This window comes from Rhodococcus sp. T7 (assembly GCF_009872365.1).
GTDB lineage: Bacteria > Actinomycetota > Actinomycetes > Mycobacteriales > Mycobacteriaceae > Rhodococcus_F.
Window position 1 is genome coordinate 1 of the sequence record NZ_WXYH01000348.1, and the last position, 48,722, is coordinate 48,722.

General features: G+C 64.9%; 48 protein-coding genes and 3 pseudogenes. 29 read left to right on the forward strand and 22 right to left on the reverse strand.

The window, feature by feature from the left end; all coding sequences use genetic code 11:
• Positions 1-225: 225 nt before the first annotated feature.
• From MLGJGCBP_RS33885 to MLGJGCBP_RS33915, 7 genes are all read right to left on the reverse strand, one after another.
• On the reverse strand, positions 226-555 hold the full coding sequence (locus tag MLGJGCBP_RS33885; protein ID WP_160101222.1) for a three-helix bundle dimerization domain-containing protein: 330 nt from the start codon (positions 553-555) through the stop codon (positions 226-228).
• Positions 556-647: 92 nt separating this feature from the next.
• Positions 648-1,136 (reverse strand): hypothetical protein, encoded by a 489-nt coding sequence (locus MLGJGCBP_RS33890; protein ID WP_160101224.1) that lies wholly within the window; start codon positions 1,134-1,136, stop codon positions 648-650.
• A 235-nt stretch (positions 1,137-1,371) separates the two neighbouring features.
• Positions 1,372-1,749: an SHOCT domain-containing protein gene (locus MLGJGCBP_RS33895; protein ID WP_160101226.1), complete on the reverse strand. Its 378-nt coding sequence runs from the start codon at positions 1,747-1,749 to the stop codon at positions 1,372-1,374.
• Positions 1,750-1,780: 31 nt separating this feature from the next.
• Positions 1,781-2,062: an SHOCT domain-containing protein gene (locus tag MLGJGCBP_RS33900; protein WP_160101228.1), complete on the reverse strand. Its 282-nt coding sequence runs from the start codon at positions 2,060-2,062 to the stop codon at positions 1,781-1,783.
• 15 nt (positions 2,063-2,077) lie between these two features.
• Positions 2,078-2,530, reverse strand: a complete 453-nt coding sequence (locus MLGJGCBP_RS33905; RefSeq protein ID WP_160101230.1) for a DUF6325 family protein — start codon at positions 2,528-2,530, stop codon at positions 2,078-2,080.
• Positions 2,531-3,488: 958 nt separating this feature from the next.
• Positions 3,489-3,704: an NAD(P)-binding domain-containing protein gene (locus MLGJGCBP_RS33910; protein ID WP_160101232.1), complete on the reverse strand. Its 216-nt coding sequence runs from the start codon at positions 3,702-3,704 to the stop codon at positions 3,489-3,491.
• Between the two features lie 106 nt (positions 3,705-3,810).
• Positions 3,811-4,677 (reverse strand): phytanoyl-CoA dioxygenase family protein, encoded by an 867-nt coding sequence (locus MLGJGCBP_RS33915; RefSeq protein WP_160101234.1) that lies wholly within the window; start codon positions 4,675-4,677, stop codon positions 3,811-3,813.
• Positions 4,678-5,052: 375 nt separating this feature from the next.
• Here MLGJGCBP_RS33915 and MLGJGCBP_RS33920 point away from each other — a divergent pair, with 375 nt between their 5' ends.
• The 14 genes from MLGJGCBP_RS33920 (at position 5,053) to MLGJGCBP_RS33985 (ending at position 24,834) form a co-directional block, all read left to right on the forward strand.
• Entirely contained in the window at positions 5,053-6,633 is a 1,581-nt protein-coding gene (locus MLGJGCBP_RS33920; RefSeq protein ID WP_087561478.1) for a flavin-containing monooxygenase, read from the forward strand.
• Positions 6,630-7,697, forward strand: a complete 1,068-nt coding sequence (locus MLGJGCBP_RS33925; RefSeq protein ID WP_160101236.1) for an alpha/beta hydrolase — start codon at positions 6,630-6,632, stop codon at positions 7,695-7,697. Before MLGJGCBP_RS33920 ends, MLGJGCBP_RS33925 begins: the two co-directional genes overlap by 4 nt.
• 63 nt (positions 7,698-7,760) lie before the next feature.
• A complete protein-coding gene (locus MLGJGCBP_RS33930; protein ID WP_160101238.1) occupies positions 7,761-9,293 on the forward strand; it encodes an aminobutyraldehyde dehydrogenase in 1,533 nt (510 codons plus the stop codon).
• Positions 9,286-10,692, forward strand: coding sequence for an APC family permease (locus MLGJGCBP_RS33935; RefSeq protein ID WP_160101240.1), 1,407 nt, complete (start codon positions 9,286-9,288; stop codon positions 10,690-10,692). Before MLGJGCBP_RS33930 ends, MLGJGCBP_RS33935 begins: the two co-directional genes overlap by 8 nt.
• Before the next feature lie 63 nt (positions 10,693-10,755).
• The gene (locus tag MLGJGCBP_RS33940; protein WP_160101296.1) at positions 10,756-11,937 is read left to right on the forward strand and encodes a PucR family transcriptional regulator; all 1,182 of its coding nucleotides are present in this window, start codon (positions 10,756-10,758) and stop codon (positions 11,935-11,937) included.
• 345 nt (positions 11,938-12,282) lie between these two features.
• Complete coding sequence (locus tag MLGJGCBP_RS33945; RefSeq protein WP_160101242.1) at positions 12,283-13,449, forward strand: saccharopine dehydrogenase family protein; 1,167 nt, start codon at positions 12,283-12,285, stop codon at positions 13,447-13,449.
• Positions 13,450-13,523: 74 nt separating this feature from the next.
• Positions 13,524-15,167 (forward strand): GMC oxidoreductase, encoded by a 1,644-nt coding sequence (locus MLGJGCBP_RS33950; RefSeq protein ID WP_160101244.1) that lies wholly within the window; start codon positions 13,524-13,526, stop codon positions 15,165-15,167.
• Positions 15,164-15,610 carry a hypothetical protein gene (locus MLGJGCBP_RS33955; protein ID WP_160101246.1) on the forward strand — a complete coding sequence of 149 codons (447 nt, stop codon included), beginning with the start codon at positions 15,164-15,166 and terminating at the stop codon, positions 15,608-15,610. Before MLGJGCBP_RS33950 ends, MLGJGCBP_RS33955 begins: the two co-directional genes overlap by 4 nt.
• Positions 15,610-17,220 (forward strand): AMP-binding protein, encoded by a 1,611-nt coding sequence (locus tag MLGJGCBP_RS33960; RefSeq protein ID WP_160101248.1) that lies wholly within the window; start codon positions 15,610-15,612, stop codon positions 17,218-17,220. The genes MLGJGCBP_RS33955 and MLGJGCBP_RS33960 overlap by 1 nt, the downstream gene beginning before the upstream one ends.
• 4 nt (positions 17,221-17,224) lie before the next feature.
• A complete protein-coding gene (locus tag MLGJGCBP_RS33965) occupies positions 17,225-18,796 on the forward strand; it encodes an acyl-CoA carboxylase subunit beta (RefSeq protein WP_160101250.1) in 1,572 nt (523 codons plus the stop codon).
• The gene (locus tag MLGJGCBP_RS33970) at positions 18,778-19,047 is read left to right on the forward strand and encodes a biotin/lipoyl-binding carrier protein (RefSeq protein ID WP_236581526.1); all 270 of its coding nucleotides are present in this window, start codon (positions 18,778-18,780) and stop codon (positions 19,045-19,047) included. Before MLGJGCBP_RS33965 ends, MLGJGCBP_RS33970 begins: the two co-directional genes overlap by 19 nt.
• A complete protein-coding gene (locus MLGJGCBP_RS33975) occupies positions 19,047-20,447 on the forward strand; it encodes an acetyl-CoA carboxylase biotin carboxylase subunit (protein WP_160101252.1) in 1,401 nt (466 codons plus the stop codon). The genes MLGJGCBP_RS33970 and MLGJGCBP_RS33975 overlap by 1 nt, the downstream gene beginning before the upstream one ends.
• Positions 20,425-21,402 (forward strand): NAD(P)H-dependent flavin oxidoreductase, encoded by a 978-nt coding sequence (locus tag MLGJGCBP_RS33980; RefSeq protein ID WP_160101254.1) that lies wholly within the window; start codon positions 20,425-20,427, stop codon positions 21,400-21,402. The genes MLGJGCBP_RS33975 and MLGJGCBP_RS33980 overlap by 23 nt, the downstream gene beginning before the upstream one ends.
• Positions 21,403-21,570: 168 nt before the next feature.
• Complete coding sequence (locus MLGJGCBP_RS33985; protein ID WP_160101256.1) at positions 21,571-24,834, forward strand: protein kinase domain-containing protein; 3,264 nt, start codon at positions 21,571-21,573, stop codon at positions 24,832-24,834.
• A 36-nt stretch (positions 24,835-24,870) separates the two neighbouring features.
• Here the strand turns inward: MLGJGCBP_RS33985 and MLGJGCBP_RS33990 are convergent, their stop codons facing one another.
• The 4 genes from MLGJGCBP_RS33990 to MLGJGCBP_RS34005 form a co-directional block, all read right to left on the reverse strand.
• Positions 24,871-25,659, reverse strand: coding sequence for an enoyl-CoA hydratase/isomerase family protein (locus MLGJGCBP_RS33990; RefSeq protein ID WP_160101258.1), 789 nt, complete (start codon positions 25,657-25,659; stop codon positions 24,871-24,873).
• A gap of 144 nt (positions 25,660-25,803) precedes the next feature.
• Complete coding sequence (locus MLGJGCBP_RS33995; RefSeq protein WP_236581527.1) at positions 25,804-26,481, reverse strand: DUF1345 domain-containing protein; 678 nt, start codon at positions 26,479-26,481, stop codon at positions 25,804-25,806.
• 64 nt (positions 26,482-26,545) lie between these two features.
• A complete protein-coding gene (locus tag MLGJGCBP_RS34000; RefSeq protein WP_160101260.1) occupies positions 26,546-27,112 on the reverse strand; it encodes a peptide deformylase in 567 nt (188 codons plus the stop codon).
• Positions 27,113-27,159: 47 nt separating this feature from the next.
• Complete coding sequence (locus MLGJGCBP_RS34005) at positions 27,160-28,098, reverse strand: AraC family transcriptional regulator (protein WP_160101262.1); 939 nt, start codon at positions 28,096-28,098, stop codon at positions 27,160-27,162.
• A 228-nt stretch (positions 28,099-28,326) separates the two neighbouring features.
• Here MLGJGCBP_RS34005 and MLGJGCBP_RS34010 point away from each other — a divergent pair, with 228 nt between their 5' ends.
• From MLGJGCBP_RS34010 to MLGJGCBP_RS54425, 6 genes and pseudogenes are all read left to right on the forward strand, one after another.
• Positions 28,327-28,911, forward strand: a complete 585-nt coding sequence (locus tag MLGJGCBP_RS34010) for a flavin reductase family protein (RefSeq protein WP_160101264.1) — start codon at positions 28,327-28,329, stop codon at positions 28,909-28,911.
• A gap of 26 nt (positions 28,912-28,937) precedes the next feature.
• A pseudogene (locus tag MLGJGCBP_RS34015) lies at positions 28,938-30,547 on the forward strand (4-hydroxyphenylacetate 3-hydroxylase family protein).
• Between the two features lie 54 nt (positions 30,548-30,601).
• Complete coding sequence (locus MLGJGCBP_RS34020; protein WP_160101266.1) at positions 30,602-30,991, forward strand: 2Fe-2S iron-sulfur cluster-binding protein; 390 nt, start codon at positions 30,602-30,604, stop codon at positions 30,989-30,991.
• Positions 30,992-31,037: 46 nt separating this feature from the next.
• Positions 31,038-31,952: a catechol 2,3-dioxygenase gene (locus MLGJGCBP_RS34025; RefSeq protein WP_087561495.1), complete on the forward strand. Its 915-nt coding sequence runs from the start codon at positions 31,038-31,040 to the stop codon at positions 31,950-31,952.
• Between the two features lie 68 nt (positions 31,953-32,020).
• Positions 32,021-32,854 (forward strand): alpha/beta fold hydrolase, encoded by an 834-nt coding sequence (locus tag MLGJGCBP_RS34030; protein ID WP_160101268.1) that lies wholly within the window; start codon positions 32,021-32,023, stop codon positions 32,852-32,854.
• 48 nt (positions 32,855-32,902) lie between these two features.
• Positions 32,903-33,244, forward strand: a pseudogene (locus tag MLGJGCBP_RS54425) (MBL fold metallo-hydrolase); the annotation flags it as partial.
• Positions 33,245-33,498: 254 nt separating this feature from the next.
• On the opposite strand, the gene MLGJGCBP_RS52230 reads toward MLGJGCBP_RS54425, so the two are convergent.
• Positions 33,499-33,756, reverse strand: coding sequence for a hypothetical protein (locus MLGJGCBP_RS52230; protein WP_236581528.1), 258 nt, complete (start codon positions 33,754-33,756; stop codon positions 33,499-33,501).
• Between the two features lie 107 nt (positions 33,757-33,863).
• Between MLGJGCBP_RS52230 and MLGJGCBP_RS52235 the strand changes: the two genes are divergently transcribed.
• Positions 33,864-34,061 (forward strand): hypothetical protein, encoded by a 198-nt coding sequence (locus tag MLGJGCBP_RS52235; protein ID WP_236581529.1) that lies wholly within the window; start codon positions 33,864-33,866, stop codon positions 34,059-34,061.
• 218 nt (positions 34,062-34,279) lie between these two features.
• Here MLGJGCBP_RS52235 and MLGJGCBP_RS34040 read toward each other — a convergent pair whose 3' ends face one another.
• Positions 34,280-35,659 carry a flavin monoamine oxidase family protein gene (locus MLGJGCBP_RS34040; RefSeq protein ID WP_160101272.1) on the reverse strand — a complete coding sequence of 460 codons (1,380 nt, stop codon included), beginning with the start codon at positions 35,657-35,659 and terminating at the stop codon, positions 34,280-34,282.
• Positions 35,660-35,786: 127 nt separating this feature from the next.
• Positions 35,787-36,425, reverse strand: coding sequence for a TetR/AcrR family transcriptional regulator (locus tag MLGJGCBP_RS34045; protein WP_087561499.1), 639 nt, complete (start codon positions 36,423-36,425; stop codon positions 35,787-35,789).
• Positions 36,426-36,532: 107 nt separating this feature from the next.
• Here MLGJGCBP_RS34045 and MLGJGCBP_RS34050 point away from each other — a divergent pair, with 107 nt between their 5' ends.
• Both MLGJGCBP_RS34050 and MLGJGCBP_RS34055 read left to right on the forward strand, forming a co-directional pair.
• The gene (locus tag MLGJGCBP_RS34050) at positions 36,533-37,888 is read left to right on the forward strand and encodes a flavin monoamine oxidase family protein (RefSeq protein ID WP_160101274.1); all 1,356 of its coding nucleotides are present in this window, start codon (positions 36,533-36,535) and stop codon (positions 37,886-37,888) included.
• Between the two features lie 135 nt (positions 37,889-38,023).
• Positions 38,024-38,365 carry a YciI family protein gene (locus MLGJGCBP_RS34055; RefSeq protein ID WP_087561501.1) on the forward strand — a complete coding sequence of 114 codons (342 nt, stop codon included), beginning with the start codon at positions 38,024-38,026 and terminating at the stop codon, positions 38,363-38,365.
• 142 nt (positions 38,366-38,507) lie between these two features.
• Here the strand turns inward: MLGJGCBP_RS34055 and MLGJGCBP_RS34060 are convergent, their stop codons facing one another.
• Entirely contained in the window at positions 38,508-40,685 is a 2,178-nt protein-coding gene (locus MLGJGCBP_RS34060; protein ID WP_160101276.1) for a glutamine synthetase III family protein, read from the reverse strand.
• Positions 40,686-40,964: 279 nt separating this feature from the next.
• Between MLGJGCBP_RS34060 and MLGJGCBP_RS34065 the strand changes: the two genes are divergently transcribed.
• Entirely contained in the window at positions 40,965-41,453 is a 489-nt protein-coding gene (locus MLGJGCBP_RS34065) for a hypothetical protein (RefSeq protein ID WP_160101278.1), read from the forward strand.
• 9 nt (positions 41,454-41,462) lie between these two features.
• Here the strand turns inward: MLGJGCBP_RS34065 and MLGJGCBP_RS34070 are convergent, their stop codons facing one another.
• The 5 genes and pseudogenes from MLGJGCBP_RS34070 to MLGJGCBP_RS34090 all read right to left on the reverse strand — a co-directional run.
• Positions 41,463-42,134: a PAS and ANTAR domain-containing protein gene (locus MLGJGCBP_RS34070; protein WP_160101280.1), complete on the reverse strand. Its 672-nt coding sequence runs from the start codon at positions 42,132-42,134 to the stop codon at positions 41,463-41,465.
• Positions 42,135-42,262: 128 nt separating this feature from the next.
• A complete protein-coding gene (locus tag MLGJGCBP_RS34075) occupies positions 42,263-42,640 on the reverse strand; it encodes a LapA family protein (RefSeq protein WP_442972134.1) in 378 nt (125 codons plus the stop codon).
• A 139-nt stretch (positions 42,641-42,779) separates the two neighbouring features.
• A complete protein-coding gene (locus MLGJGCBP_RS34080) occupies positions 42,780-43,067 on the reverse strand; it encodes a hypothetical protein (protein WP_160101284.1) in 288 nt (95 codons plus the stop codon).
• Between the two features lie 42 nt (positions 43,068-43,109).
• Positions 43,110-43,913 carry an ANTAR domain-containing response regulator gene (locus MLGJGCBP_RS34085; protein WP_160101286.1) on the reverse strand — a complete coding sequence of 268 codons (804 nt, stop codon included), beginning with the start codon at positions 43,911-43,913 and terminating at the stop codon, positions 43,110-43,112.
• 61 nt (positions 43,914-43,974) lie between these two features.
• A pseudogene (locus MLGJGCBP_RS34090) lies at positions 43,975-44,313 on the reverse strand (MerR family transcriptional regulator); the annotation flags it as partial.
• Between the two features lie 125 nt (positions 44,314-44,438).
• Between MLGJGCBP_RS34090 and MLGJGCBP_RS34095 the strand changes: the two are divergent.
• The 3 genes from MLGJGCBP_RS34095 to MLGJGCBP_RS34105 all read left to right on the forward strand — a co-directional run bounded on the left by MLGJGCBP_RS34095 (position 44,439) and on the right by MLGJGCBP_RS34105 (position 46,059).
• Entirely contained in the window at positions 44,439-44,861 is a 423-nt protein-coding gene (locus MLGJGCBP_RS34095; RefSeq protein ID WP_087560714.1) for an Hsp20/alpha crystallin family protein, read from the forward strand.
• Between the two features lie 217 nt (positions 44,862-45,078).
• Positions 45,079-45,462, forward strand: a complete 384-nt coding sequence (locus MLGJGCBP_RS34100) for a J domain-containing protein (protein WP_160101290.1) — start codon at positions 45,079-45,081, stop codon at positions 45,460-45,462.
• Between the two features lie 96 nt (positions 45,463-45,558).
• Complete coding sequence (locus tag MLGJGCBP_RS34105) at positions 45,559-46,059, forward strand: hemerythrin domain-containing protein (RefSeq protein ID WP_087560640.1); 501 nt, start codon at positions 45,559-45,561, stop codon at positions 46,057-46,059.
• Positions 46,060-46,225: 166 nt separating this feature from the next.
• Here MLGJGCBP_RS34105 and MLGJGCBP_RS34110 read toward each other — a convergent pair whose 3' ends face one another.
• Positions 46,226-46,906, reverse strand: coding sequence for a GAF and ANTAR domain-containing protein (locus MLGJGCBP_RS34110; protein ID WP_160101292.1), 681 nt, complete (start codon positions 46,904-46,906; stop codon positions 46,226-46,228).
• 188 nt (positions 46,907-47,094) lie between these two features.
• On the opposite strand from MLGJGCBP_RS34110, the gene MLGJGCBP_RS34115 reads away from it, so the two are divergent.
• The gene (locus MLGJGCBP_RS34115) at positions 47,095-47,562 is read left to right on the forward strand and encodes a DUF4383 domain-containing protein (protein ID WP_201453281.1); all 468 of its coding nucleotides are present in this window, start codon (positions 47,095-47,097) and stop codon (positions 47,560-47,562) included.
• Positions 47,563-47,675: 113 nt separating this feature from the next.
• Positions 47,676-48,155: an SRPBCC family protein gene (locus MLGJGCBP_RS34120; protein ID WP_087560638.1), complete on the forward strand. Its 480-nt coding sequence runs from the start codon at positions 47,676-47,678 to the stop codon at positions 48,153-48,155.
• A 361-nt stretch (positions 48,156-48,516) separates the two neighbouring features.
• Here the strand turns inward: MLGJGCBP_RS34120 and MLGJGCBP_RS34125 are convergent.
• The coding region (locus tag MLGJGCBP_RS34125; RefSeq protein ID WP_201453282.1) for a zinc ribbon domain-containing protein at positions 48,517-48,722 on the reverse strand (206 nt) is incomplete at its 5' end.

A 48,722-nucleotide genomic window follows, 5' to 3' on the forward strand; every position in this document is an offset into this window, starting at 1 on the left:
TCCATCGTCGGGAGACCTCGACGTCTATCTGCGGACCGACGCGCCCGGCCGACCTACACCCTCATCTGGGAAGAGCCCCTTTTTGCGTGTGTGGTCGGGCGAGCCGGTTCGGATACGAGTTCGTCGTCGCCAACCCTCGATGATCGAGAGGGTGGCGGCATGGGCCCCACATTCATGATCAGCCTGCCCGGCCTTCACCGGGGCCCCGCCGTCTGCTGGCACCGCTCACGACAGACGTGGAGAGCGGTGTACGAAGAGCCGGCGCATTCCCCGACTGCTGATCGTGGCGTGCACGCCCGACTCGGTCTGGGTGGTGGGAAGTTCAGGGGTGTGCATCGGTTCTGGATGCGCCGGTGCACGGCTGTTCGTGGCATCGAGTGTGCGGGCGGCGGCCCGTTCGACCAGGAGGGGGACGAAGTCTCGGATGCGGCATCCGTCGAACCGACGGAGCGAGGCTTCGATCAGGTCCTCGATCAGCGCGGGGGCGAGGTCGGGGTAGCGCTGGATCAGTCGGGTTCGGACGACGTCGATATCGTGTTCTTCGCTGTCGTCCATGACGATTATTGTCCGCTCGGCCGGGGCTGGTAGAACGGGTTTTCGGAGCACGGTTCCAGATTTGTGCTCCCGCGGAGTCGATGTGGTTGTTGTTACCTTCCCGCGTCGGATTCGGAGGTAGTGGGGAACGGGCTGGGGCCGAGTTCGAGGGTGAGGGAGGTGGGGTGGAGTCCGATCTCTGTCCAGCTGGTGGTGACGATCAGCGACCCGGCGCGGGGGTAGGTGCCGATCCAGTACAGCGGCGTTGTGCGGTACGGCCCGGCTTCGATGTCGCGGGGTTCGGTCGGGTGGAGCGAGTCCGCGGGACCGTCGAGGTCGTCGACGAGGACGAGCACGGTCAGGTAGGACCACCGAGCCGACCAGTCCTGGGGGTCGGTCAGGGGACGGGTTTCGTAGCGGGCGAAGTCGGCGCGGATCCCGGTGACACACATCGCGAGTTGCAGCAGCAACCCGGACGCGAACGCGGTGACCGCGGACAGTTCGAGGGTCAGATCCTTCTCGGTGGTGATCAGCATCGGTGCGTGCACGCGAAGGCCCCGGGCGGAAGGCGGCGCAATGGCCGGCCAACGATGGCGGCGCATGCCTCATCTTCGCATCATTCGCCGCGAGCCGGGTCGGGATCAGCCGGGCGGGAATCGCATGTTTCCCAAAGGCATTCGTCCGGTGACCCGGAGGTGTCGGAGATGGACGTCCCGCTGCCGCAGTCGCCTGACGAGGGTGCCGGTGCGCCGCGTGTCCAGCTACGCATGACGCCACTGCGCGGGGTCCAGCGCCGGACGGTGGGATGGTCTGTGCACACGTAGTCGCGTTCTTTTGCTAGGTCAGTGCCTTGCTCTTGATCGTCTCGAACTCCTGCGGTGTGATCGCCCCCGAATCGAGCAGGGTCTTGGCGTCGGCGATCTCCTGGGCCGGGGATTTGCCCGCGACATCCCGGATATAGGTGTCCTGGGCCTGTTTGACCTGCCGGAAGGCCGCCCCGGACCGCTCGGTCATGCCCTCGTTGCGAACGATCAGGTAGATCAGCGCCGACAGGAACGGGATCAGGAACAAGAACAGCAGCCACAGCGCCTTGAGCCACCCGGACATCTCGTGGTCACGGAACAGGTCGGAGATGATCTGGAACAGCACCATCAGGTAGGACACGAACAAGAAGGTGACGACGACGATCCAGAAGAAGTCCCAGAAACTGTCCATGGTTGGTGCTCCGTCTTCTCGGTGACTGCGGTCAGGAGGCCAGGATTCGGGCCTTCTCGGCGTTGAACTCGTCGTCGGTGAGGACGCCCTGGTCGTGCAGTTCAGCGAGTTGTTTCAATGCCGTGAGACGGTCGGGCCCGCCGGTCGGGGCCGGCGGTGCCGGTGGGGCGGGCGGCGGCTGGGGTGCCGCGGCCGGCGCCGGTTGCTGGGCGGCCCAGCGCTGTCCTTGGCGGCGGGAGACCCGGTTGGAGACGGTGGTCGCGGTTCCGGCGATCACGGCGGTGCGGGCGATTCCGCGGAGTAGTCCTGGCATGGTGCGCTCCTTGCACTATCGGGTGGGGTCGTCGAGGGACTCTAGCGCCGCCAGGAGGCCTTGGACGGGTATCCGTCCCGACGCGACGAGTTGGGCGCCTTCTCGGCGGAGCGCGGAGGCGAACGGTGCAGCCCAGCGGTTCTCGTACACGAGGATCGCTCCTGCGCAGCCCGGTTCGAGGACAGCTCCCGCCTGCTCGAGATCGTCGCGATCGATCAGGCCCGACGAGGCCTCGGCGAACAGCGTCACATCGAAGGTCCCGGTGAAGCCCAGATCCTCGACGGCGATCCCGGCGAGCGATCCGTCGGTGCCTTTCCGGACGAACACCAGGTCGAGTACCCGGATGATGTTCCCCTTGACCAGGTCGAGCAGAAGGGGAAGAGCCGAGCCGTCGGGCGGGTGGTCGGCCGGAAACTCCACGACCAGGTAGTCGATGGGGCCCACGTCGTCGAAATCCGTGTCGGTCACTGCTCTGACCTCGCTTCTGAAGATTGCAGCGTTACAACCTCAGGCGAACATCTCCGCCTCCGAGCATGCGAAATGCCTCGTCCCAGCACTCACAGTTTCCCATCTACGCCTCAGAACGCGCCGGAAAACGACAACACCCGACACATGCAGACTCGAGCGTTCTTATCCGGACTGCCGCGTTCTGCGCCGATTTACCACGGGGTCAGGGGCAGACCCGCGTCCTCGGCACCGTGGATTCGGGCTGGCGAGGTTCGGCGGCGCAGGTGGTATTCGGTGCGGTTGACGGCGTTGGTGCCCAGTCGCATGTGCGCGGGGTTGATGCAGCCGACGAAGTTGCGCGTTCTCGTGCGTTGCCGGTGATGTGGGACCGGACGGAACGACGGCCCCGCCCGTGCAGCGAGGCCGAGAAGCCTCTGTTCGTCACTGACGCGGGCGTCAGCGAATTGCTCTCTTCGCGAAGCGTTGGCCAGCTGCGGGTGATCGAAAGTGGCGAAGGACGAGTTGTTCAAGCGATTGGCGTTGCTCTGGAGGGAGTCCACGCACAGCCAGGGTGCGGAGTATTTGCGCCAGGGTGGAGTAGAACCGTTCGGGGCTCACCCCGAACGCGACCCATATCTCGCTACTGGGGACGCCGCCGTAGGAGACTGCCGAGTCGCCGTCGCCGGAGGCCACCACCGGCTCGACCATGTCGCAGAATGCGGCGATGAGGTTGCCCGGTTGACCGATCTTTCGGACATCCTCGTGGATGATGTGCCCGGCCTCGTGGAAGGCTCTGCTGGACGCTTGATCGCACCCGCGCACGCAAGAATATTCGACAGCCCGGGGTCGGCGCCCTGATAGCGCGCACGGGCGGCTACCCACTTCTGCATCGCTCGTGCTTCGTCGGCGGTGCCCCAGGTGAGATTCACGAGAGTCTTGCCGGCAATCGTGTCGGGCGGCATGTCATCGAGTAGTTCGGTCACTTGCCCGTAGTGCGCGATGCAGAACACAGAAGGGCCGTGTCGCGCACAGCTGCGGTTACCTCGGAGGCTGCGACGGCGCCCAGCTGAATCAGCGGGGTGGCTTTTGCCGCCGTGCGATTCCACACCACGGTCTCGTATCCGGCGGTGAGGAACAGCCGGGCGAGGGTGGTCCCCATATTTCCCAGTCCGATTACCGAGATTGCAGTCGACAAGGACGATCAACTCCGCGATAGATATTGAGAGGTAGGAAGATTCAACAGTCGACCGCGGGCTCCGGGCGCAATGAGATCTGTGCCGCGAGCCGGCGGCGACGAACCGTCAGAGTTCGAGGTAGTCGGCTAGCTCGCCGGCGTCGACCATCCACAGGCCGGGTGAGCCCGTCGGATACTGCGAGCGGAAGCCGACGAGGCGCTGCACACGCTCGGACAAGGTGCGGACGAGTTCTCGGTCGACCAGGAACGGATAGGCTTCCTCGCCGACCAGATATCCGGGGTTCAACGCGAAACTGACCGCGCGGCGATAGTCGCTGTCGGTCACGTTCGCGCCGCCGCCGTGCACGGTCTTTCCGCTGAAGAAGATGGCGTCTCCCCTGTTCATGACTGCGGGGACGGTGTCCTCGGGAGTTCCGCGGTTCTCGAAGTCCTCCCATACGTTGCTCTTGGGGATCACCCGGGTCGCGCCGTTCTTCTCGGTGAAATCCGTGAGAGCGATGAGGAAGTTGATCATGACCTCGGGACCGGCAGGCCCCATTCCGACGAAGGGGTTCCAGTTCTCCAGGTCGCGGTGCAGGGTTTGGGGCCGGTTTCCCGGTCCGATCTCGATCACCTGAGCGGTGGTCATCCAGTAGGACCCGGACTCCTCCAGGTACACCGCGTCGGCGAGGGCATGGACCAGGTCGTGGTCGATAATTTCTTCACGGAAAGTCTTGCTTCGCGTGACCAGGTTGCCCAATCGCTTGGTGTTCCTGCCATGGAACTCGGCAATGAACTCGTTGTCACTCTTGCCGCCCGGCTCGATGGCCGTCAGGTCCGGCTCGATGTCGGCATTGAAGCGGTCGATCTGTTCGTCGGTGAGTAGCCCGCCGATGATGACCCCGCCGTCTTCGTGGAAGACGGCGAGAATGTCCTCGATCGGAGCGGTGGCGGGAATCCGGCGCAGGGCGGTTCCGGAGACGGTGTCAGTCATTGGTGATCCTCTGCTGATAGAACTGGCTGCGAAGGGTGGGGCCGCGACCGGGGGCGTGCGACCGGGGTGGAAGCTCACGGGTCGTCATCGTGTCGCCCTCGATGTGGCGCACGTCTCACCATCCTCCCTGTAGCCGCAGTGATCTACACCAAATCTCCACACGATCCGTGCATTGACGGTGCAATGTGCACCGCGGCCCGGCCTGCCGTGAAGAAATGGGCCCGGATCGCGGATCGCTGTCGAACCAAAAGGGCGCGGGTGTGCAACATGCACCGCACGTCGCTGCATTGTGATGCATCCCGGTGTGGTGTGGCGCACACCTGAACCTGCACGGTTGTCCGCAATCACTTTGTTCCATGGGAAGGCGGAACGACTATGAAAGTTTCCACTGCAACCGAGCACGGCGACATCGTCATTATTGGCGCCGGCATCTCGGGAGTCGGAGCGGCCTGCTACATCACGGAGGCATTCCCGGGGAAGAAGGTCATCATCCTGGAGGCTCGCGGGAGTGTCGGCGGAACCTGGGACCTGTTCAGGTATCCGGGCATTCGTTCCGACTCGGACTTGCATACGTTCGCGTACGAGTTCAAGCCCTGGCTCCACGAGACGGCGATCTCCGAGGGGCACATGATTCGGGACTACATGCGTGAGACCGTCGAGGAACGCGGTATCGGCAGCCTGATCCGCTTCCGGCACGAGGCGACTTCTGCCGACTGGTCCAGCGCGGACGCGGAATGGACACTGAGCGTTCGAAAGACCCTCGAGGACGGCTCGACCGAAGACGTCCGGATCAAGGCCGGCTGGGTGTTCAGCGCGACCGGATATTACCGTTACGATCAGGGCTACGCGCCCACGTTCGCCGGAAGCGAAGATTTCGAGGGCGATATCATTCACCCGCAGCATTGGCCCGAGAACTACGACCACTCCGGTAAGAAAGTAGTCGTAATCGGTAGCGGCGCTACGGCTATCACGCTCATCCCCGCCATGGCGACCGGGCCGCAGGCGGCGGCTCATGTGACTATGCTTCAGCGCACCCCGAGTTACATCTTGACTCTTCCGCGCGTCGATACATTGAATTTGCGACTCACCAAGATGTTCGGAGAAAAGCGGGGATATGCCCTGACGCGATTCAAGAATGTGTGGATCGACTGGGCAGTCGTGAATTTCCTGTCACATTTCCCCAAACAGGGGCGCAAACTCGTCCGCTATCTCACCAGCAAAGAACTCCCCGCCGGCTACGACGTGGACACACATTTCAATCCGCCGTACGAGCCCTGGGACCAGCGTCTGTGTCTGGCACCCGACGGTGACTTCTTCAAATCCATCCGCGACGGCGACGCATCGGTCGTCACCGATCGGATCGAGCGTTTCACGAGGAACGGGATACTGCTCGAATCGGGGCGCGAACTCGACGCCGATGTCATCGTTACCGCCACGGGCCTCAACATGCGGTTCATCGGTGGCATCAAGCAAACCGTCGATGGAAAGCCCGTTGACCCGTCGAAGACGGTCACCTACCGCAGCAGCCTGTTGTCCGGGGTTCCCAACTGGGCCTTCGCGATGGGTTACACCAAGTCGTCGTGGACGCTCAAGATCGGGCTGTTGATGAAGTACTTCTCCTCGCTGCTCGAGTACATGGACGAGCGCGGATACGACTCGGTGGTGCCGGTCGCCGATGATTCGATGACCACGCAATCGATGTTCGATCTCTCGGCCGGCTACATGCAGCGCGGCGAAGATCAATTTCCCCGGCAGGGGACCGAGGCGCCGTGGCAGTTGAAGACCATCTACCGGAACGACCAGAAGCTCTACAAGGGACCCCTGATCGACGGCAACCTACGGTTCGGGACTTCCGGAGGGCATGAGGTCACTCCGCAGCCGGAACAATCGGCCGGACCTCGGCAGACCCCGGTGGAGCTTCTGTCCGCGGTGACGGGAAAGGTGATCAGTAGATGACGACGTCGGCAATCGGTTCCGGCGCTCCGGTATCCGCGCCCGTGCTGTCGTTCGCCGAGCGCGCACAGCGCTTCGCCTTCACGGCTCTCGGCCGGATGCCGCGAGGCCTACTCGGCCGACTCGCGAAGGTGCCGGTCAACAACGAGGGCGACCGGATGGCTCCCGAGATCGCGGCACTGATGCGAATCACGGAGATGGCCGACGACTACAGCGACGGCACAGCGGTGAACGCGCGCATCCTCGAGGAAGCGCAGGCCCGCATCTTCGCCGAGGACTTCCCTCCGTTCGCGATTGCGGAAGAACTCAGTTTGCCGAGTGGACTTCGGGCAACCCGCTACCGCGCGCGTGCGACCTCCCGGGGACTGCTCGTCTTCTTCCACGGCGGCGGATTCGTACTCGGCAGCAGGGCCAGCTACGACTCGCCCGCAAGGCTGCTCGCTTCGGGTGCCGACGTCGACGTGCTGTCGATCGAGTACCGGCGGGCGCCCGAGCATCCGTTCCCGGCTGCCACCGACGACGCGTTGACCGCCTGGAAGTTCGCGGTCGAACACGCAGCGGAATGGGGTCACAACCCGAGGACGATCATCATTGCCGGTGACAGCGCGGGGGCCAATCTCACTGCGGTGCTCGCTCAGCAGATTCGAGGACAGGACATCCAGCCGCAGCTACAGGTGCTGATCTATCCGGTCACCGATCTGGTCGGCGACCATGCGTCGCGCGCGGAATTCGCCACGAACCCCGCTCTGACGGAGAAACAGATCGCGTGGTTCACCGATCAGTACCTGCCGGCCGGAGTTGACAGGGCTGATCCACGGATCTCCCCGGTCCGGGCCGAACATCTGTCCGGCCTGCCGCCGGCGGTGGTCGTCGTCGCGGGTTTCGACGCTCTGCGCGACGAAGGCATCGCGTATGCGGAACGACTGCGGGAGAGCGGGGTTCCGACGCAGCTGTTGCGGGAAGGCGGATTGGTGCACGGGTTCATTTCCTGGACCCGTGTCAGTCCCGCGAGCCGCGCCGCAGTCGAGCGCGTCATCGCTGCGATCTCAGAGTCGGTATCGCGTTAGCCGGATAGCGCGCCTGTTCGCGCTGCACATCACCGTCACCAACAGAATTGTTCGAGGGACATCATGATCACTACCGACGTATTCGCCGATGCACAAAGCCGTCTCGCGGGTCTTCCCAGAGCCCACTTCATCAACGGGGCCTTTGTCTCATCCGAAAGCGCCGCCGAAATCACCGTTCTGAACCCCGCGACCGGGACGTCGCTGGGCACCATTCCCAATGGAACGACAGCCGATGTCGACGCCGCGGTCAAGTCCGCCCGCGCTGCGTTCGGGGATTGGAGCCGGCGTACGCCCGGCGATCGCGCGGAGGTGTTGTTCGCACTCGCCGACGTGGTCGACGCGAACCGTGACGTACTCGCGGCGATGGAATCCATCAATGTCGGTAAGCCGATCGATGCCGCCGTCGAAGAGATCCCCGTCGTCTCCGATTGCTTGCGCTTCATGGCCGGAGCCGCGCGAACTGCTCAAGCGCCGGCCACTGCCCAGTACGCGCCCGGAACGATGTCGTATGTGCGCCGAGAGCCGGTGGGCGTGGTGGGCGCGATCGTTCCGTGGAACTTTCCACTGATGATGGCGGCCTGGAAGATCGCGCCCATTCTCGCCGGCGGCAACACGCTCGTCCTCAAGCCGTCGCAGTTGACACCGTTTTCCATTCTGGCACTCGTGGACTTGGCGTCGGAGATTCTGCCGCCGGGTGTGCTGAACGTCGTCCTGGGCCGAGGGAGCGACATCGGGGACGCCCTCAGTCGCCATCCGGATATCGACATGGTGGCGCTCACCGGCAGCACCCGATCGGGTCAGCTCGTCGCGCAGAGTGCTGCCGCCACCATCAAACGGGTGCACCTGGAACTGGGCGGCAAGGCACCGATCGTCGTCTTCCCCGATGCGGATCTCGACGCGGCCGCGGACACCATCGTTGCTGCGGGCTACACGAACGCCGGTCAGGACTGCGGAGCGGCGACTCGCGTCATCTGTCACAGCAGTGTCAGCGAAGCCCTGACACAGCGATTGGTGAGCGGGGCGGACGCGTTGACGATGGGCGACCCCGGCGGCCCCGATGCCGTGCAACTCGGCCCGCTGATCAGCGCTTCCAGCCGTGACCGCGTTGCCTCGATGGTCGAACAGGCGCGCCTGGACGGCGCCGTCGTCGCCACCGGCGGCGTAGTTCCGGACGGGCCCGGATTCTTCTACCCCGCAACAGTCGTCACGAATGTCGCGCCGGGAACAGAGATGGCTCGTGAGGAGGTCTTCGGACCGGTCATCTCGGTGGAAACCTTCACCAGTGAGTCCGAGGCGATCAGCAAGGCCAACGATGTCGAATACGGTCTGGCCTCCTCGGTGTGGACCAAGGACCAGGGCCGGGCACTGCGCGTCACCGAGGCACTCGACTTCGGCACCGTGTGGGTGAACTCGCATCTGGTCGGCGCAACCGAGATGCCCTGGGTGGGTTTCGGTCGGTCGGGCTACGGCCGCGACAACTCCATTTACGCGCTGGACGACTACTGCCGGACCAAGCACGTCATGCATGCGATGGGGGAACCCGAAGGCGTTAAACAGTTTACGAGTGGACCGACGAAGAAGGATTCCGATGACTGACGCCTCGACAACTCGGCGCGACGCCGAAACCACAGATTCGTCGCCTCACCTCGAATCCGGACATCTGAGCCTGAAAGCTCTGGTTGCCCTGTCCCTCGCGTCGTTCTTCCCGGCTGTCGCGATCGCTCTGGCCCCCTATGTGACGTACAGTTCGGCGGGAATCACCGGTTGGCAATCGTCGCTGCTGGCGACGATTGCGGTCATCTTCATCGGCCGCGCAATCATCGTGTTCGCCCGCAGATACGTTGCCAAAGGACTGATCTACTCCTACGTCGGCGAGGTCTTCGGGACCTGGGCCAAATGGCTTGCCGGCGCTGCGATGCTGGCCGGGTTCATCGTCGGTCTGGCCGCGTTCGCCTCGATCTGTGGCATCTTCATCGGGAGCTTTCTCAGCGCCCGAGGCATCCACTGGGCACTGGACCTCGGTCCGCAGGTCGTGGTGTTCGGCCTGGTCCTCAGCATGGCCGGAGCTATCGCCTTCCGCGGTCTCGATACGTCGGTGACCATCGCGGTGGTACTGGCCGTTCTGGCGCTGCCGCTGGTCCTCGTGATCACCGCCGCCAGCGCCCGGCACACCGGCCTGCATTGGTCGGAGCAGTTCAGCTACTCCGGCTTCAGCTTCGGTCACACCCTGCAAGGAATCGCGGTGGGTGCGGCGTTCCTCATCGCCTTCGAGAGTTGCGCCGCGTTGGCGACGGAAACTCGCAACCCGCGCAAGAATATTCCCGTCGCCATCATGTCGGTTCCCGTGATACTGGGCGGCATCCTCCCCATCGCGACGATCCTGCAGGCGCCGGGGTTGGCGTCCGCCAGTGAGCAATTGGCTGCCGGAGTCTCTGCGCCCGCCGCGCTCGCCGCACAGGCCGGACTCAGTCCCTGGATCGGCTCGGCCACGGATCTCGTTCTCGCACTGGCATCGTTCGCTGCACTCATCGGGTTCGTCAACTACGGCTCCCGGTACCTCATGACGCTCGCGGAGGACGGGATCCTGCCTCCCGTGCTCGCACGCATCCACTGGCGTCACCACACGCCGTACATCGCAATCGTCACAGTCGTCGGCATCAGCTTCCTCTGCGATGTCGGCCTGTCGTTCCTGGCGGGCAGTGTCAGCGCGGCTTACCTGCTCAATGCCAATCTCCTCGTGTTCCTGTGGGTCATTCCGTACGTGCTGATCTGCGTAGCGGCAATTGTCATCACGGTTCGGGAGAAAGAGATTCGCCCGGGGCTGTGGTTGACCACCATCCTCGGTGGCGCGGCCATGGTGTGGTCGTTTGTCAACGGAATCATCAACCCGCCGCCGGCGCCGGGCGATGTCGCCGTGTGGGTTGCGATCGCCGCCGTCGTCGTCATAGTCGGAATCTTCGCCATCTGCCGGGGCCGGCATCGGCAGATCCACTGAAATCTCGCTGACCCCGTGGAAAACGAACTGTGGCCTGCGCCATCCGATCGGGTCTGCGAGCTGATGAGGAATATCGCGGAGAAGCTGTTGCCGCTGAGCGACGGCGTGCTGGACGAGCTCGCCGCCGCATCCTTGCAGGACCCGCAGTATCGGGAGTTCGCGGCGGACCCGGTTCTCGCAGAGACGGACCGCCGACTCGTCGCTGCCAATCTCAAGCGGTGGCTACGGTCGAACATCCAGAGCCCGGGCCGGCGCGTCCCCAACAACGCAAGTCCCGAGACCTTGATCTACGCGCGGGACGTAGTCTTGCGCGGCCTTGTTCTGGACGAGTTGCCGTCATGGCGGGCGACACAACGCACGACCTGGCGTTGGTGGTTGAACGCGTGCTTCTCTGAAACGTCGGATCTGCAGGAGTTACCCGAATTGATCGAGGTCTCGGCCAATTCGTTGACGACGTTTGCGGATGACTGGATCGAGGCCGTCGCCGCGCACGTCGACGAAGTGCGTAACGAACTCGCCGGCGGTGCGCATCTGCAACGTTATGCAACAGTGGAGTTACTGCTGCAGGGGTCTCGAATAGTGCGGCCACGCGCCGAAGCCCAACTCGGCTATGCGCTGACGGGGCGCCATGTGGCGGCGATCGTGTGGACCGATTCGGATGTGGCCGCGGACCTGGAGCAAGCCGCCGAGCAGACCATGCGGGCCTGCGGGGTCACGACCAGGCTGACCGTCGTCGCCAGTACTGCAGCGTTGTGGCTGTGGATGCCGGTGCGAGAAGTTCCGGCGCCGTCGGACGTGATGTCCGAGCTGAGTCGGCTCGCCGGCACGGTGCGAGTCGCATTCGGCCGCCCAGGAGACGACGTCGCGGGGTTCCGTCGTAGTCATATGGAAGCCGCTGCAGCGCAACGCCTATTGACCCGTCTGCAGTCGAGGCTGTCCGTGGTCCGGTACGAGGATGTCCAACTCGTTGACCTGCTCACAGCAGATGTCGCTCAGGCAGACCAATTCGTCAAGGACACCTTGGGGGACCTCGTCGATACCGACCCTCTCCTGATGGACACGGTCTCGACCTACATCGACGAGAGGTTCAACCGGTCGAGTACCGCCCAGAAGCTGTTTACCCACCGCAATACGATCGACCGGCGGCTCGCGCGAGTCGATGAGCTGTTGCCTCAACCGCTCAATCAGAACTCGGTGAGCGTGGCCGCGGCGTTGCAGTTGCTGAAATTGCGCGCCTCGACCTGATCTCCGAGGGCGACAAAATGATGCGGCCGGCTCGGGCGTGTGGGGCAGAGTGCACCAATCTTTGTGCGAATCGGCGTATTTGGCTTCGGAGGTCTTGAAATCAAGGGCACTGCGGCGCTAGTTTCCTGAATATCGATTATTCAGGAAGTTCGCTCCTCCCTTCGACGGAAATCTGCGAACTTTGCCTTTTGACGGCAGTCGACGACGGACCGTGCGGCGAATCTCGATTTCCGACCACGGTCATGACGACGACAGTCTCCCAGGAACGGCGAGCTGGCAGTCCGCATGGCGATGGGTTGCGGCACATAGATTTCGACACCACCAAATACAAGTCAAGGAGTGGGAATGAACGTTGTAGTCATCGGAGGCGCGGGCCGAGTGGGTGCCCGGGTCGTCAGCGAACTCGCCAAGGTGAGCGACGCGAATATCGTCATCGCGGACCGGAACAAGCCTCGGGACGGCTCGTTCCAGTTCGTCGAACTGGACCTCGCCGACGGCGAATCCCTGCGCCGAGCGGTACGTGGCGCACAGGTAGTGGTGAATACTTCCGGTCCGTTCGATCGCTGGGGAACCGTCGTGCTCGATGCCGCGATCGAGTGCGGCGTCGACTACATCGACGTCTGTGACGACCCGGCGCCGACGATCGAACTTCTGAAGCGGGACGAAGCGGCGCGCAATGCCGGTGTGCGGGCGGTGGTCGGGTTGGGTATCAGCCCTGGTATGAGCAATCTGCTCGCCGTCGTGGCGGCGCGCCAGTTGGACTCGGTCGATCTGCTCACCACCTTCTGGGGCCGGCCCGGCGACGGTAAGGACCTCGACGAGGCCACTGAGTTCGCCAATTCCATGGCTTCTGCGTTCGAGGGTGGCCGCGCGGCGTTCACCCATTTGATCGCCCAGGCGGCGGCGGAGATCCCGGTGTGGCGCAATGGGGCTGCCGCTTACGAACCGGCATGGCGCGCGGCATACCGGGTCACGACTTCGGACGGCGAGACCGGGCTGTACCGGGTCATCGGTCACCCCGAGCCGGTGACGCTCCCGCACACCGTCGCGTCGCGGGATTGCATCAACATCGGAACCATCGAGGAAGGTGCCGACCGCTTGTTGCTTCCGTACCTCGATCGGGTCGGTGCCGGTGAGCTGAGTGAGACCGAGGCGCTCGGGGCGATCGCGGCCGATCTGCGCGCGCATCCGGAGAAGCTCGTGACCGAACGCATCGGGGATCCGATCAAGGCGTTCGTCGGCGTCGCAGCGACGGGCGACAAGGACGGCGCTCAGTCCGGCATCGTGGTTCTGCCCGGTGGCCCGGTCGACGGTTCGATGAGCCTGGAGACTGCACGTCCGGCAGTTGTGGGTGTGCTCGTGCTGTCCGATGTTCCCGTCGGAGTTCATTCTCCGGAAACGGCTTTCGATCCGGACAAGTACCTGACCGCGTACTCCGATACGTACTGGGGCGGCGCAGAGGCCTACGTCGTCGACGTCGCCGGCCCGACGGCGGTCGAACGGGTCGAGTAGCCCGTCTGCACATCCGACGCGAAGGCCCCGGCGCATCCAGCCCAATCCACCGTCTACACGGAGAAGACATTGACATGAGTAACTCTGCCTCGGCTCGTCATCAGGCACCCGACGATCTGGACGCGCTGGTCATCGGTGCCGGTCCCTCGGGAGTAGTCGCCGCGCGCGTTATGGCAGAAAGCGGCTATCGCGTCCGAGTGTTGGAACAGGGCGACTGGCCCGATGTGGCCGATTATCCCAGCACCAAGCTCGAGCGCGAGCTCATCCAGGCCGGCCCCTGGAACCCGAATCCGAACGTCCGGCGTGGGCCCAGCGACTATCCGGTCAACGACAGCGATTCCGACATCCATACCTTCATGTTCAACGGAGTCGGCGGCAGTACGGTCATGTTCGGTGCCGAATGGCCGCGAATGATCCCCTCGGACTTCCGCGTGAAGTCCCTGGATGGTGTGGCCGGGGACTGGCCTCTCACCTACGAGGATTTGCAGCCGTACTACGAGATGATCGACGAGATGCTCGGCGTGTCGGGTCTCGGGGGCAATACGGCGTATCCACCGGGCGCGGCGCCGCCACAACCCGCACTGCCGATCGGCCGAATCGGCCAGATCGCGGCCCGTGGCATGAACAAGCTCGGATATCAGTGGTGGCCCGGTACCCACGCGATCTTGTCGCAGGCCGACGGCAGCCGCCCGGCGTGTTCGCGGTGGGCGACGTGTGTGGCCGGGTGCCCCGAGGGCGCCAAGTCGTCGTTCGACGTCTCGATGTGGCCCGCCGCGCTTGCCGCCGGGGTGCAATTGACCACCGGGGCGCGGGTACGTGAGATCACGGTGTCACCGCAGGGCCTGGCCACGGGGGCGACGTGGATCGATCGTGACGGTGCAGAGCATCACACGTCGGCGCCACTGGTCGTGGTCTGCGCGAACGGTGTCGGGACACCCCGACTGCTGCAGCTCTCCACGTCGTCGCGCTTCCCCGACGGGCTGGCGAATTCTTCGGGCTACGTCGGGCACAACCTGATGATGCATCCGACCGCGACAGTGCTCGGTTGCTACGAGGACGACCTGCAGAGTTGGCTGGGGCCGATCGGTCAGCCGATCTGGTCGATGCAGTTCGCCGAGACCGACATCACCCGCGGGTTCCGGCGCGGCTCCAAGTGGACGATCGCGGGTATCCCGGGGCCGGCCGAGCTGATCCAGCGCATCTACAGCCTGCCGTTGTCGGAACGCAGCGGTATGACAGGTCAGGAGTTCGCCGAACGGTTCACCGGCCGGGCGTTCGAGTGGGTGGCACAGATCGAGGACCTTCCCGAATTCGACAACACCGTGACACTCGACCCGGACCTCGTCGACAGCGACGGCATACCCGCGCCGAAGCTTCGCTACAAGATGTCCGAGGAGAGCGCTCGTGCGCTGGACTGGCATATCGACCGGCTGACCGAGGTCCACCTCGAATCGGGTGCGGTCTTCACCCACCGCGTCGATTACATGCCGGAGGTGGGCTGGCATCTGCTCGGCACCGCGCGGTGCGGCGACGACCCGGCGACATCGGTGGTGAACGGGTACGGGCAGTCCCATGACGTCCCCAATCTGTACATCTTCGACGGCAGCGTGTTCGCGACGTCATCGGCGGTGAACCCGACTTCGACGATCGCCGCCTTCGCGCTGCGCGGAGCCGAGCATCTGGTCGAGAACGCAGCCGAGCAAAGGATTCCGCTATGACGACACCATTGACGACATCACCACTCACCGATCAGGAACGCGCAGGTGCCGACCGGCTCGCCGACTTGTGGTTTCCCGGTACCGCCCGATCGCCGCGGATGACCGAACTCCCCGACTACCTTCCGCTGCTCGGTCGCGGTCTGGCCGCGAACGATGAACTGGCGTCGGCATTCCGGGAGATCGCAGTGCTGGCGTCTCAGGCGCCGGAGGTGACGGCCGAGACCGTGGCGACATGGCCGCAGGACGTCGTCGAGGGCGCATTCATGCTGCTCCTGTGTACGTACTACATGTCGAGAGACGTCAGAACCGCAATCGGATACCCGGGACAGGATCGAGTTCCGGTGGCGAATGCGGACCCGGATCAACGTGTCACCGACGAGTTGCTGGCCCCGGTCATCGCGCGCGGCGCAACGTACGTCCCGACTCCTGGAAGTGTCCGTTGATGGGCACCGGTCATCACCCGGCTCATGCGGCCGGCCACCCGGGCCCGGCGGTCGACTACCTCCGTCGCAGCCCGGTCGAAGTGCTCACGCGGTCCGAGGCAGTCTCGCCGTCCGCCGCACTGCTCATCACGGCGGACGGCACGGTCACCGTGGCGGAGTTCGCCACGCGGGCGCGGCAGTGTGCATCGGATCTGCTCACCCGGTTCGGGGTGCGCGCAGGTGATCGAGTCGCGATTGTCGGCCGCAACTCTGTGCACCGCTTGACCTGGCAATACGGGTTGTACTGGATCGGAGCGGTCGAAGTATCGGTGAATTTCGAGCTGAAGGGCTCGATGCTCCACCACATCTTGACCGACAGTGATCCGATGCTCATCCTCACCGACGAGGAGTTTCGGGACGAAGTCTCCGCGCACTCGACCGGTGTACCGATTCATGAAGCCACCGATCCGCTCACACCGGCTGACAGTGTCGATCGCGCGGAACTCGATCGTGTCGAGGCGAGCCTGCCGGGTGACCTGCTGGCCACCATTCTGTACACGTCGGGCACGACGGGTCCGTCGAAGGGAGTGATGCTGCCGCTGGGCTATTTCGCCAACCACGCGCAGAGCATCCGCCGGATGACCGGATTGAACGCCGGCGACATCGGGTACTTCGCGTTGCCCTTCTTCCACGTCGACGCGCATATCGTGTTCCCTGCCGTCGTGGAATCCGAAGCAGCGCTGTTCATCCCACCCAGGTTCAGCGTCCGCAAGTTCTGGCCCGACGTCCGGTCGTACGGGTGCAATTGGACGATCGCGGTCGGCGCGATGCTGGCGGCGGTGGCGACGGTCGAGCCCCCGCCGCTCGAGGAGATCCCGTTGACGCGGGTCTTCGGAGCGCCGATACCGCCGGAGGTGTACGAGTTCTATGAAGACCGTCTGGGCATCCCCGTGCTCAGCATGTACGGCCAGACCGAGGCCGACGGCGTCACGCACGAGACCCTCGACGTTCACCGGCGCGGCAGCGCAGGCGTCGCCTGCGAAGCGTTCGAGGTGACGATTCTCGCACCGGACGGCCGCCGATTGCCTCCCGGTGAGACAGGGGAGATCTGCCACCGCCCACTGTTCCCCAATATGACACTGTCGGGCTATTGGCGACGGCCGGACGCGACGGTGAAGGCATGGCGGGACCTGTGGCACCACACCGGTGACCTGGGATTCCTCGACGAGGACGGCTACCTGTTCTTCAAGGGCAGGATGACCGACTCGCTCCGCAGGCGCGGCGAGAACATCTCGGCCTACGAACTGGAAGCTGTCCTTCGGCAGGCACCCGGTATCGCCGATGTCGCCGCGATCGGTGTGGTGGACCAATTGGGTGGAGAGGACGAGATCAAGGCGCTCGTCGCATGTGAGGACGGCGCGGCATTCGATGTGTCGGGCTTCTTCGACCACTGCGAACAGCGGCTGCCGCGATACGCGGTACCGCGATTCGTCGAACAGGTCGACGCAACCGTATTCGTGCGCAGCCCGGGGACCGGCGTGATCCAAAAGCATCGCCTCTCCACGGCTGTCAGCGGCGTCGGAATATTCGACAGGCTGGGCGAGAGTTCAGCCACAACAGGCGGGAAGTGACCCAATGAGCGGATTCAACTGGGAGGGAGCGCTGGCCGAGCTGAAGCGTCGCCGCGAGATGTCGCGCGAGCTGGGCGGCAAGCGCCGAATCGATCGGCAACACGAGCAGGGCCGCCTCACGATCCGGGAGCGGATCGAGCATGCTGCCACCGAGTTCTACGAAGTCGGCGAGTACACGGCATTCGAGGAGCACTCGGCGACCGGCGAAGTGGTGGGGAAGATCCCGTCCAGTTATGTCTGTGGGCTGGCGCAATTCGGCGGCCGCACGGTGTCGCTGGGTGGTGAGGACTTCACGGTTCGAGCCGGCGCTCCCCAGACGTACCTCGACCGCATGAAGGGCGGAATGGGCGGTTTCGTCGAGGACCTCGCACACGAACTCCGGATTCCGCTGGTGTTGTTCATGGAGGGCATCGGCGGCGACATCGCCGCGCAGGCCGACAAGGGGCACTCGTACCTGGTGTCGTCCCTGAGTTGGCGGAGATCCTTCGAGCTGCTCGCCGAGGTGCCGGTGATGACCATGGTCAGCGGCACCTCGGCGGGAGGCACCGCGGGACGTACCGTGCTGAGTCACTTCAGCGTCATGACCCGCGACTCGGCGATGTTCGCAGGCGGGCCCCCACTGGTGAAACGCGCACTCGGCAAGGACCTCAGCAAGTCCGAGCTGGGCGGGTCGGCCGTGCACACCGGCATCTCCGGCGGTATCGACAACCTCGCCGAGGACGAAGCCGACGCCATCGCGCAGATGCAGAAGTTCCTGAGCTACATGCCGCAGAACGTCTGGGAACTGCCTCCCCGCGGAGACCGCTCCGATCCGGTCACCCGACGCGCCGACGAACTGCTCACGATCATCCCGGAGAACCGGCGGCGGCCGTACAAGGCACAGAAGATGATCGAGGCCATCGTCGACCGGGAATCATTCTTCGAGGTCGGCGGAGGCTGGGGCAAGGGCATCGTCACCGGCTACGCGCGGATGGACGGTACCCCCGTCGGCATCATCTCCAGCAATCCGATGCACCTGGGCGGTGCCCTGGATGCCGCGGCAGCGGAGAAGCAGATCCGTTTCGTGGACATCTGCTCGACCTTCCACCTCCCCGTCATCTACTTCGTCGACGTGCCGGGGTTCATGGTCGGACCCGACGCAGAACGCGGCAGTGTGGTCCGCTGGGGCATGCGAGCGATCCAGTCGCTGGTCGAAGCCGAGGTCCCCGTCGTCACGATTCAGGTGCGCAAGGCGTACGGAATGGCGGTGTCGGCGACCGCGCAGACCGACGGGCTCTGCCTTCGATTGGCATGGCCGAGCGCCGAGTGGGGTGACCTTCCGGTGGAAGGCGGTGTCGAAGCGGCGTACTCCCGCGAGATCGCCGCTGCGGAGAATCCCGAAGAGTACCGCAGGATCGTGGAAGACAAGATGTACGCACTGTCGGACCCGTGGGCCACAGTCGAAGCATTCGGCGTCGAGAACATGATCGATCCGCGGGAAACCCGCGAAATCGTGTGTGCGTTCGTCGAGGCGTCCCGCGGCCTCCTCGAATCCAAGCGCGGGCCGCAACGCCGCCAGTGGACGATTCGTCCGTAGACGTCAGAGAACAGGAAAATGCCGTGAACCAGATCAATGCCGAAATGTCCGCTTCCGTGTGGAAGATCGAGATGGCCGTGGGTGACAGCGTCGCCGCCGGCGATTGCATCATGATCCTCGAATCCATGAAGATGGAGATTCCGGTCGAGGCAGAGGGCCCTGGAATCATCGAAAGTCTCTCTGTCGCCGAGGGAGACGCGATCGAAGCAGGACAGCTTCTCGTCGAGATCGCCGAGAGTCGGGTGGGCTGATGTTCGACAAAGTGCTGGTCGCGAACCGCGGCGAGATTGCCGTGCGGGTCTTCCGCACGCTTTCCCGCATGGGCATCAAGACCGTTGCCGTCTACTCCGACGTGGATGCCGGCGCCCTGCATGTGCGGGTGGCCGACGAGGCGGTCAACATAGGGCCGGCCCCCGCGAACCAGAGTTACCTGCGAGGAGAGGTGATCATCGAGGCGGCGAAGGCCGCTGGCGCCGGAGCGATTCACCCGGGATACGGGTTCCTCTCGGAATCAGCCGATTTCGCCCGCGCAGTGGAGAAGGCCGGTCTCGTCTTCATCGGCCCCTCTGCCGACGCCATCGACAAGATGGGGTCGAAGATCGCTGCACGCCAGGTGATGTCGGATGCCGGTGTGCCGATCGTGCCGGGCACGACCGAGGAAGTCCGCACACTCGAGCGCGCCCGGGAAGTGGCCGTCGAGATCGGCTATCCGGTTGCGGTCAAGGCCGCAGGCGGCGGTGGTGGAAAGGGCTTCCGCGTCGCACTCCGGCCCGAAGATCTGGCGCAGGCATTCGACGGGGCGAAAGGGGAAGGCGAACGGTTCTTCGGAAATTCGACCGTCTACCTCGAGAGGTACCTGGAGAATCCCCGCCACATCGAGATTCAGGTTCTGGCGGACCTGCACGGGAATGTCGTTCACCTCTTCGAGCGTGACTGCTCGGTGCAACGTCGCCACCAGAAGCTCGTGGAGGAATCACCTGCGCCCGCAGTCGGTCCCGAGATGCGACAGCGGATCGGCGACATCGCGGTGCAAGCCGCGAAGGCAGTCGGCTACTCGTCCGCAGGAACCGTGGAAGGCCTGCTGGCAGGTGACGAGTACTTTTTCCTCGAGATGAATACCCGAATTCAGGTCGAGCACGGTGTCACCGAGATGGTCACGGGCACGGATCTGATCGAGGAACAGGTGCGCATCGCGGCAGGAGAGCCGTTGCGTCTCAGTCAGGACGGCGTGAAGCTGACCGGTCACGCCATCGAGTGCCGCATCAACGCCGAAGATGCCTCCCGGGGGTTCCTTCCGAATCCGGGTTCGCTCACGACGTACGATGAGCCGACCGGTCATCACATCCGGGTCGACAGCGGTGTGACCGAGGGCAGTGTCGTCGAGCGGTACTACGATCCGATGATCGCGAAAGTGATTGTATGGGGCGAAGATCGCGCCGAGGCGACCGAGCGAATGCTTGCCGCCCTGGACGACTTCGCCATCGAGGGCGTGAAGACGCTGCTTCCATTCCATCGTGCCCTGCTCGAAACGGCGCAGTGGCGGGACGGCGAGACGTGCAGCGATCTCGTAGCCGACAGGGAATGGCTCGAAACCTTGCAATCGACGCAACAGAGCGGAGACGCCCCACATGTTCAACACTCCATTCACTGAGGCCTTCGGCATCGAACATCCCATTGTCTGTGGCGGAATGACGGGCGTCGGTACGGCCGAACTCATCGCCGCCGTCGCCAACGCGGGTGCACTCGGGTTCCTCACCGCGCTCACCCAACCGTCACCGGACGCGCTCGCCGCCGAGATCGTACGCACACGTGAACTCACCGACAAACCGTTCGGCGTCAACCTGACCATCCTCCCGACGATCAACCCCGTTCCGTACGAGGACTACCGTCAGGCGATCATCGACGGGGGAGTGAAGATCGTCGAGACCGCCGGCAGCAACCCGGCACCGCATCTCCCGTCCTTCAAGGCCGCGGGAATCAAGGTCATCCACAAAGCTGTCGCGGTCCGGCATGCAGTGAAGGCGGAAAGCCTCGGCGTCGACGCGGTCAGCATCGACGGGTTCGAGTGCGCAGGTCATCCGGGTGAGGAAGACGTACCGGGGTTGGTACTCATTCCCGCAGCCGCTCGCAAGCTGCGCATTCCGATCATCGCCTCGGGCGGCATCGCGACCGGTGCCGGACTCGTGGCTGCCCTGGCCCTGGGAGCCTCGGCTGTCAACATGGGGACACGTTTCATGGCGTCGTCGGAGGCGCCGATCCACGCCAACATCAAGCAACAGATCGTCGCCAACGACGAGCGTTCGACGCAGATCATCTTCCGAGAGTTCCGAAACTCGGCCAGGGTTGCCCGTAACGCGGTCTCCGAGGAAATCGTCGAGATCTCCCGCCGCCCCGGTGCCACGTTCGCGGACATCGCACACCTGGCGTCAGGGCAGCGCGGTCGCACCGAGGCCCTGGCGAAGGGTGACGTCGACGGTGGGCTGTGGTGGGCGAGCCTCGCCCAGGGCTTGATCGACGACGTCGCAAGCTGCGAAGAAATCGTGGGCGCCATCATCTCGGATGCGGAACGTCTGATCACCAAGCAATTGCCTGCGCAGGTGAAGTAGAGTTCGCGACCGGCACGCTACCGACCTCCCGTAAACCAACCGGTCCGGATGCTTCCGCCTCGTCAATCGCCCCCGCCGGTACCGCTCGTCGGCGATATCCTGAGGAGACGTTCTCGGGAGGTAAGTGGTGCTGAACCAGCGAAACGGCTCGGATGAACCGGCCTAGCCGTGGCCGATGACGATCCGTTCGAGACCCAACGCGATGTGAACCCGACGGCCACCGCGCAGTTGAGTGCGGACGGATTCGACGACGCTCAGGAGATCGGGCGCGGAGGGTTCGGCGCCGTCTACCGGTGTACGCAAGCCACGCTCGACCGGACCGTCGCAGTCAAGGTTCTGACCACGGATCTTGCGAAGGAGAACCGGGAACGATTCTTCCGGGAACAGCGCGCGATGGGGCGTCTGACCGGCCACCCGAACATCGTCACGGTGCTCCAGGTCGGCATCATGAGTAGCGGCCAGCCATTTCTCGTGATGCCGTACCACCCGGAGGGCTCCCTGGATACTCGTATCCGACGGCACGGCCCCATCTCGGTGGAGGAGGTGCTGCACCTCGGGGTCAAGCTCGCTGGTGCACTCGAGACCGCACACCGGCACGGCATCGTCCACCGTGACGTCAAACCCGCAAACGTCCTTCTCACCGAATACGGTGAGCCGGCGCTCACGGACTTCGGGATCGCCCACATGTCCGGGGGGTTCGAAACCGCGACGGGCATCGTCACGGGTTCGCCCGCGTTCACCGCACCCGAGGTCCTCGGCGGCGCGGCCGCGAGCCCGGCCTCGGATATCTACGGGCTGGGTGCGACCCTGTTCTGTGCGGTCACCGGGCACGCCGCGTTCGAGCGGCGCAGCGGTGAACATTTGATCGCCCAGTTCGTCCGCATCACCACCGAGCCGGCACCGGATCTTCGGGAGCAGGGGATCGCGGACGACATCACCACCGTGATCGAGCAGGCGATGGCGGGCCGGCCAGAGGACCGCCCATCCTCTGCCGCCGCATTCGGTGAGAGTCTGCGCGACGTCCAGCTCCGTCGTGGACTGCCCGTCGACATCATGGCCCTGCACGCGTCACCGGACACGCCCGCACCGGACTCGCCGGACACTCCACGGCGAACATCCCTCGGTCCCTCCGCTCATCGGACGGGAAATCTCCCTCTGGAGTTGACCAGCTTCGTCGGACGCAGGCACGAACTCACCGAGGCGAAAAGTCTACTGGCATCGTCGCGGCTGCTGACGTTGACCGGAATAGGCGGAGTCGGGAAGACCCGTCTGGCGATACGGCTTGCAACCGCAATGCAGCGCGAATTCGCCGACGGGGCATGGCTTGTCGAACTCGGGGAGGTACGTGACCCGTCTCTGGTGATCGACGTTGTGGCCACCACGCTCGGCCTGCGGGACCAGACGGCTCGGTCGCTACGTGAAGTCCTGCTGGACTTCCTCTCTTCGCGGGAACTCCTGCTGATAATGGACAATTGCGAGCAAGTGGTCGATGCCGTGGCCGACCTGACGACGACCCTGCTGCAACAGAGCCCGGGCCTGCGTGTTGTCGCGACCAGCCGGGAGCCCCTGACGATCGGCGGGGAAGTGACGCTGCGCGTACCGCCGCTGACGGTCCCCGACCCGGATCGCGAGCCGTCACTCCAGGGTCTGCCACGCTACGACGCCGTGTCGCTGTTCGCGGAACGTGCCACCACCGCGGTACCGGCCTTTGTCCTGACCGAGGCCAACAAGACGGCGGTGACCCGAATCTGCCGCCGGCTGGACGGGCTACCGCTCCCGATCGAACTGGCGGCGGCGCGGTTGCGGGCGATGTCACCCGAGCAGATCCTGCAACGGCTGAGCGACCGTTACGCGTTACTGACGCGCGGAAGCCGCGGGGCACCATCGCGCCAGCAGACGCTGAGGCTGTGCCTCGATTGGAGCTACGAACTCTGCACCGCGCGAGAGCAACGGGCATGGGAACAGCTGTCGGTATTCGCGGGAAGTTTCGAACTGGATGCGGCAGAACAGGTATGCGAAGCAGACAGCGACGCACAGGACCTCCTGGACGCGGTCGCATCACTCGTCGACAAGTCGATCCTGACCCGGGAGGACCAGGGTGTGACGGTGCGCTACCGGCTGCTCGAGACGCTCCGCGACTACGGCCGGGAGAAGGCTCAGCAGATCGGCGACTATTCGAACCTGCGCCGTCGGCACCGGGATTGGTATCGCCAGTTGGCCCGCACCGCCGAAACCGAGTTCATCGGTCCCCGGCAGATCGAATGGCTCTCCCGGTTCAGTCGCGAACAGCCGAATTTGCGGGATGCCATGGAATTCTGTCTGGCCGAGGGCGACGTCGAGGGAGGTTTGCAGATCGCAACCGCCGCGTCCCTGCTCTGGAGTACCCGCGGTCTGCTCAGCGAGACCCGGCGATGGCTCGACCGATTCCTCTCGTCACCGAATCTGCCGCCGACGCTCGTGACGGTCAAAGCGCTCTACGCCGACTGCCTGATGGCCGAACAGCAACGGGACCATGAGCGAGGTGCTGCCCTCGTCGAGCAGGCGCACGGCCTGGCCGACCACGTCCCCGATCCCGTCGCACACGCCGTCGTCGACCACGCGGACGGCATCTTCGGACTTTTCAACGGTGATCTCGTGCGCGCGTCCTCCGGTTTCGAGCGGGCACTGACCGTGCTTCGAGACGCGCAGCGCGAGCTTGTCGTACACGTCGAGGCGCTCACGTTGCTCGGTCTGACCTACGAGCTGCTCGACGACGATCCCCGCCGGGCGGTCGAATGCTACGAGGAAGCCCTCTCGATCACCGATCGTCACGGCGAATCCGTGTATCGGGCCTACGTCCTGTGGGTCATGGCGGTTGCACAGTGGCGGCAGGGCGAACGGCGTCGTGCAACCGAGTTGCTCGAGGAGGGGTTGCGGCTCAGCCGACTCGTCGACGATCCGGTCAATTGCGCGAACAGCCTCGAGGCTCTCGCCTGGATTGCGGGAGGCACTGATCCCAAGCGCGCCGGCATTTTGATGGGAGCCGCCGAAGCCATCGGTCACGCCGTGGGAAGCACTTCGGTTTTCGTCCCCGACCTGCTCGTTCATCACGACGAGTGCGAACGGGCCGTCCGCCGAATGCTCACCGAGAAGGGCTACCAGGACGCACAGCAACAAGGCCGGAAGATGGATCTCGACTCCGCCGTCTCGTACGCGCTCGGTGAACGGCCCCAGAAGGAGTCCACACCCTCCGGATCGGTGAAACTGACGAAGCGTGAACGACAGGTCGCCGAGCTGATCGCCGAGGGGCTGACCAACAAGGCCATCGCCGCCCGGCTCGTGATCTCACAACGCACCGCGCAGGGGCATGTCGAACACATACTCACCAAACTCGGATTCACCTCGCGGGCCCAGGTCGCGGCCTGGGTCGTGGAGGAGCGGCAACCGACGTGATTTCTACCTCGTTGTGCGCGAGCTCATTCGACGGTGTCAGTTGACGCTTCGGAAGTCGGGCTTGCGCTTGGCGACGAAGGCGTCGACGCCTTCCCGTCCTGTCCTGCTGTTCGCGGCGGCGGCGATCCCGTCCCGTTCAGCGTCGAGTTGTTCGTGCAGGGGCGCGTCGGACGACTGGGCCAGTAGCCGTCTCATCGACGCGTAGGTGGCGCGGGGACCGTCGACGAAACTACGGGCGACGCGTAGGGCCTCGCTGCGGATTTCGTCGTCGGGGACGGTGCGGCTGAGAAGTCCGAGGCGGACCGCCTCCTCGGCGTCGATCACGGTGTCGGTGAGCAGGATCTCCCGGGCGCGGCCGGCCCCGACGATGCGGGGCAGCAACCAGGTGATGCCGCCGTCGGGGCTGAGCCCGACGCGGGGATAGGCGGACCGCATGGTCGTCGACGGGCCGCCGATCGCGATGTCGGCCGAGCACACCAGGCTCATGCCTGCGCCGGCCGCCCAGCCCTGCACGGCCGCGACCACGGGGACGGGGCTCGCGGCGAGGGCGCGCACGAAATCGTGTAACCCGTCGGCCATCTCGTGGAGGTAGGCGCCGCGGTCGTCAGCCTCGGAGAAGTTCTGGAGGTTGCCGCCCGCGCAGAAGTTCGGGCCCGACCCGGTCAGGAGAACGGCGCCCACATCGGTGCCGAGTGCGCGCAGGGCCTCGGTGCAGGCGCCGATCAGGACTGCGTCCATCGCGGTGCCCGCGGCGGCGCTGGCGACGGTCAGTTGCAGGACCCCGTCGACGAGTTCGACGGCGTCGATCAATTCGAAGCTACGCATGGACTGAATTCCTGTCGTTTCACGGATGCGGTGAGCGTCCCAATGCTGCGCCGTCTGCCCGGGAGCGATCTACGCAAACACTCACCACATCGGCCCGAAGGTCAGTGCACAGTGCACCATAGGGTGCTTCGCGAGCGGGGTGACTCAGGCGCCGGCGAGGACGGACACGACCGTCGCGACTGTCACCGTGTTGAAGACGAACGCGATCACTGCGTTCACCGCAACCGTCCGGCGCATGGCATCGGACGTCACGTCGACGTCGGTCGTCCCGAAGGTGGTCATCACCGAGACGGCGAAGTAGACGTAACTGGCCCACCTGGGCGACGGGCCGGGAAAATTCAGCCCCTGGCCCTGCTCGACGACGTTGTCCGCGTAGAAGGTGATCGCGAACGACACCAGCACACAGGTCCAGGAAACGACAACCAGGACGACGGCGATGCCGATCCGGAGCAGGTCCGGCAATGCGCCGCCGCCGTGGCCCGGCAGCCACACCACCGCGACCGCGAGTGCGATCGCCGCCATGAAGAGGGACACCCCCGGCCCGGGAGCACCGCCCAGGACATAGCGCTGCAGCAACGTCCCTCGGCTCTCACGTTCTGCCCACTGCTGCACTATCGCGTCCGGCGCCAGGGAGAACGCCGCGACCGTGACCACGAGATATGTCACGAGATAGACCAGGATCACGATAACGCTCGCGTCGGTGATGCCGATCGACGACAGTCCCCGGGAGCCGAGAAGTATCGCCGCCGCAACGACAGCCACGAGCGCGCTGAAGCCGGCGCGGCGGCGCTCGGAGAGCCACCTCCCAACGGATGCGGGCAAGATGCGGGCCCTCCGATCGTCGTATCTGGCGGTGAGTTCCCAGTCTTCTGGATTGCCCGGTGGTTCACCAGCCGAATGGGTTACGGTCCGCGCCGGGCAACCAGGTGTTGCCCGGCTCGGACCAGCCACGCTGCTTGATCATCTTGCGGGCGGCGCGATGGTTGCGGCCGATCAAGCGATCGAGGTACAGATGCCCGGCCAGGTGATCCGTTTCGTGTTGCAGGCAGCGGGCGAGGTAGCCGAGGCCTTCGAACGAGACGGGCTCACCCGCGCTGTCGACGCCGGTCACCCGCGCCCACTCCGCCCGGCCCGTGGGAAAACGCTCGCCGGGAACCGACAGACATCCCTCGAGGTCGTCGGGATCGGGCATCGTCTCCGGCAGTGGAGCTGTTTCGAGCATCGGGTTGACGACATGACCGCGGTGCCGCCGGCCGTCGTCGATCAGGTCGAACACGAAGATCGCTCTCGGATCGCCGACCTGGTTGGCTGCGAGCCCTGCTCCGTGAGCTGCGGTGTTGGTCTCGTAGAGGTCGTCGACGAAGGAGCGGAGATCGTCGTCGAACACGGTTACCGGGACTGCCGGTGTGGTGAGTCTGGAATCGCCGGCGATGAGGATCGGTCGAATAGCCACGCAAAGCAGAGTACTCGAGTCCCAGATCAAGCCGGGATCGCCAGTTCTCAGCGCGTGAGGGTGTGTGACGGGGGTACACCGTATTTGCGCCGGTACTCCGCCGCGAAGCGCCCCGGATGGGTGAATCCCCACCGAAGGATGACGTCGAGAACCGTTGTCGGCGGAACGGATACGGCCAGGTCGGCGTGTGCGCGTTCCATTCGGGCATCGTGCAGATACGCGAAAGGCGTCACGCCGACGTACTCCCGGAATGCCTGCTGGAGTCTCCGCACGCTGACCCCGGCAATTTCAGCCATGTCCCCGGGCGTCCAAGCCCGTGCCGGATCGTCGTGGATGGCTGCGATCACCCGCTTCACGACGCGGGGTCGGTACACGCTCCTGCCGGGGTCCTCGTCCGGCACGGCGGCCAGAACGAACCCGGTGGTGACGGCCGCGGACAGCTGGATGCGCATCAAGTCGTTGTGCAGCAGGCCGTCGTCGGACGCCACCAGATCGTAGGTAGACCGCAGGAACTTCAGCCAACTCCGGCCGGCGTCCCCGCGAAGATCGAGTTGCAGGGGGAGACTGCGCCCCGGTCGGTCGAGGATCCTGTCCATCTCGCGCTGCAGATAGTGTTCGTCGATTTTGAATCCGATCAATCGACACGACGGATTCCAGTGTGGAATGAGAGTGCGGACACCCGGGGGGCACGCGGTCGCCTGCCCGACTTCGGACGCCACCTCGGTGCGCTCGATCACCGTCTCCAGTCGACCGCTGACCGGGATGTTGATGCCGTATGCACCCGGATGCTCCGACTTGAGGGCGACCTCCGCGCCGAGTGCCATGTGAGTGATGCGGCACGCGCCCAGGTCGATGCTGCCGATCGACGCCTCCGCAGCGGCTCCGGCCGTCAACGGCTCGAGCGTGTGGGGGAAGTATGCGTCGGCCACCGCTTCGTGGAGGTGATGCCAATCCTCGAAGCGGGGGCTGCTGTCCGGGGTATCCACGAAAGTCGTCCCATCCTCTCCAGGCGTCCGACAGGGACACCAAGATCTTGCCCCCTTGGTGATTTATATCACTAATATGCTCACGGCTCGATGCCGCGAAATTCGCGTTGCGTCGTGTGGACAGCCCCTTCGCTGAGTGGATCGACGGCTTGTGACCGTGGTCATACCTTGGTTTCACAACCCCGACGTCAAGTCGACTCGGGAGACGAGAAGCGAAGGGGCCACGCAATGGATACGCGCAAGCTACGTGACATTTTCGGGCAGTTCGCCAGTGGAGTCACCGTCATCACATGCAGGAATGCGGACGGTGAACCCCACGGTGCGACGGTAACGGCATTTACGTCGGTCTCGCTCGAACCCGCACTGTGCCAGGTGACGCTCACCCGTAAGTCGAAGGCGTGCCAATACCTCGGCGACGAACCCTTCGCCGTGAACATTCTCGGTGAAGCTCAAGTCGATACCGCGATGCACTTCGCCGGACGCCAGCAGGTGCCGGGCCCGGTGTGGACCGACGGCCCGACCGCGCCGCTGCTCGGCGGATCGGCGGCCACGATCTCCTGCACCCCGTGGGCGCAGTACGACGGCGGTGACCACATCATCTTCATCGGCGAGATCGTCGACATCACGACAACTGATCAGCAACCGTTGCTGTTCTACCGCAGCAAGTTTCACCGACTCGGCATGCTCGATGCGGCAAGTGCGTGGGCGGGATGCCTGGACGATCCACACAACGGATGGTTCGACGCGACGACATCCTTCGCGCCTCTTCACCACCGGGCAGTGCAATCCGCCCGATCGACCGTCAGCCTCTGAAAATCCGCATTACCGAAGGGAACACCATGACCACCACAGTCCCCACCGTCCCCACCGACCCCACACAGGTCAACCCGGCCGCGAACGCCGCAGCCAACCAACCCCAGATCTACGCCACCAAGCCCATGACCGGCGACGAGTACATCGAGTCGATCAGCGACGACCGCGAGATCTGGTTGCACGGGGAACGGGTGAAGGACCACACGAATCACCCGGCGTTCCGCAACTCGGTTCGGATGATCGCCCGCCTCTACGACGGGATGCACACGGGTGAGCACGTCGACGCCCTGACGACACCTACCGACACCGGCAGCGGTGGCGTGACGATGCCCTTCTTCCGCACTGCCAAGTCCACCGAGGACGTGCTCGCCGATCGAGATGCGATCGCGACCTGGGCGCGCATGACGTACGGCTGGATGGGCCGCAGCCCGACTACAAGGCGTCGTTCCTCGGCACGCTGAACGCGAACAAGGAACTGTATTCGCCGTTCCAGGACAACGCCGAGCGCTGGTACAAGGAATCGCAGGAGAAGGTCCTGTACTGGAACCACGCGATCATCAACCCGCCCGTCGACCGCCAGTTGCCGCCGGACGAGGTCGGTGACGTGTTCATGAAGGTGGAGAAGGAAACCGACGCCGGCCTCGTCGTCTCCGGCGCGAAGGTCGTCGCCACCGGGTCGGCGATCACCAACTACAACTTCATCGCCCACTACGGTCTGCCGATCAAGAAGAAGGAATTCGCTCTCATCTGCACCGTGCCGATGGGCGCGCCCGGCGTCAAGCTGATCTCCCGAACGTCCTACGCGCAGAACGCCGCGATCGTCGGCAGCCCGTTCGACTACCCGCTCTCGTCCCGGATGGACGAGAACGACGCCATCCTCGTCTTCGACAAGGTCCTGGTGCCGTGGGAGAACGTCTTCATGTACGGCGCCGTCGACAAGATCAACACCTTCTTCCCGCAGTCCGGGTTCCTGCCCCGCGCCATGCTGCAGGGCTGCACCCGCCTCGCCGTGAAGCTCGACTTCATCGCCGGTTTGCTGCTCAAGGCCCTCGACTGCACGGGCGCCGGCGGTTTCCGCGGCGTGCAGACCCGCGTCGGTGAGGTCATCGGATGGCGAAACCTGTTCTGGTCACTCACCGAATCCATGGCACGTGACCCCGAACAGTGGATCGGTGACACGGTCATCCCCAAGCTCGAATACGGACTGACGTTCCGGATGTTCATGATCCAGGGTTACCCGCGGATCAAGGAGATCATCGAGCAGGACGTCGCGTCCGGCCTGATCTACCTGCCCTCCTCCGCCGAGGACTTCAAGTCCCCCGAAGTTCGCCCGTTCCTCGACAAGTACGTGCGCGGCTCCGACGGGATCACCGCGGTCGAACGCGTGAAGGTGATGAAGGCGCTGTGGGATTCGATCGGCTCCGAGTTCGGTGGCCGCCACGAACTGTACGAGCGCAACTACTCCGGCAACCACGAGAACGTCAAGGCCGAACTGCTGTTCGGTGCGCAGGCGACCGGGGTGGTGTCGGGGATGAAGGGCTTGGCCGAGCAGTTCATGAGTGAATACGACCTCGACGGTTGGACCGTTCCCGACCTGATCGGCAACGACGACGTGTCCGTCTTCGGCCGCAAGTAGCCCCCGGACGAGTGCCGGCTCGCTACGGGGACCGGCGGCAGCTCAGGAGGACCAATGGGTGACACCCCCGACGCTCGCGCCACCGAGGTACCCCGGCCGAATGGTGAGTTTCAGGTCACCGTGTTTCCGGACGGGATACGCATCAGCGTGCGAGCCGACGAGACGATCGTCGATGCGTTGCGCCGTCAGGGCTACCGGTCCCGGTACAAATGCCGACGCGGCGGTTGCGGAGCCTGCAGAGCCGCGCTCGTCGACGGGACCGTCACCTACCGCACACCGGTGAGCGAAACCGTCGTCGACGGACCCGACGGCGAGCCCGGGCAGCAGAAGTGCCTACCCTGCAGGGCATTTCCGCAATCAGACGTGACCATAGAACTCGGCGAACGGGACCGCCTCGTCGACGTCCTCGCAGGATTTGGGCGGTCCCGGGAGCGCACCACCTGACCCGTGGCCGCGAACCAATTCAACCCACATCGAAGGAAGTACCGCCATGTCCGTGTTGCGACTGGGCTATGTCCACATCAACGTCACCGACCTCACCGAGGCCAAGAACCACTACATCAACACCCTCGGAATGGACGCCGTCCACGAAGAGGACGGCACCGTCTACCTCAAGTCCTGGGACGAGGCCGACCATCACTCGGTCGTCCTCAGCGAAGGCGGCGTCGGTCTGACCAAACTCGGCTACAAGGTTTCCGACGCGGATTCTCTCGCCGAGATCGAGACCCGGGTCCGGGCGTTCGGCGCGACGTGTGAGCGGATGAGCAAGGGCGACAACCAGTCCGTCGGCGACGGACTGCGCGTGACCCTGCCGTCCGAACACATCCTCGAGCTCTACAGCGACATCGAGTACGTCGGCACCGCAACAGGATTGTGGAACCCGGACCCGTGGCCTCGCGGCGGGACCCGCGGCATCGGCGTACCCCGCCTCGACCACACCCTCATCACCACCGAAGACCCCGCACTCCTGGAACGGTTCTTCTCCGAAGCCCTCGACTTCCAGGCCGCCGAACGCCTCGTCGGAGGCGAAGACAACACCGAACTCGTCGGATCCTGGATGTTCTGCGGCGAACAACCCCACGACATCGCCTTCGTTCAAGGCGAAAACGGCAAACTGCACCACTTCGCGTACCACATCGCCGACTGGTCGGCCCTGCTGCACGCCGGCGACGTCTTCTCGATGGACGACGTTCCCATCGACTTCGGACCTGCCCGTCACGGAATCACCCGCGGCGAGACGATCTACTTCTTCGATCCCTCCGGCAACCGCAACGAAGTGTTCTCCGGCGGGTACCGCACCGGCAAGGACTTCCGAACCATCACCTGGACCATGGATCAGGCCGCCCGGGGCATCAACTTCACCCACCGGGAATTGGACCAGAACTTCCTCACCGTCGTCACGTAGACCGTTTGCCGGTTGTCGCCGGCGCACGTCCTCACCACCAGAACATCACCACCTTTGGAGTAGAACCGATGACCACGACAACCGAGCAGACACCCGAGATCGCGAAGACCATCGACGTCAACGGAATAGCCACCAACTATCACGACGTCGGCGAAGGCGCCCCGGTCGTCCTGATCCACGGCTCCGGCCCCGGCGTCACCGCCTGGGCCAACTGGCGAACGACCATCCCGGCCCTTTCGAGCCGATACCGGGTCATCGCACCGGACATCCTCGGATTCGGATACACCGAGCGCCCCGACGGCGTCGAGTACAACTCGGCCACCTGGACCGACCACCTCGTGGGCCTGCTCGATGCCCTCGGACTCGACAAGGTCTCCATCGTGGGCAACAGCTTCGGTGGATCACTCGCCCTGAACATCGCGACCACGTACCCCGAGCGAGTGGACCGCCTCGTCCTGATGGGCAGCGTCGGCGTCCCCTTCGACATCACTCCGGGCCTCGACGCGGTCTGGGGTTTCCAGCCGTCCCTCCCGGCCATGCGCAAACTCCTGGATGTGTTCGCCTACGACCGCACGCTGGTGAACGACGAACTCGCCGAACTGCGACTCGCGGCCGCCACCCGGTCCGGCGTGCAGGAAGCGTTCAGCGCCATGTTCCCGGCACCCCGGCAGCGAGGTGTCGACGAGATGGCCGTCGACGAGAACCTGATCTCGGCGCTGACGCACGAGACGCTCATCGTCCACGGGCGCGACGATCAGGTCATTCCCCTGTCCAACTCGCTGCGACTGCTCGAACTCATCGACCGCTCGCAGTTGCACGTGTTCGGACAGTGTGGTCACTGGGTCCAGATCGAGCACGCGACCCGCTTCAACAGTCTGATCGCCGACTTCCTGTCCGAATAGCGCACATTACGACCCGCCTTCGTCCCCCTCCCACAACTGAGGACACCGATGTGTATTTCCTGCTGTACCGAATCGGATGCCGGCCGCGAGCAGGCATCCGCGATCAGCCGAAGATCGATACTTGCCGGAATCGGTGCACTGGCGGCCGCCGCCGGAGTGACCGCGTGCGCGTCTCCATCGTCGACCCGGCCGCTCGAATCGGCCGCAGCCGCACCGGCGGCGGTACCGAATCCGGACGCCCACTTCGAGATCGTGTTGCTGGGCACGCAGGCCGGTCCGCCGATCGCGGCCGACCGCACCGGAATCTCGACAGCACTCGTAGTCGACGGCACCACCTACGTCGTCGACTGCGGTCGTGCATCCGCAACCCAATATCGGCGGGCGGGACTCCAATTCGCCACCTTGAGAAACATCTTCATCACCCACCTGCACGCCGATCACATCGCCGACTACTACAACTTCTTCATGCTCGGCGGCGGGACCATCCCCCAGATCGGCGACGGTGTGTCCGGACCTGTGGACGTGTACGGCCCCGGACCGGCCGGCGGACTGCCGCAGGCGTTCGGCGGGCGCACCGTTCCGGTGACGCACCCGGCCGATCCCACGCCCGGACTCGCGGAGCTCACGCGCAAGTGCACCGAGGCCTACGCATACAGCAACAACGTATTGATGCGTGATACCGGATTTCCGGACACCAGCACGATGCCGGTCGTGCACGAGATCGCCCTGCCCGAATTGGGGGCCGACTTCACCAACACCTGCCCACCGTGCGCACCGTTCACGGTGATGAGGGATGACCGAGTCCACGTGACGGCGACACTGGTGCCGCACGGCCCCGCATTTCCCTCCTTCGCGTACCGCTTCGACACGGAGTACGGCTCGGTGACGTTCTCGGGAGACACCACCGTCTCCGACAACCTCGTCGAACTGGCGCGTGGATCCGATGTGCTGATCCACGAGGCCGTGAACCTGCGAAGGCAGCGCCCTGACACCGGCGGCACGCGACCACATGCTGCAATCGCACGTCGAAGTGCAGCATGTGGGGGCGATCGCCGAGCGCGCGGGAGTGCCGAAGCTCGTGCTGTCCCACATCATCGACTTCGCACACGGCGTCGTCGACCCGCGCCAGTGGACCGAGTGGGCCGGTCGCGGCTATGCCGGAGAGGTCGTCGTCGGCAACGATCTCCAGAGAATCACCGTCCGCTGAGCCGGGCAGCAGCGGGGACTCACCGCGGATCGAGTGATCGGCTCAGACGGTACTTGGCCAGCGACAGCAACATTTTCGGCGATACTGGGAGCAGCCGAAGGCTCGCGATCGGCGATTTGCTCGGGCGAACGTCGAGATAGGAATACAACTGGTGGCGAATCGAAGCGCGTCGACGGGCCTCTGCGGCAGGGGTTTCGGTGCATTGGGGGTGGTGTCCATCAGCTATCGGTCCTCGTCTGCTGTGGGTCAGCGGTACTGCGCTGAAAGGTTTCTGCAACTTCGCGAGCGGCTCGCTCGCCTGATTCGATGGCCCCCTCGATGTATCCGGCGTGCTCGCTCGCCGTCTCGGTGCCGGCCCAGTGAATGTCGTCGATCGGATCCGAGGGCAATGGGAACACTCCCTGCGTGCTGCCCGCGGACGGCAGCGCCGAATATCCCCCGCCGGCGTGTTCGTCGAGGTGCCAAGATTTTTCGTGCCAGCTTGCCGGCTGCAGGATTGCGGATGATCCGACGGCAGTGGCGAGGGGCCCCAGGACGGCCTGCCTGCGGCCGGCTTCGTCGAGTCGATCGAGTTCTCGAGCATCCCGGCCGCCCACCAGCACACACAGGTGGCCGGGACCGCCGGGCGGGGAGGTATCGAAGACCGCGAAGCCGGGGCCATCGAGAAACATGAACTCGGCATCTGCGTTAGCGAGCCAGAACGGTTGCTCGTAGACCGCGACCGCCTTGTACACCGATCCCATGTACATGTCTTGCGCGAGGCGGCGCCGACCGGCCGGAAGGGGTGGCTCGAAGGCGATCTTGGCCGACACCGGCGGTGGCACCGACACGATCACCTTCGACGCTCGGATGTGAGCCGACGGGGTGCGGAGGACGACGCCGTGGCCGTCTCGGCCGATGGAGGTCACTCGATTGCTCGTGAGGACCCGAGGTCCGAGTTCGGCGGCGATCTTGTCGGTCAGGGTTCCTGCACCCTCGACGATCAGACCCTCCTGTGCGCCGCCGTTCGTCGACAACATCGTGGAAAGTCCGCCCTGGTAGTGAACTATTTTGGCCAACGCATCCATCGAGAGGCGGTCGAGATCTGCCGTCAACGACACCTCGACGAGTACTTCGAGGAGGCGGCGGGCTCTGACCGTCGGCACCTTGCGAAGCCACTCCTGCACGGTCGTCGAGTTCCATCGCGTCGGCGCTCCCCGTTTCGCCCGGATTTCCCAGGCCAACAGAACGGCAGTGGCCGTCAGCATCGACGGACTCACGGCTGAGATGGTGCGGGCGTCGCCGACGACGGTCGGCCGCCTCGGTGTGCGCATGGGGAACACGGTGGTCCCGAGTTCGGCGGCCAGCGCCGAGAATCGGTGGTGTCCGTGGCCGACCCACTGCCCACCCAGATCGAGCCGCGAGCCCAGGGCCGAGGTTTCAGCCATCATCCGGCCACCCGTTCGGTCCGCAGACTCGAGAACGAGCACGTCGATCCCCTGACGATGCAGCGCCCTGGCCGCGATCAGGCCCGACATGCCGGCGCCGGCCACAGCGACGGTGGTCTCGAGAGTGGTTGCCTGCTTGTCGTTCGGGCTGCCTGGTGTCTGTTGCGCCATTGGTCTCACTCCGGGTTGTCGATGATCCAGTGCCGCGGCCACGACCGCTTGTTTCTAAGTCGGACAGCCGTACGAATTAACTTAAGGTGATGCCCACCCGGACGCAACAGCATCCCGGATCCGAACCTCAGGCGGTCTCCGCGTTGAGCGGCTTCGTGCGCTCGACCGACTGGGGGTCGGCATAAAGGACGAGCATGTCCAGTGCATGGTTGAGATCGCGTCTGGCGCGGTCCAGATCGGGCTTTGCGATGTATTGCAAGATCAGCCCGTCGACCTGGGCAAGCGCGATGCGGCCGAGTGTGTCGAAGCCGACGGCGCACCGTTCCCCCGCCGCCTGCGCGGCCCGCTCGAAGAACTCGGTGACCAGCGCGCTGTAGCGCTCGTACTGCAACTGCGCCAGCCCCCCGTCGGAATCGCTCCGAAGCGAGTAGGTCATCAGCTCGTACTGCATGATCTGCAGCCCGACTCTGCTCGTGACCAGCTTGTTCCAGAAGCTGCCCACCCCGTGGCGCAGCGCATGTTCCAAGCCCTTGTCGACCTCGAGTTCGGCGCGGAGCGCATCGGAGATCTCGCGGATGACAGCCATGATGACGGCACGAAGCAGCTGATCCTTGCTGGGAAAGACGTAGTGCAGCGTGCCCAGGGGAATGCCGGCCCGCCCAGCGACGGCGCGAAGGGTGGTTCCGGGCACGCCCTTCTCGCTGAACTCCGTGATCGCCGCCGCGACGATCTGTTCCTCGCGCTCTGCCGCCTTGACGTAGGCCACCGCTTTCCTCCTCGATGTCGCCCGTCGGTTCGACACCACTCTTGCACACCAGGAAGCTGTGACCTAGATTACTGTCGGACAACCGACTGACTTTTGGAGGAATTGGGATGACGGATTGCGATGTGGTCGTGGTCGGCGCCGGGCTCGCCGGACTCACGGCAGCGAGGGTTCTCGCTGCTGCCGGGCGCAGTGTGACGGTGCTGGAAGCGCGCGACCGGGTGGCCGGGCGCAACCTCGGCGGGCACTTGGCCAACGGCGTCTCGGTGGAGATGGGTGGACAGTGGATCGGCCGGACGCAGACCGAGGTGCTGAAGCTGGTCGGCGAACTCGGTCTCGAGACGTTCCCGACCTTTGACGAGGGCGCCGCGGTCACCCTCTACAAGGGAAAGGCCACCACGTACTCCGACGAGACCTTCGGCCTCTCCGATGACGCCGCAGTGGAAGTCGGCCGACTCCAGTACGAGCTCGAGGGGCTGGCCGGCACGGTGTCGATGTCGTCACCGTGGGCTTCGCCCGACGCCACCGAACTGGACCGTCGGACGCTGGACGAATGGCTGCGTGCCAACACCGAGGACCCCGAGGCGCTGGCATTCTGGGGCGCAGTCGTGCCCGCCTTGTTCTCCGCCCAACCGGCCGAGATGTCGTTGCTTCACTTCCTCTTCTACATCAAGTCCGGCGGCATGATCGACAGCCTCGTGGGCACCACGGGCGGTGCCCAGGAGCTGCGCGTCGTCGGTGGGACGCACCAGATTTCCGAGCGACTCGCCGCGGAGCTCGGCGACGACGTGGTCCGACTCGGCAGCCCGGTGCACACCATCACCCAGGACGACGGCGAGATCCGAGTCGATTTCGACGGCGGAACGGTCACCGCTGCGCGGGCAATCGTCGCGATTCCCCCGACGCTGGCCGGTCGTCTCCGATACCAGCCGGCGCTGCCGGGTTCGCGTGACGGCCTGACCCAGCAGATCCCGATGGGGTCGGTGATCAAGGTTCAGTTTGCCTACCCGACCCCGTTCTGGCGGGATTCGGGATTCAACGGGTTCGCCTTCTGCTTGGACGACGAACTGAGCGTCACCCTGGACAACTCGCCCGCCGATGGCTCGTGCGGTGTCCTCGTCGGCTTCTTCGAGGGCGCCCACGCCCGAACCGCTGCGCGCTGGGCCCCCGCTGAGCGCCGAGCTTCAGCCGTGGCGACGCTGGTGAAGCTCTTCGGTCCTGCCGCCGGCGAACCCACGGACTACCTCGAACAAGACTGGATGGCCGAGGAGTACACCCGGGGCTGCTACGGCGGCCGACTCGGTGCCGGCGTCTGGACGCAGTACGGCGCCGCCCTGTCCGAACCGGTCGGGCGTCTGCACTGGGCAGGCGCGGAAACATCCGACACCTGGAACGGCTACATGGACGGAGCAGTCCGGTCCGGCCACCGAGCCGCGGCAGAAGTGCTGGCACACCTGAACTCGTGAGGCTGGGCGGGATCGCCCGTCACCCCAGCGACGCGGCGATGGCTTCGACGTGATGATCGAAGCGATCCTCGCGGCAGCCGAACATGAGAGCCTCGAATCAGGTAGGTAAAAGAGCGCGAAGAAGGAGTCGACGCGATGACGAAGTACCTGATCTCGTTCCCGAGTGGCGCCATGGTCGTTCCCGACGGCGATCTGCAGGCAGTGTCCGATGCGTCGCACGCGGTGGTTCAGGAGGCGAAGGACGCCGGCGTCTGGGTGTTCGGCGGTGGCATCGACGAAAGCGTTCCGCCCGTCATGGTCGATGGGGACGGGACCGTGACCGAGGGCACCTACCCGCAGACGAAGCAGCTCGAAGGCGGCTACGCGGTACTGGAACTGCCGTCCCGTGAGGCGGCACTGGAATGGGCCGCGAAACTCGCGGTTGCCTGCCGGTGCGCGCAGGAGGTGCGCGAGTTCGGGTACGACCCCGCAAGCTGACGGACCTCGACCTGGAATTCGATCTTCGGTGTGGGACTGGTCGGCGACTTGGCCGCATCTCGCAGATGACGAACAGGTCCGGAACCCACAGCTTTCGCCGTAGGTTCCGGACCTGGGTGACACGCAGATCTACTCGAGTCCGTCAGAGGACGTAGAGCATCTCCTGGTACGTGGGCAGCGGCCAGAGGTCGTCGGCCACGATGTCTTCGAGGCTGTCTGCTGCTGCGCGAACGGCAGCCATCGCGGGCAGGAGGGCGTCCTTCGCGTGCGTGGCCTCCGCCGATGCGTCCGATTCGCCCTGTGCGGCGAGCGCGGACTTCAGTTCTGCGAGCGCGGTCCTGAGGTTCGTCAGGGGTGCCGACACGGCCTCGAGTGCGGACAGGTCCGCATCCACGCCTGCCGCCTTCAGCGCCGCAACGTTCTGCGCCAACTCGGTCTGGTAGCGAATCGCGGCGGGGAGGATCGACGTCTGTCCCAATTCCAGAGTCAGCCGTGCCTCCACACCGATCGTCAGCGCGTACTGTTCGAGACCGATTTCGTAGCGAGAGTGCATCTCCCGGTCGTTGAACACCTGGTATTTGCCGAACAGTTCGACCGCCGATTCGGTGATCAGTTCGGGCAACGCGTCGAGGGTGGTGCGCAGGTTCGGCAGTCCGCGCGCGGCCGCCTCGTTCTGCCAGTTCTCCGAGTACCCGTCCCCGTTGAACACGACGTCACCGTGGTTGGTGATGATCTCGGTGAGCAGGTTCTGCACCGCCGTGTCGAAGTCGGTGCCGTTCGCGACCGCGGTCTCGAGTTCGGTCGCGATGTAGTCGAGCGACTCGGCCATGATCGTGTTGATCGTGACGATGGGTCCGCTGACGGTCTGCATCGAACCCGGCGCCCGGAACTCGAACCGGTTGCCGGTGAAGGCGAACGGGCTGGTGCGGTTGCGGTCGCCCGGATCGGTCGGGAGCACGGGCAGGGTGTCGACACCGATCTTCATGGTGCCCTTCCCCTTCGACGAGGTGGCCGCACCCTTCGCGATCTGCTCGAACACGCCGGCGAGCTGATCTCCGAGGAAGACGGAGATGATCGCCGGGGGAGCCTCGTTCGCACCGAGTCGGTGATCGTTGGTCGCCGAAGCGACGGAGGCGCGGAGCAGGCCGCCGTACTTGTGCACCCCGCGGATGACGGCAGCACAGAACACGAGGAACTGGGCGTTGTCGTGCGGGTTGTCGCCGGGCACGAGGAGGCTGCCGAGTTCGGAATTGCCGAGCGAGAAGTTGACGTGCTTGCCGGACCCGTTGACACCGTCGAACGGCTTCTCGTGGAACAGGCACGCCATGCCGTGCTTCTTGGCGATCGTCTTGAGCGTCGTCATCAGCAGTTGCTGGTGGTCTGCGGCGATGTTGCCGCGTTCGAACATCGGGGCGATCTCGAACTGGCCGGGGGCGACCTCGTTGTGCCGGGTCTTCGCCGGAATACCGAGCTTGAACAGCTCACGTTCAGTGTCCATCATGAAACCGAGAACACGCTCCGGGATGGCGCCGAAGTAGTGGTCGTCGAACTCCTGGCCCTTGGGCGGCTTGGCGCCGAACAGGGTGCGGCCGGAGTTGAGCAGGTCCGGGCGGGCCAGGAAGAAGTGCCGGTCGACCAGGAAGTACTCCTGTTCCGGTCCGCAGAACGAGACGATGTTCTCGACGTCGTCGTGGCCGAAGAGCGTCAGGATGCGTTCCGCATGGACACCCATCGCCTGCTGCGACCGCAGCAGCGGTGTCTTGTGGTCGAGCGCGTCCCCGGTCATCGACACGAAGACCGTCGGAATGCACAGGGTGTTGCCGTTCGGGTTCTCCAGCACATAGGCCGGGCTGGTGACGTCCCACCCGGTGTAACCGCGCGCCTCGAACGTGTTGCGGAGCCCGCCGTTGGGGAAGCTCGACGCATCGGGCTCGCCCTGGACGAGCGTCTTACCTGCGAATTCGGCGAGCGCCGAGCCATCGCCGACCGGGTCGAAGAAGCTGTCGTGCTTCTCGGCGGTCAGTCCGGTCAGGGGGTAGAAGACGTGCGCGTAGTGCGTGGCGCCCTTCTCGAGTGCCCAGTCCTTCATCGCGGACGCGACCGCGTCGGCGACCATCGGGTCGAGAGGCTTGCCCTTCTCGATCGTGGCGATGACGGACTTGTAGACCGACTTCGGCAGACGCTTCTGCATCACGGTCTTGCTGAACACGTTCTGACCGAAGATCTCGCCCGGCTTCTCGTCGTCCACGAAACTGACGGCCGGGGGCACGTAGGCCTCGACGTCCTTGATCGCCTGCAGACGGACGGCATTCCCACTCATGTGTTTCTCCTCGCGTGTACCCCGCGGATGAGGTGGGGGTGCGTCGGGGCAACACTGTACGAACGGAACGTAACGTGAATGTTTCGTGCAGATTTCTCGGCCGTGTCAGACCGCCGTGACGATGCTCACGCAGAGTCCCCTGAGGATAAGGCCTCCGGCAAAACTACACCGTTCGGATTCGGAACGTCAGTTGAGGCCGCCGCCGGCGGCGCGTGCCTGGCGACTGGGTGTGATCGACCGGTTTGCGTGACGGTGCCCGGGTCAGGGCACTCTCGAAGTATGGGATCGAACGCGGACAGCCCCACCAGTTCGTCGGCTGCGGCCGTCGGCGGCCGGCTGATGCAACTGGTCGGTGACCGTGACGCCGCCCGGTTCTCGGGCGAGATATCCCGGGTGTGCGCCGAACCGCCGGCTGTCGGAGAGCGACCGGAATACGGTGCCGTGCTCGCCTGGGTCGTCGATGCCATCGTCGGGGTGGTCACCGCACGTCTGGGCGCCGCCGGACCGGGGGAGAGGTTCATCCTCGACCTGCGCTTCACCGACGGCGGGCCCGTCGACGTCGATGCCCTGTCGGCGTCGGAGCGCTGGGTGCTGCGGACGGTGTCGGCGTTCCTCGCCGAGGAGGTCGAAGAGGTGCAGCGGGCGCTGGCCGCTGCCGAACAATTCGACGTCACCATGCGCGCGGCGACCCTCGCCGACGCTCTCATCTGGCTCGACTTCGTCCTCGACGTCGACCTTCCCGATCCACCCGACGTCACCACCGCATAGCGAGGACGGTCAGTTCTTTGTTCCCGGCCCACGGTCGGGGTGCTCGTGGGCGGTCAGGAGCAGGTGGTCGAACCGGGCGCGGAACGAGACGGGGAGGGTCGCCTCCGCGGCGAGGGCGTCGACGAAGCGTTCGGCGAGTGTACGGAGTTTGGTGTTGGTCTCCTGTGAACGCCAGGTGAGGATGCCGAAGGCCCGTTCGGAGGAGATGCCGTAGACGAGCATCAGCGCACCCTTGGCCTGCTCGATTACCGCCCGCGATGTGGCGAGTTCGGCGACGGCCTCGGTGAGCGCCTGGTTGTATTCGCGCGGGTCGGTCTCCAACGTCTCGGTGACGTCGATGTAGTACCCGGAGGTACCGATGACCTGGTCGTTCTCGTCGAGCATGCGGTCGCCGACCACGATGACGTGATGGATGCGACCGTCGGTGTCGATGATGCGGTGCTTGCTGCTGAACGGCTCACCGGCGTGGATCATCTTGTCGAACAGTGCCGCGACCTGCGGTTGATCGTCCGGATGCTTGTGGGACAGAAGGAGTTCGGTGGTAGGGGTGACCTCACCCGGCTGGTAGCCGTGCATCCGGGCGACGGGGTCGGACCACTGCCAGCGTTCGCCGTCGAGGTAGAACCGGAAACTTCCGCCCTGTGGGGGTGCATTCGAGCCGAGGAGCTCACCACCGTCCACGGCTTCACCCGCTGCTCTCTGTGCTCGACCGGTCTCGCCTTCACGTCATTTCCAGTATGCCGAGCACGCAGATCGAAGTATGCACGAATCGGTCACACCGACGTCGCCATACTCGACTGCACGACGTGTCAGGATGCCAGTTTCCGCTGCCGATTCGCGGCCCGGCGGATCTGCAGAATCCTGATACTGCCAACGAGTGCCATGATCACCGCGCCGGCGATCGCGGCGAGCAGGAGCGTGACGCCGAGCGGGACCGTGAACTCCCAGGCGAACAGCTCCAGAACGACGCCGTCGAGGTTCTGGAGGATGAAGATGAGCAGTAGGACGAGGACAAGAGTTCCGATTACCAGACCGGTCCACGTCGCCCCGGTACGGGTGTGCCTTATCCCTTTGCCTCTCGCCACCTCGGGCGGTACCCCGGGACGTGCATCGTGCGCGCCAGGGCTGGACGACGGGTTGTCGCTACTCACCGGGTCTCCCACCGGGACATGCGGTCCGGTGCCCATGGGTTCTTCGAAGGGGCGTGCCATGAGACTCGAGTACCCCGGCCAACATTCACCCAATCCGGCTCGCCGGCCGACCGGAACTGCCCTGCCGGCGGGACGTACCCATGTAGGTCACTAAAGCTTTCCCTGCGACTTCGAGTCAGGGCGGGGAAGACACTTCTCCGGCACGTCGACCGGCCCGAGGGACGAGTTCGAACCAGGCGCTGGTGCCGCCGCGAATGTGCGGGCCCGGATAACACAATGCGAGCCCCCGGTTGTCGAGCTCGGTGAACCAGTCGTTCCACGACAGGTGTTCGAACTCGCCGGGGCCACCGAGGAAGTCGATCCGCAGGGCGCCCGTGCCGTCACGGGCGGGTGCGCCGTGATGGGCCTGGATCCACCGGCGGATCTCGTCCCGATCGGTGGTGATGTGCGGACACGTAGTCATCGGTTGAACTCCTCCTCGATCCCGGTTCACGTCTGCCCGGGTTCACGTCTGCCCGGGTTCACGGCGACCGTTCCCGGTCGGGACGCCGCGCTCGATCGACTGAGCCATCAAGTTGCGGGCGAGTTCGTGCAGTTTGGTGTTGGTGCGTTGGGAGGTGTCGGTGAGGCGGGCGAAAGCCTCGTCGGCGGTGATCCGGTGCACGGCCATCAGCACTCCCTTGGCCTGGTCGATCTCGGCCCGCGTGGTGAGCGCCTCGGTGAGCTGCTCGACCTGGGTGCGCGCACGGTGCCAGCGGCGGGCGTTGCTGATCGCGGCCGAGGCGGCGGTGCTGAACAGTTCCATGAGTGTCTCGTCGAACGGGTCGAACGCGGCCGCGCTCCGGGCGTAGATGTTGAACGAGCCTGCCAACTCACCCGGACCTTCCCCCGGGGTGGCGAGCAGCAGCGGGACCGAGAGATACGCCCGGACTCCCGCCTCCTTCGCAGCGGCGGTGAATTCCGGCCACAGCTCGGCATACTCGCCGACCACCGCGCGGACCGGTTGCCCGGAGGTGGCGGCCTGCAGACACGGGCCGCGGCCCGCCTCGTACTGGTGGTCGTCGATGACGGCGACGGACTCGTCGGTCAGCGCGACCGTGCGCGGGCCGGACACTTCGAGATGGGTGACGGTGACGGCGTCGGCCTCGGGCACCGCGGCCACCACCGTATGGGCGAGCCGGTCGAGCACACCGGTGAGTGGTTCATGGGCGGCGGCCTCGTCGCGCAGCGTGGCCAGCGCCGTGGTGACGGTTTCGAGCGCTCGTGTGGCCTCGGACAGGGCCAGGTGGACTGTGGTGTTCTCGCTCATGACACACACCCCTTCCCGGTAAATGGACTTACTGCTCGAATCGGTCGGCTTCGGGAACCACGTCGGCGACGTCCGTCGCTTCCGCTCGGCCACGGAGACGGGCGTTGGCAGCTTCGAGGCGCCGGTTGTGGCGTTCGAGTTCGCCGGTGCGGTGCTCGAGGTCGAGCACCCGGCCGATCCCGACGAGGTTGACCCCGGCGTCGATGAGTTCCGCGATGCGTTTGAGACGGCCCACGTCGTAGTCGCTGTAGCGGCGGGTGCCACCGCTGGTTCGCGTCGGGGTCACCAGACCGTACTCCTCGTAAAGGCGCAGCGCCGCGATGCCGAAACCGGACAGCTCGGAGGCCACCGAGATGCCGTAGACCCCGCGCCGGGATCTCGACTGGAACTTCTCGGACATCTAGCCTCCGATCGGGATTTTCTCCGGTTTTCTCTTGCCATCGTTTGTGGCTGGTGATATACCGAATCTACAGCATCTGCTGCAGTTTACCTAGCGAAATGAGAGGGTTTCTGGAGGTGGACACGATGTTGATGCGTACGGATCCGTTCCGCGATCTCGACCGTCTGACACAGCAGATCCTCGGCACAGCGGCCCGTCCGGCGGTGATGCCGATGGACGCCTGGCGTGAAGACAACCGTTTCGTGGTCGAATTCGACCTCCCCGGAGTCGACGCCGACTCGCTGGATCTGGACATCGAACGCGACACAGTGACGGTCCGCGCCGAACGACCGGCACTCGACGAGACTCAGGAGATGGTGGCGGCCGAGCGGCCACGGGGCCTGTTCAGTCGGCAGTTGTTCCTGGGCGAGAACCTCGACGCGGACAAGATCGAGGCGCACTACGACGCCGGTGTGCTGCGATTGACCATTCCGTTTGCGGAGAAGGCCAAGCCGCGCAAGATCGAGATCAGCAGTGGACATTCCGAACGGAAGGCTGTCAGCGCCTGACCGAGAACTGTACGGCTCAGTAGGGGGTGAAAGCGATGTCTTCCCTTGCCACACAGCGCTCCCCACCGCAACCGCAGGCCCCGGCGCCTGCGCCGACGAGACGAGTTGGTGCCGAGGCCGCCCTGATTTCTGGTGACTCCGGTTGCCCGGCGACCGGAGTCACCGCCATTCGGCCCGTCGTACACAGAGGCGGTGCCACTCGCAGAAGGTTTCGGTGATGACCACCGAGAGCAACCCGTACCGAGTCCTGGGACTGACGGTTGAGGCATCCCCGGCGCAGATTGCCCGCGCCTACCGGCGCTTGTTGCACGCACACCATCCGGACACCCGCACCACTCAGCCGGCCACCGACCCCGTGGCGGACGAGGAACTGCAACGCATCCTCGCCGCCTACGCGCTGCTCCGTGACCCGGCACGGCGTGCTGCCTACGACCGTGCCGCCGCGGAAGACCCCGGCCCGGCTCCGGATCGGTCACCCGCGCAGGCACCTCGTCCTCCGGCGTCAGGCCCACGCCGAGTCCGGGTCGTCGTCCGGCGGGGCACACCCCGGCCCGCGATCGCGTTCTCGCTCCGGATCGGGCCACTCCGCCGGCACAGGTGATCGAGAGGACGGTGTTAGCCGTCGCCGCTAGTGGGTAATGCGTAGTGACGACATCGCACTCGCCCCGCTCTCCCCGACCACCACTGTGAGGTATCAATGTCGACCGACGCGATTGTGCTCCTGAAAAGCGACCACAAGGAAATTCGAAAGCTGTTCCGGGACTTTCGCGGCGCCGGGCCGGACGCCCGCGTCGAAAAGGGCCGCATCGTCGACAAGATCATCGAGGCCCTGACGGTGCACACGTACATCGAAAACGAGGTCATGTACCCGGGCGTACGTGAACTCGCGCCTGATCTCGAGGACGACATCCTCGAATCCTACGAGGAACACCACGTCGCCGACGTGCTGGTGACGGAGCTTGCGGGGATGAAACCGGATGACGAAAGGTTCGACGCGAAGGCCACCGTGCTGATCGAATCTGTCGAGCATCACATCGAAGAAGAAGAACAAGAGTGGTTCCCCAAAGTGCGGGAGGAGCTGGGGCGCAAACAACTCCAGGAAATGGGTGTTCGGTTGCTCGAACTGAAGGAGAAGGCCCCCAGGTCTCCTGCGCAACCGTCGGCCCTGAAGAAGACGGTCGACGCCGTACTCGATTAGCTGTCGGGTGCGGACGTCGTGCCCCTGGCCGGGGTGAGGGCCGATCTGTTGCTGCTCGAGCTTGGTGCCGCCACCATCTGACTGACGGGTCGATACGGATCCGCATCGGCGGCACCCACCCTGGGTGGGGGTGATCTGACATTCGATCACCCTCACCCGAACCCTTTCACCTACGTTCGATGACCTGCTGCGCGACGGCGTTGAGTCGAACGTTCGTTTCCTGAGACAACTTGGTGAGAAGTTCGAAAGCTTCAATTGCGTTGATGCCGAACCGTTCCATCAACATGCCCTTGGCCTGCCCGATGATGTCTCGGGAGGAGATCGCGGATCGGAGCTGCTCTTCCGTCCGCGCCGCCGTCAACGCCAGCGCAGCATGAGCCGCCAGCACCTCGGCCGTGGCCTCTTCCTCGGGGCCGAATGCGTTCGGCTCGAACGCGAAAAGGTTCAGCGCTCCCATCTTCTCCCGGGCCGTGAACAGCTGGAACGAGATGGAACTGAGGATTCCTGAATCCACCGCGGCTGCTGCGAACTGTGGCCATCGCGTCTCGGTACGAAGATCGTCGCTGCGGACGACGAGATTCTTGATCGCAGCTGCCACGCAAGGACCCTGCCCGAGCTCTTTCTGAACCGAGTCGAGTTTTCGGAGCAGCGGTGACGTCGGTGCCACCGTCTCGAACGTCGTTCCTTTGGAGACCAGCAGGATGCCGGCGCACGTCTCGGCAGGCATCAAGTCGACCACGGAGGCGGTAATGGCGCGAAGCCGCTCGTCGACCGTCCGGGGCGCGGACAGGGTGCGTGCGAGTGCAGCCATCCTGCGACTCGGATCCGCGGTGTCCGATATGTTCATGCCAATCCCTTCGCCGGGCGGGGTCAACTCGTCCGCCCACGACGTGAGTACCCCGAAGGTCTTCCCACATCACAGAGAAAAAGCGCCTGGTTTCTCCAGGACCCGGCGCGGGCACTCGGGGACTGCCCGGACCACCACGAACGAAGAATCCGATCTCCTTACACAGCTTCGAGAAAGGCGCATGAACGATGACTCAACGATCCAGCTCCTCGCCGCTGACCCGATCCCCGCTCCAGCTCGCTGCCCTCGTAGTCGGCGCCGTGTTCCTGCTCGTCGGGATCCTCGGTTTCATTCCCGGCATCACCACCGACTACGACGCTCTCACCTTCGCCGGACATCACTCCGAAGCCAAGCTGCTCGGCATTTTCGAGGTGTCGATCCTGCACAACATCGTGCACCTGCTGTTCGGCGTCGCCGGCCTCGTCCTCTCCCGCCGAGCCGACACCGCCAAGGCATTCCTCGTCGGCGGCGGGGTTGTCTATCTGGTGCTGTGGATTTACGGTCTGCTCATAGACAAGGACAGTGCCGCCAACTTCGTGCCCCTCAACACCGCAGACAACTGGCTGCACTTCGTTCTCGGAGTGGGAATGATCGCCTTGGGTCTGCTCCTCTCGCGTACACCCGCTGCAACGGCTCCGCGGACGAACACACACTGAACCACAGGACCCTGCCGTAAAGATGAATACGGTTGGGGGAGTGGAGGCTCGGTGGGGCAATGACGCGCCGGCGAACTGTGTAGAACGGGGAAGGCGCGGGTAAGCGAAATCGCATGAGCACTGTTACCGAAGCTGTCGATGTCGATGTTCCGATCCGAGTGGCCTACGACCAATGGACCCAGTTCGAGTCGTTTCCCCAGTTCATGGAAGGCGTGAAAGAAGTTCGGCAAGTTGATTCCACCCATACTCATTGGGTCATCGACATTGCCGGGCAGACACGCGAATTCGACGCCACCATCACCGAGCAACACCCGGATGAGAGGGTTGCGTGGAAATCCGATGCCGGCCCCGACCATGCCGGTGTGATCACCTTTCATCGGCTCGACGACACCCACACACGGGTCACAGCGCAGATGGATATCGATCCGAACGGTGTGGTAGAGAACGTCGCGGACAAGCTGGGCGTCCTGACACATCGAGTGAAGGCCGACATGACCAAATTCAAGGAGTTCATCGAGGCTCGCGGCACCGAAACCGGCGCGTGGCGCGGCGATGTCGACCGCCCCGGCCAAACCCTCCCCGACGAGACCTGACCGCGTGGTGATCGGCCGTCCCGGAGAGGCCGTGCGAGCAGGGCGCGTCCGTCGTCGTCGGGGAGACCCTGGCCGTTAGTCGAGACGTGACTCCCACTCGGCGAGGGATGCGGTGGGGTCCGCGTGACGGTCGGGGGACCCCAGCGGGGGAGAGGCTTTCGTCGCGAGATCCACCAGGGCGTGGGCAACGGCCAGCACGCTGAGGTGGTGACGTTGCGCGACCCGGAGCAGTTCGTCGAATGCATCGGTCTGGCCGTAACGGCGAAGCGCTTTGACGTCCTCTCGGCCGTGAACGACCGAGATTCCCCTCGGGACTCACGTCTCGAGGTTCCTGTTTCACAGACAGTCGCCTCCCCGCACTTTATGTGCGGGGTGGTCTCACACCGTCTCCGCAGGCTGTCACCGTCAGTCCGACGGCCAAAATATTCTTCGCAGCATTCACGTCCCGGTCGTGGACGGCGCCGCACCGGCACGTCCACTCCCGCACGTCCAGCGGCATCGCCGAGGCGATCGCCCCGCACACCGAGCAGGTCTTCGACGACGGATAGAACCGGTCGATCGCCACCA

Coding starts and splice junctions, on each gene's coding strand:
- MLGJGCBP_RS33885 (WP_160101222.1), bottom strand. CDS start 555: ATGGACGACAGCGAAGAACACGATATCGACGTCGTCCGAACCCGACTG.
- MLGJGCBP_RS33890 (WP_160101224.1), bottom strand. CDS start 1,136: ATGCGCCGCCATCGTTGGCCGGCCATTGCGCCGCCTTCCGCCCGGGGC.
- MLGJGCBP_RS33895 (WP_160101226.1), bottom strand. CDS start 1,749: ATGGACAGTTTCTGGGACTTCTTCTGGATCGTCGTCGTCACCTTCTTG.
- MLGJGCBP_RS33900 (WP_160101228.1), bottom strand. CDS start 2,062: ATGCCAGGACTACTCCGCGGAATCGCCCGCACCGCCGTGATCGCCGGA.
- MLGJGCBP_RS33915 (WP_160101234.1), bottom strand. CDS start 4,677: ATGACTGACACCGTCTCCGGAACCGCCCTGCGCCGGATTCCCGCCACC.
- MLGJGCBP_RS33920 (WP_087561478.1), top strand. CDS start 5,053: ATGAAAGTTTCCACTGCAACCGAGCACGGCGACATCGTCATTATTGGC.
- MLGJGCBP_RS33925 (WP_160101236.1), top strand. CDS start 6,630: ATGACGACGTCGGCAATCGGTTCCGGCGCTCCGGTATCCGCGCCCGTG.
- MLGJGCBP_RS33930 (WP_160101238.1), top strand. CDS start 7,761: ATGATCACTACCGACGTATTCGCCGATGCACAAAGCCGTCTCGCGGGT.
- MLGJGCBP_RS33935 (WP_160101240.1), top strand. CDS start 9,286: ATGACTGACGCCTCGACAACTCGGCGCGACGCCGAAACCACAGATTCG.
- MLGJGCBP_RS33940 (WP_160101296.1), top strand. CDS start 10,756: ATGAGGAATATCGCGGAGAAGCTGTTGCCGCTGAGCGACGGCGTGCTG.
- MLGJGCBP_RS33945 (WP_160101242.1), top strand. CDS start 12,283: ATGAACGTTGTAGTCATCGGAGGCGCGGGCCGAGTGGGTGCCCGGGTC.
- MLGJGCBP_RS33950 (WP_160101244.1), top strand. CDS start 13,524: ATGAGTAACTCTGCCTCGGCTCGTCATCAGGCACCCGACGATCTGGAC.
- MLGJGCBP_RS33955 (WP_160101246.1), top strand. CDS start 15,164: ATGACGACACCATTGACGACATCACCACTCACCGATCAGGAACGCGCA.
- MLGJGCBP_RS33960 (WP_160101248.1), top strand. CDS start 15,610: ATGGGCACCGGTCATCACCCGGCTCATGCGGCCGGCCACCCGGGCCCG.
- MLGJGCBP_RS33965 (WP_160101250.1), top strand. CDS start 17,225: ATGAGCGGATTCAACTGGGAGGGAGCGCTGGCCGAGCTGAAGCGTCGC.
- MLGJGCBP_RS33975 (WP_160101252.1), top strand. CDS start 19,047: ATGTTCGACAAAGTGCTGGTCGCGAACCGCGGCGAGATTGCCGTGCGG.
- MLGJGCBP_RS33980 (WP_160101254.1), top strand. CDS start 20,425: ATGTTCAACACTCCATTCACTGAGGCCTTCGGCATCGAACATCCCATT.
- MLGJGCBP_RS33990 (WP_160101258.1), bottom strand. CDS start 25,659: ATGCGTAGCTTCGAATTGATCGACGCCGTCGAACTCGTCGACGGGGTC.
- MLGJGCBP_RS34010 (WP_160101264.1), top strand. CDS start 28,327: ATGGATACGCGCAAGCTACGTGACATTTTCGGGCAGTTCGCCAGTGGA.
- MLGJGCBP_RS34020 (WP_160101266.1), top strand. CDS start 30,602: ATGGGTGACACCCCCGACGCTCGCGCCACCGAGGTACCCCGGCCGAAT.
- MLGJGCBP_RS34025 (WP_087561495.1), top strand. CDS start 31,038: ATGTCCGTGTTGCGACTGGGCTATGTCCACATCAACGTCACCGACCTC.
- MLGJGCBP_RS34030 (WP_160101268.1), top strand. CDS start 32,021: ATGACCACGACAACCGAGCAGACACCCGAGATCGCGAAGACCATCGAC.
- MLGJGCBP_RS52235 (WP_236581529.1), top strand. CDS start 33,864: ATGCTGCAATCGCACGTCGAAGTGCAGCATGTGGGGGCGATCGCCGAG.
- MLGJGCBP_RS34040 (WP_160101272.1), bottom strand. CDS start 35,659: ATGGCGCAACAGACACCAGGCAGCCCGAACGACAAGCAGGCAACCACT.
- MLGJGCBP_RS34050 (WP_160101274.1), top strand. CDS start 36,533: ATGACGGATTGCGATGTGGTCGTGGTCGGCGCCGGGCTCGCCGGACTC.
- MLGJGCBP_RS34055 (WP_087561501.1), top strand. CDS start 38,024: ATGACGAAGTACCTGATCTCGTTCCCGAGTGGCGCCATGGTCGTTCCC.
- MLGJGCBP_RS34060 (WP_160101276.1), bottom strand. CDS start 40,685: ATGAGTGGGAATGCCGTCCGTCTGCAGGCGATCAAGGACGTCGAGGCC.
- MLGJGCBP_RS34065 (WP_160101278.1), top strand. CDS start 40,965: ATGGGATCGAACGCGGACAGCCCCACCAGTTCGTCGGCTGCGGCCGTC.
- MLGJGCBP_RS34075 (WP_442972134.1), bottom strand. CDS start 42,640: ATGGGCACCGGACCGCATGTCCCGGTGGGAGACCCGGTGAGTAGCGAC.
- MLGJGCBP_RS34080 (WP_160101284.1), bottom strand. CDS start 43,067: ATGACTACGTGTCCGCACATCACCACCGATCGGGACGAGATCCGCCGG.
- MLGJGCBP_RS34085 (WP_160101286.1), bottom strand. CDS start 43,913: ATGAGCGAGAACACCACAGTCCACCTGGCCCTGTCCGAGGCCACACGA.
- MLGJGCBP_RS34095 (WP_087560714.1), top strand. CDS start 44,439: ATGTTGATGCGTACGGATCCGTTCCGCGATCTCGACCGTCTGACACAG.
- MLGJGCBP_RS34100 (WP_160101290.1), top strand. CDS start 45,079: ATGACCACCGAGAGCAACCCGTACCGAGTCCTGGGACTGACGGTTGAG.
- MLGJGCBP_RS34105 (WP_087560640.1), top strand. CDS start 45,559: ATGTCGACCGACGCGATTGTGCTCCTGAAAAGCGACCACAAGGAAATT.
- MLGJGCBP_RS34110 (WP_160101292.1), bottom strand. CDS start 46,906: ATGAACATATCGGACACCGCGGATCCGAGTCGCAGGATGGCTGCACTC.
- MLGJGCBP_RS34115 (WP_201453281.1), top strand. CDS start 47,095: ATGACTCAACGATCCAGCTCCTCGCCGCTGACCCGATCCCCGCTCCAG.
- MLGJGCBP_RS34120 (WP_087560638.1), top strand. CDS start 47,676: ATGAGCACTGTTACCGAAGCTGTCGATGTCGATGTTCCGATCCGAGTG.